The organism is Micromonospora sp. NRRL B-16802, assembly GCF_001279555.1.
Classification (GTDB): Bacteria; Actinomycetota; Actinomycetes; order Mycobacteriales; family Micromonosporaceae; genus Micromonospora; species Micromonospora profundi.
In genome coordinates this window covers 1-57671 of record NZ_LGEB01000058.1, presented here as the reverse complement: position 1 = coordinate 57671, position 57671 = coordinate 1, and the positions used below count along the sequence as shown (strand labels likewise).

At 71.1% G+C, this 57671-nt stretch carries 46 protein-coding genes and 1 tRNA gene (1 of these 47 running past the window's edge); 19 read left to right on the top strand and 28 right to left on the bottom strand.

Annotated features, from left to right (window positions below; all coding sequences use genetic code 11):
- Together ADK66_RS14900 and prmC are read right to left on the bottom strand one after the other, a co-directional pair.
- Positions 1 to 302, bottom strand: partial view of an L-threonylcarbamoyladenylate synthase gene (locus tag ADK66_RS14900; protein ID WP_053655680.1) — the 5' end (the start) only. The gene continues 346 nt to the left of window position 1, outside the view; only the first 302 of its 648 coding nucleotides appear in the window; its start codon is at positions 300 to 302; its stop codon lies beyond the left edge, outside the window.
- Positions 302 to 1249, bottom strand: coding sequence for a peptide chain release factor N(5)-glutamine methyltransferase (prmC, locus tag ADK66_RS14895; protein WP_053655641.1), 948 nt, complete (start codon positions 1247 to 1249; stop codon positions 302 to 304). Before prmC ends, ADK66_RS14900 begins: the two co-directional genes overlap by 1 nt.
- Positions 1250 to 1321: 72 nt before the next feature.
- On the opposite strand from prmC, the gene ADK66_RS14890 reads away from it, so the two are divergent.
- On the top strand, positions 1322 to 2872 hold the full coding sequence (locus tag ADK66_RS14890; protein ID WP_053655640.1) for a diguanylate cyclase: 1551 nt from the start codon (positions 1322 to 1324) through the stop codon (positions 2870 to 2872).
- Between the two features lie 114 nt (positions 2873 to 2986).
- Here the strand turns inward: ADK66_RS14890 and prfA are convergent, their stop codons facing one another.
- On the bottom strand, positions 2987 to 4075 hold the full coding sequence (gene prfA / locus ADK66_RS14885) for a peptide chain release factor 1 (RefSeq protein ID WP_053655639.1): 1089 nt from the start codon (positions 4073 to 4075) through the stop codon (positions 2987 to 2989).
- 131 nt (positions 4076 to 4206) lie between these two features.
- Positions 4207 to 4431, bottom strand: a complete 225-nt coding sequence (gene rpmE / locus ADK66_RS14880; RefSeq protein ID WP_030333150.1) for a 50S ribosomal protein L31 — start codon at positions 4429 to 4431, stop codon at positions 4207 to 4209.
- 275 nt (positions 4432 to 4706) lie between these two features.
- Between rpmE and ADK66_RS14875 the strand changes: the two genes are divergently transcribed.
- Positions 4707 to 5603, top strand: coding sequence for an AAA family ATPase (locus ADK66_RS14875; protein WP_053655638.1), 897 nt, complete (start codon positions 4707 to 4709; stop codon positions 5601 to 5603).
- Between the two features lie 46 nt (positions 5604 to 5649).
- Here ADK66_RS14875 and ADK66_RS14870 read toward each other — a convergent pair whose 3' ends face one another.
- The 9 genes from ADK66_RS14870 to argS all read right to left on the bottom strand — a co-directional run bounded on the left by ADK66_RS14870 (position 5650) and on the right by argS (position 23376).
- Complete coding sequence (locus ADK66_RS14870; protein ID WP_053655637.1) at positions 5650 to 9174, bottom strand: phosphodiester glycosidase family protein; 3525 nt, start codon at positions 9172 to 9174, stop codon at positions 5650 to 5652.
- A gap of 237 nt (positions 9175 to 9411) precedes the next feature.
- The gene (gene rho / locus ADK66_RS14865; RefSeq protein ID WP_053655636.1) at positions 9412 to 11607 is read right to left on the bottom strand and encodes a transcription termination factor Rho; all 2196 of its coding nucleotides are present in this window, start codon (positions 11605 to 11607) and stop codon (positions 9412 to 9414) included.
- A gap of 293 nt (positions 11608 to 11900) precedes the next feature.
- Positions 11901 to 12845, bottom strand: a complete 945-nt coding sequence (thrB, locus tag ADK66_RS14860; protein ID WP_053655635.1) for a homoserine kinase — start codon at positions 12843 to 12845, stop codon at positions 11901 to 11903.
- A gap of 62 nt (positions 12846 to 12907) precedes the next feature.
- The gene (locus ADK66_RS14855) at positions 12908 to 14152 is read right to left on the bottom strand and encodes an MFS transporter (RefSeq protein ID WP_053655634.1); all 1245 of its coding nucleotides are present in this window, start codon (positions 14150 to 14152) and stop codon (positions 12908 to 12910) included.
- A gap of 195 nt (positions 14153 to 14347) precedes the next feature.
- On the bottom strand, positions 14348 to 17659 hold the full coding sequence (locus ADK66_RS14850) for an efflux RND transporter permease subunit (RefSeq protein ID WP_053655633.1): 3312 nt from the start codon (positions 17657 to 17659) through the stop codon (positions 14348 to 14350).
- A 149-nt stretch (positions 17660 to 17808) separates the two neighbouring features.
- Positions 17809 to 18858, bottom strand: coding sequence for a threonine synthase (gene thrC / locus ADK66_RS14845; protein ID WP_053655632.1), 1050 nt, complete (start codon positions 18856 to 18858; stop codon positions 17809 to 17811).
- Positions 18859 to 18996: 138 nt separating this feature from the next.
- A complete protein-coding gene (locus tag ADK66_RS14840; RefSeq protein WP_053655631.1) occupies positions 18997 to 20307 on the bottom strand; it encodes a homoserine dehydrogenase in 1311 nt (436 codons plus the stop codon).
- 8 nt (positions 20308 to 20315) lie between these two features.
- Positions 20316 to 21701, bottom strand: coding sequence for a diaminopimelate decarboxylase (lysA, locus tag ADK66_RS14835; RefSeq protein WP_053655630.1), 1386 nt, complete (start codon positions 21699 to 21701; stop codon positions 20316 to 20318).
- Between the two features lies 1 nt (position 21702).
- Positions 21703 to 23376, bottom strand: coding sequence for an arginine--tRNA ligase (gene argS, locus ADK66_RS14830; protein ID WP_053655629.1), 1674 nt, complete (start codon positions 23374 to 23376; stop codon positions 21703 to 21705).
- A gap of 98 nt (positions 23377 to 23474) precedes the next feature.
- Between argS and ADK66_RS14825 the strand changes: the two genes are divergently transcribed.
- The 5 genes from ADK66_RS14825 to ADK66_RS14805 all read left to right on the top strand — a co-directional run bounded on the left by ADK66_RS14825 (position 23475) and on the right by ADK66_RS14805 (position 26932).
- Positions 23475 to 24287: a DUF3105 domain-containing protein gene (locus ADK66_RS14825; RefSeq protein WP_053655628.1), complete on the top strand. Its 813-nt coding sequence runs from the start codon at positions 23475 to 23477 to the stop codon at positions 24285 to 24287.
- A 9-nt stretch (positions 24288 to 24296) separates the two neighbouring features.
- Positions 24297 to 24965, top strand: a complete 669-nt coding sequence (locus ADK66_RS14820) for a DUF305 domain-containing protein (protein ID WP_053655627.1) — start codon at positions 24297 to 24299, stop codon at positions 24963 to 24965.
- A gap of 186 nt (positions 24966 to 25151) precedes the next feature.
- Entirely contained in the window at positions 25152 to 25844 is a 693-nt protein-coding gene (locus ADK66_RS14815) for a winged helix-turn-helix domain-containing protein (protein WP_053655626.1), read from the top strand.
- Positions 25845 to 25930: 86 nt separating this feature from the next.
- Positions 25931 to 26002: transfer RNA gene (locus ADK66_RS14810), tRNA-Arg, on the top strand.
- A 426-nt stretch (positions 26003 to 26428) separates the two neighbouring features.
- Positions 26429 to 26932: a cupin domain-containing protein gene (locus ADK66_RS14805; protein ID WP_157552498.1), complete on the top strand. Its 504-nt coding sequence runs from the start codon at positions 26429 to 26431 to the stop codon at positions 26930 to 26932.
- Positions 26933 to 27015: 83 nt separating this feature from the next.
- Here the strand turns inward: ADK66_RS14805 and ADK66_RS14800 are convergent, their stop codons facing one another.
- Positions 27016 to 29148, bottom strand: coding sequence for a DUF3533 domain-containing protein (locus tag ADK66_RS14800; RefSeq protein WP_082377456.1), 2133 nt, complete (start codon positions 29146 to 29148; stop codon positions 27016 to 27018).
- A gap of 126 nt (positions 29149 to 29274) precedes the next feature.
- On the opposite strand from ADK66_RS14800, the gene ADK66_RS14795 reads away from it, so the two are divergent.
- Positions 29275 to 29901 (top strand): TetR/AcrR family transcriptional regulator, encoded by a 627-nt coding sequence (locus ADK66_RS14795; RefSeq protein WP_053655625.1) that lies wholly within the window; start codon positions 29275 to 29277, stop codon positions 29899 to 29901.
- Between the two features lie 15 nt (positions 29902 to 29916).
- Here the strand turns inward: ADK66_RS14795 and ADK66_RS14790 are convergent, their stop codons facing one another.
- From ADK66_RS14790 to ADK66_RS14775, 4 genes are all read right to left on the bottom strand, one after another.
- The gene (locus tag ADK66_RS14790; protein WP_053655624.1) at positions 29917 to 32277 is read right to left on the bottom strand and encodes an excinuclease ABC subunit UvrA; all 2361 of its coding nucleotides are present in this window, start codon (positions 32275 to 32277) and stop codon (positions 29917 to 29919) included.
- 103 nt (positions 32278 to 32380) lie between these two features.
- Complete coding sequence (locus tag ADK66_RS14785) at positions 32381 to 32827, bottom strand: helix-turn-helix transcriptional regulator (RefSeq protein WP_053655623.1); 447 nt, start codon at positions 32825 to 32827, stop codon at positions 32381 to 32383.
- Between the two features lie 91 nt (positions 32828 to 32918).
- Complete coding sequence (locus ADK66_RS14780) at positions 32919 to 33878, bottom strand: DNA polymerase domain-containing protein (protein WP_053655622.1); 960 nt, start codon at positions 33876 to 33878, stop codon at positions 32919 to 32921.
- The gene (locus tag ADK66_RS14775; RefSeq protein ID WP_053655621.1) at positions 33875 to 35347 is read right to left on the bottom strand and encodes an MFS transporter; all 1473 of its coding nucleotides are present in this window, start codon (positions 35345 to 35347) and stop codon (positions 33875 to 33877) included. The genes ADK66_RS14780 and ADK66_RS14775 overlap by 4 nt, the downstream gene beginning before the upstream one ends.
- Before the next feature lie 123 nt (positions 35348 to 35470).
- Here ADK66_RS14775 and ADK66_RS14770 point away from each other — a divergent pair, with 123 nt between their 5' ends.
- From ADK66_RS14770 to ADK66_RS14760, 3 genes are all read left to right on the top strand, one after another.
- Entirely contained in the window at positions 35471 to 35857 is a 387-nt protein-coding gene (locus ADK66_RS14770; RefSeq protein WP_053655676.1) for a helix-turn-helix domain-containing protein, read from the top strand.
- Positions 35858 to 35957: 100 nt separating this feature from the next.
- Positions 35958 to 36545 (top strand): TetR/AcrR family transcriptional regulator, encoded by a 588-nt coding sequence (locus ADK66_RS14765; RefSeq protein WP_053655620.1) that lies wholly within the window; start codon positions 35958 to 35960, stop codon positions 36543 to 36545.
- Positions 36545 to 38767, top strand: a complete 2223-nt coding sequence (locus tag ADK66_RS14760) for an MMPL family transporter (RefSeq protein ID WP_053655619.1) — start codon at positions 36545 to 36547, stop codon at positions 38765 to 38767. The genes ADK66_RS14765 and ADK66_RS14760 overlap by 1 nt, the downstream gene beginning before the upstream one ends.
- 99 nt (positions 38768 to 38866) lie before the next feature.
- On the opposite strand, the gene ADK66_RS14755 is transcribed toward ADK66_RS14760, so the two are convergent.
- Positions 38867 to 40120: an erythromycin esterase family protein gene (locus ADK66_RS14755; RefSeq protein ID WP_053655618.1), complete on the bottom strand. Its 1254-nt coding sequence runs from the start codon at positions 40118 to 40120 to the stop codon at positions 38867 to 38869.
- Positions 40121 to 40308: 188 nt separating this feature from the next.
- Between ADK66_RS14755 and ADK66_RS14750 the strand changes: the two genes are divergently transcribed.
- Positions 40309 to 40500: a DUF2795 domain-containing protein gene (locus ADK66_RS14750; protein WP_053655617.1), complete on the top strand. Its 192-nt coding sequence runs from the start codon at positions 40309 to 40311 to the stop codon at positions 40498 to 40500.
- 57 nt (positions 40501 to 40557) lie between these two features.
- Here ADK66_RS14750 and erm read toward each other — a convergent pair whose 3' ends face one another.
- Positions 40558 to 41355, bottom strand: coding sequence for an ErmE/ErmH/ErmO/ErmR family 23S rRNA (adenine(2058)-N(6))-methyltransferase (gene erm / locus ADK66_RS14745; RefSeq protein WP_053655616.1), 798 nt, complete (start codon positions 41353 to 41355; stop codon positions 40558 to 40560).
- Positions 41356 to 41847: 492 nt separating this feature from the next.
- Positions 41848 to 42747 (bottom strand): Gfo/Idh/MocA family protein, encoded by a 900-nt coding sequence (locus ADK66_RS14740; RefSeq protein ID WP_053655674.1) that lies wholly within the window; start codon positions 42745 to 42747, stop codon positions 41848 to 41850.
- 272 nt (positions 42748 to 43019) lie between these two features.
- Here ADK66_RS14740 and ADK66_RS14735 point away from each other — a divergent pair, with 272 nt between their 5' ends.
- Positions 43020 to 43415: a hypothetical protein gene (locus ADK66_RS14735; RefSeq protein WP_053655615.1), complete on the top strand. Its 396-nt coding sequence runs from the start codon at positions 43020 to 43022 to the stop codon at positions 43413 to 43415.
- Positions 43408 to 43824 carry a hypothetical protein gene (locus ADK66_RS14730; protein WP_053655614.1) on the top strand — a complete coding sequence of 139 codons (417 nt, stop codon included), beginning with the start codon at positions 43408 to 43410 and terminating at the stop codon, positions 43822 to 43824. Before ADK66_RS14735 ends, ADK66_RS14730 begins: the two co-directional genes overlap by 8 nt.
- Before the next feature lie 94 nt (positions 43825 to 43918).
- On the opposite strand, the gene fabG is transcribed toward ADK66_RS14730, so the two are convergent.
- Positions 43919 to 44674 (bottom strand): 3-oxoacyl-ACP reductase FabG, encoded by a 756-nt coding sequence (gene fabG, locus ADK66_RS14725; protein ID WP_053655613.1) that lies wholly within the window; start codon positions 44672 to 44674, stop codon positions 43919 to 43921.
- Positions 44675 to 44737: 63 nt separating this feature from the next.
- Positions 44738 to 46390: an alpha-amylase family protein gene (locus tag ADK66_RS14720; protein WP_053655612.1), complete on the bottom strand. Its 1653-nt coding sequence runs from the start codon at positions 46388 to 46390 to the stop codon at positions 44738 to 44740.
- 58 nt (positions 46391 to 46448) lie between these two features.
- Here ADK66_RS14720 and ADK66_RS14715 point away from each other — a divergent pair, with 58 nt between their 5' ends.
- Positions 46449 to 47063, top strand: a complete 615-nt coding sequence (locus ADK66_RS14715) for a DUF1349 domain-containing protein (protein ID WP_053655611.1) — start codon at positions 46449 to 46451, stop codon at positions 47061 to 47063.
- 129 nt (positions 47064 to 47192) lie between these two features.
- Complete coding sequence (locus ADK66_RS14710; protein WP_053655610.1) at positions 47193 to 47864, top strand: DedA family protein; 672 nt, start codon at positions 47193 to 47195, stop codon at positions 47862 to 47864.
- A gap of 12 nt (positions 47865 to 47876) precedes the next feature.
- Here the strand turns inward: ADK66_RS14710 and ADK66_RS14705 are convergent, their stop codons facing one another.
- From ADK66_RS14705 to ADK66_RS14685, 5 genes are all read right to left on the bottom strand, one after another.
- Positions 47877 to 49439 (bottom strand): cellulose binding domain-containing protein, encoded by a 1563-nt coding sequence (locus ADK66_RS14705; RefSeq protein ID WP_053655609.1) that lies wholly within the window; start codon positions 49437 to 49439, stop codon positions 47877 to 47879.
- Positions 49440 to 49570: 131 nt separating this feature from the next.
- On the bottom strand, positions 49571 to 50974 hold the full coding sequence (locus tag ADK66_RS14700; protein ID WP_053655608.1) for a chitinase: 1404 nt from the start codon (positions 50972 to 50974) through the stop codon (positions 49571 to 49573).
- Positions 50975 to 51144: 170 nt separating this feature from the next.
- Positions 51145 to 52563 (bottom strand): carbohydrate-binding protein, encoded by a 1419-nt coding sequence (locus ADK66_RS14695; protein WP_053655607.1) that lies wholly within the window; start codon positions 52561 to 52563, stop codon positions 51145 to 51147.
- A gap of 72 nt (positions 52564 to 52635) precedes the next feature.
- On the bottom strand, positions 52636 to 53391 hold the full coding sequence (locus tag ADK66_RS14690) for a membrane protein insertase YidC (RefSeq protein ID WP_053655606.1): 756 nt from the start codon (positions 53389 to 53391) through the stop codon (positions 52636 to 52638).
- A 98-nt stretch (positions 53392 to 53489) separates the two neighbouring features.
- Complete coding sequence (locus ADK66_RS14685; RefSeq protein WP_231640037.1) at positions 53490 to 53783, bottom strand: DUF6412 domain-containing protein; 294 nt, start codon at positions 53781 to 53783, stop codon at positions 53490 to 53492.
- Between the two features lie 184 nt (positions 53784 to 53967).
- Here ADK66_RS14685 and ADK66_RS14680 point away from each other — a divergent pair, with 184 nt between their 5' ends.
- The 3 genes from ADK66_RS14680 (at position 53968) to ADK66_RS14670 (ending at position 57546) form a co-directional block, all read left to right on the top strand.
- Entirely contained in the window at positions 53968 to 55104 is a 1137-nt protein-coding gene (locus ADK66_RS14680; protein WP_053655605.1) for a glutamate--cysteine ligase, read from the top strand.
- Between the two features lie 21 nt (positions 55105 to 55125).
- Positions 55126 to 56505, top strand: a complete 1380-nt coding sequence (locus ADK66_RS14675) for an FAD-dependent oxidoreductase (RefSeq protein WP_053655604.1) — start codon at positions 55126 to 55128, stop codon at positions 56503 to 56505.
- Between the two features lie 72 nt (positions 56506 to 56577).
- Positions 56578 to 57546, top strand: coding sequence for a LacI family DNA-binding transcriptional regulator (locus tag ADK66_RS14670; protein ID WP_053655670.1), 969 nt, complete (start codon positions 56578 to 56580; stop codon positions 57544 to 57546).
- Positions 57547 to 57671: the final 125 nt, after the last annotated feature.

The following is a 57671-nucleotide window of genomic DNA, read 5'->3' as shown; positions in this document are numbered from 1 at the left end:
TCGACGACGATCGTCAACGCACCGGGCCAGAACGCCTCCACCAGGTCCCGAGCGGCAGTGGGCAGCGAGAACACCAGGCCGTCGAGGGTGTGGCGGGAACCGATGAGCACCGGCGGCGGCATCTGCCGGCCCCGGCCCTTCGCGTCCAACAGCGCCTTCACCGCGTACGGAGTGAACGCGTCCGCGCCGATTCCGTAGACGGTGTCCGTCGGGAGGACGACAAGCTCGCCGTTCTTGACCGCCTCGATGGCCGCAGCGATGCCGCGGTCACGATCGGCGGGCGACCGGCAGTCGTAGAGCATCACGAGGAGTCAGTCTGCCACGCCCGGCCGGACGCGGCGTGCTGGCCGTCCGCCCGTCGGGACGCGGTGGCGTACCGGGGGCGGCCCGTGAGGTCCCGATGCTCGTCGACGTCGGTGAACCAGCCGCTCCCGGCGAGCAGCGCGGGCACCGCCACGTCGTGCGTGTCGTCGTGCTCGACACCGAGAACGCCGCCCGGCCGCAGCAGCGCCGCAGCCCGGGCAAGCATCGGCCGGATCACGTCGAGGCCGTCCGCGCCGCCGAACACCGCCTCCGCCGGATCGTGCCCGGCCACCTCCGGCGGCACCACCACCTCCACAGGTACGTACGGCGGGTTGCAGAGCAGGACGTCCACCCGGCCGACCAGATCGGCCAGCAGGTCCGGTGCTGTCACGTCGGCCTCGACCACCTCGATGGGGCGGTCCCCCGCCGTGGCCCGCTCGGCGGCGTTGCGGCGCAGCCATTCCAGCGCCGCCGGGGACCGCTCCACGGCGACCACCTGTGCGCCGGGCACCTCCTGGGCCACCGCCAACGCGATAGCGCCGGAACCGCTGCACAGGTCCACCACCAGCGGCTCGGGCAGCCCCCGGCTCTGCTCGATGCCCCAGCCGGCCAGCAGCTCCGTCTCCGGGCGCGGCACGAAGACACCCGGGCCGACCGCCAGCTCCAGGTGCCGGAAACCGGCCCGACCGGTCAGGTGCTGCAACGGCTCCCGGCTGACGCGGCGCTCGACCAGCCCGTCGAGCCGGGCCAGCTGGTCATCGCTGAGATCGTCGGCGAGCGCCAGCCGACCCCGGGGCACCCCCAGCACGTACGCGGTCAACAGCTCGGCCTCCACCCGCGCCGGACCCACCCCCGCGGCGGCGAGCGCCCGGGTGGCCCGGCCCACGGCGGCGGACGGGCGGACCCGTCCTGTCCCTTCGGAGGGGTGTTGCGGCAAAGTGCTCACGACATAATCATGAAGCGTCACCGGCGACGTCACGAACGGACGTCGTCGGGCGCACACGACAGGAGGCCGTGAGTGGGCTGGCTCGACCGGGTCGATGACCAGGTTGACGCCCTCACGCATGCCCGGGCGTTGCAGGAGGCCAGCCGCTCCGCTGAGGCGTACACCCTGTTGGATCGGGTGATCCGCACCACCAACGACCCGGCGGCGCGCGCGGACGCCATGGTGCAGCGCCTCTCCGCGCTGATCAATCTCGGCCGCACCGCAGAGTTCACCAGGGCCATCGAGGAGGCATCGGCGGCGGTCCGCGACCTCGCCGAGCCCTACCTGTACGGGCACCTCAACGCCCTGGCCGCCCTCGCCGCGCACCACCAGGGCGCTCTGGACCGCTGTGTGACCCACCTGGTCAAGGCCGCCCGGGCGCTGACCGCGGTCGAAGATCCGGACCGGGACACCGCCTGGGGCTGGCACGACCTGGCGATGGCCTACAGCTACCTCAGCTTCCACGGGTACGCCCTCGGCGCTATCGAACGGGCCCGGCAGCTCGGGTTGACGGCCGGCATCCCCGAGGAGACGTTCGCCGCGCCGGGCATCCGGCTGCGCAACGCGGTGGCGCTGGACCACAACGGGGACAGCGACGGGTGTCTGCGTGTCCTCCGGGACGTCGCCGCCGACCTGGCGCGCTTCGTCCGCACCGGGCGGGCCGGCAAGCTGCGCCCCAGCAGCCTCGCCGCGTACGGCTACTCGGCGGCACGGCAGGCGGCGCTCGGCGACCCGCTGGGATCGTCCGGCGACACCGCGCCGGCCCGCCTGATCAGCCACGGTGGCGACAGCGCGCGCGCCCGTGACCTGCGGCAACTCGGGATGATCTGCCTGGCCGTGGCCGACGGGCGGCCTATCGAGGCGGTCGCCCGCCTGGACACCATCCAGGTAGCCACCGAGACGCTCGGCGCTGCCGAACCCGCACGGCTGCGCAGCATCGCCCTGTCCCGGGCCGGCGACCACTCGGCGGCGCACCGGGCCGACCGGCTGGCGTTCCGGCTCGCCGCCCAGCGCAACGACCGGCTCCGCGACGTCTACATCGACGGCATCGCCGCCCGGATCGACCACGAGGAGATGCGCCGGGAGGCCGCACGGTACGAGGGTGAGGCGCTCACCGACCCGCTCACTGGGCTGCCCAACCGGCGCCGGCTGGAGCGGTACATCACCGCCGTCGTCACCCGGGGCGACCGGGTGGTGATCGGTGTCTGCGACCTGGACGGCTTCAAGGCGGTGAACACCCGGCACGGCCACCACTCCGGCGACCTGGTCCTGCAACGCATCGCCGGGGTGATCAACCGGGTGATGCGCCGGGGCGACTTCGTGGCCCGCTACGGCGGCGACGAGTTCGTCGTGGTGCTGCCGGACACCGGCATGGCCGAGGCCGCCGAGGTGGCCCGACGGATCGAGGTGGCCGTGCACGCCGAGGACTGGGAGTCGCTGGTGCCCGGCACACCGGTCGGGGTGAGCATCGGTTTCGCCGAGGTCTCCGGCGGCGGCAGCGGGCTGCGCGACGCGCTCAGCGTCGCCTTCGAGCAGGCCGACCGGGAGATGCTACGTGCCAAGTCACGCCCCCGCGCGAGCTGACCGCGAGACCTGGCGTCGATCAAGGAGTTGTGGCGCCTCATCAAAGGCCCACGACGCGACAAACCGCCCACCACAACCCCATGATCGACGGGGACGGGGCCCGGGCAGGGCTGGTCAGCGGCGGGTCAGTTCGGTGTCGCCGGCCAGGCGGGCCGCACGGTCGGCCTCGGCCAACGCGTCGAGCACCCCGTCCAGGTCACCGGCGAGCGCCAGATCCAGGTTGTACGCCGTGTAGCCGATCCGGTGATCGGTGATCCGGTTCTGCGGGTAGTTGTAGGTGCGGATCCGCTCCGAGCGGTCCACGGTGCGGACCTGCGCCTTGCGGGCGTCCGAGGCGGCGGCGTCGGCCTGCTCCTGGGCGGCGGCGAGCAGCCGCGCACGCAGGATCCGCATCGCCTGCTCCCGGTTCTGCAACTGGGACTTCTCGTTCTGGCAGGAGACGACGATGCCGGTCGGCAGGTGGGTGATCCGCACTGCGGAGTCGGTGGTGTTCACCGACTGTCCGCCCGGCCCGGACGACCGGAACACGTCGATGCGCAGGTCGTTCTGGTCGATTGTGACGTCGACGTCCTCGGCCTCGGGCAGCACCAGCACCCCGGCCGCGCTCGTGTGGATCCGGCCCTGCGACTCGGTGACCGGGACACGCTGCACCCGGTGCACGCCGCCCTCCCACTTGAGCCGCGACCAGACGCCGTTGCCGCCCTCGGGCACACCCTTGGTCTTGATCGACAGTGAGACGTCCTTGACGCCGCCGAGGTCGGAATCCTGCGCGTCGATCACCTCGGTGATCCACCCGTGCCGCTCGGCGTACCTGGTGTACATCCGCAGCAGGTCACCGGCGAACAGGGCCGACTCCTCGCCGCCCTCGCCGGCCTTGATCTCGACGATCACGTCCTTGGCGTCGTGCGGGTCACGGGGAATGAGCAGCTCCGCGAGGCGCTCCTCAAGCACCGGCAGGGACGCCGCGATCAACTCCACCTCACCGGCGAAGGACGGGTCCTCGGCTGCCAACTCGCGGGCCGCGGTCAGGTCGGCGCGCGCCTGCTCCAGCTCGCCGGCGGCCTTTCGCAACGGCACCAGCTCGGCATACCGACGGCCGACCCGACGCGCGGTGGCCTGGTCGGCGTGGATGGCCGGATCGGCCAACCGCTTCTCCAACTCCGCGTACTCGTCGAGGAGGCCGGCCAGACGCTCGCTGCTCATGCTGCGGATGCTCCTTCGACGGTACGGCGACGCCCGGCCGGGGACCTACCGGCAGCCGGGCGAAAACAGGTGTGGAACGCGGACGGCGCCCGCCTCCGGTGCGAAACCGGACGCGGGCGCCGAACGTGGAGCTACTTGGCCTTCTTGGCCTGAACCTTGGCGTACTTCTGCTGGAACTTCGCGACCCGGCCGGCGGTGTCGAGAACGCGCTGCTTACCGGTGTAGAACGGGTGGCAGGCGCTGCAGGTCTCGGCGTGGATCGCCCCGCCCTTGGCGGTGCTGCGGGTCGTGAACGTGTTGCCACAGGAGCAGCTGACCTCGGTGGTCACGTACTCCGGGTGGATGTTTGCCTTCATCTCGCCTCGGTCCTCTCGTTGGTGGTCGCCGGGTCGCCGTCATCGCTCGTCGCGCCGTACGCGACGGGCTCGGGCGTGAACCGGAACCGGTGGCCGATTGACCAGTGTGCCATGGGCCTGAGCCGACCCGATAATCGGGCCACACACCTCGTCCGGCATCGTCAACACGTGCCTCCTCGTCCGCATTCCCGCCGCCCGCCGGGGCATTCGCCCAGCCAGGAAATCGTCACGGCGTACCCCACGCGGGGTGCGCGGGTCGAGTCGGAGGTGCGTCGATGGCCCGCCTGATCGCCACCCGAGGGCTGCCCGCCTCGGGCAAGACCACCTTCGCCCGTACGCTCCAGCCGTCCGTGCTCCGGGTCAACCGGGACGACCTGCGCCGGATGCTGCACGGCGAGCGGCTCTTCACGCAGTGGGCCGAGGCGCAGGTGACAGTCGTGCAGCGCGCCCAGGTCGAGGCGCTGTTGCAGGCCCGCGCGGACGTGTGCGTGGACGACACCAACCTGCGCGCCCGCACGTTGCGGGGCTGGGCCGATCTGGCCGCCCGGCACGGCGCGGATTTCGAGGTGCACGACTTCACCGACGTACCGCTGGACGAGTGCCTGCGCCGTGACGCCGCCCGCCCGGAGCCCGACCAGGTCGGCGCGGACGCGATCCGCCGGCTGCACGAGCGGTACCTCGAGGGGCGCACCCTGCCGCTGCCCGTCCCGCAGGCGCGCACCGGCCGGCCCGCCGCCGTGCACCCGCCATCGGCAGAACCGCCGGAGATCGTCCTGGTGGACATCGACGGCACCGTCGCGCTGGCCGTGTCGCGCAGCCCGTACGACATGACCCGGGTGGGTCAGGACCAGCCGAACCGCGCGGTGATCGCGGCGGTCCGGGCCATGCACGCCGCCGGGTACGGGGTGGTCTTCTGCTCCGGACGGGACGCCTCCGCCCGGGCCGCAACCGAGGCGTGGCTGGCCCGGCACGTCCGGGCCCCCTACCTCGGGCTGCACCTGCGTGCCGTCGGCGACTACCGCAAGGACTCGATCGTCAAACGGGAGATCTACGACCGGGAGATCCGGGACCGCTACCGGGTGGTGGGCGTGTTCGACGACCGCGTCCAGGTGGTGCGGATGTGGCGCGACCTCGGCCTCACCGTGTTCCAGGTGGCCGAGGGCGACTTCTGAGGGATGTCCGGACGGGCCCCCGGCCTGGGGAGCCCGTCCGGACAGGTCACCGGGTGACGGTGACGGTGGCCTCGGCGCGGACGCCGTTGACGGTGACGGCGAGGCTGATGGGTCCGGCGGCGCGCAGCGCGGTAAGCGTGCCGGTGACCGGGTCGAAGCGGGCCGTGTGCCACGGACGCACGCCGGCCGCGGAGCCGACGTGAACGCCCGGCGAGGCCGACCAGTCGGCGCTGACCGGGGCGGCAACCGGCACCGTCCGACCGTCCGGCTGGGTGAGCGTGGCGGTGACCGTAGCCGGGCTGCCGACCGCCACGCTGGGCGGGGCATTCACCGTGAGCCGGTCCAGGTGGGCGTGGAACTCCGCGTCCACCCAGCGTGGCCCCTCGGCGAGTGGGTCACGGCGGGCCCGATCAGCCTCGGCCGGGGTGACCGGGTCGACGCCGAACTCCGTCCAGCCGGTGAAGCCGCCCTGGTCGGCCGGGGTGGACGGCGTCTTGCCCGCGTTGCCGTTGATCACGTACGGCACGCCGTCCACCCGGTCGGCGTAAAACGTGCCGACGTGCCCGCCCACGAACAGCGCGCCCTTGCCGGTGCGGTGCTGGAAGTCGGCGAGCCACTGCTCCAACAGCGCCGCCTCCTTACGGTCACCGAGTTGGCTGGCCTGGGCGGGGCTGGGATCGCGTGCCGGGTGGTGGTGCAGCACGACGACCGAGCCGACCCGCCGGTCGGTAGCCGCCGCGTCAAGCGTCTCGCGCAGCATCCGCACCTGGTCGAAGCCGCCGCCGCGCAGCGTCCCGGTGGACGAGTTCAACGTGACGAACCGGGTGCCGTTGTGGTCGAACACCCGTGACGTGGCACCGAACGCCGCCTCGAAGTTGCTGATCGGGGCACCCATGATCTCGTGGTTGCCGGGCACGTAGTACCAGGGCAGCGCGTCACCCAACTCCTCGTCGAGGATCCGTCGCGCCAGCGCGAAGTCCGCCGGGTAGGCGGTGTCCACGAAGTCACCGTTGATCAGGAGGAAGTCCGGCCGGGCCGCGCGCACCTCGCGAAGCGTCCGCCGGGCCTGGGCGACAAGGTTGCTGTCCGGGGCGGCGGCGACGAACTGGGCGTCGGAGAGCACCGCGAACCGCCACGGCGCGTCGTCCACAGTGCCGTCGCGGACCACCACCCGATCGGTACGCGGCGACGCCTCCGGCACGTCGACAGTGGGCGGCACCTTCGCCACCAGGTCGTCGATGATCACCTCGCTGCTGTACTGCGCGGCGGCGTTCGTCTCGGCCACGTAGAAGCGGCGCACCCGCACCGGGTACTGCACGCCTGCCGGCACCGCGAACTCCACGTACCGCCATCCGGTCCAGCTGATCAGCGGACCGCGCAGCACGTGCTGGGTGTCCTGGGCGTCGTGCAGGTGCAGGCTGGGCCACTCCCCGGTGCCGTTGCCGTGGATCCACATGCCGAACGCCTGCGGCTGGCCGGGCACCTCGATCCAGGCGGGCGGGTCGGCGTACGCGGCCCGCGTGCCTGTCGACTGGCTGAAGTCGTACGACATGCGCAGGCCGGTGCCGGTGTGCCCTGGCGCCGGCGCGACCGACCCGCTGGCCCGGGCCTGGCTGAACCGCCAGGACGCGGCGTCGTCGAATCCGGCGACCGGTACGTCGGTCAGCCCGACGGTGACCGGCAGAACCGTGCTCTCGCGTCCGACGTGGACGGTCACCAGGGCGGAGCCGGTGCCCCGGAGCGCGGTGACGCTCAGGTTGCCGTCGCCGGTCGGGGTGATCCGCAGCAGGTTCCGGTCGTAGTCGAGTGTCATATCGGCCGGCTCGATGGGCGCGGTGTTGCCCTCGGCGTCGTACCCGACCACTCCGACAAGGGCGTTGCCGTCCTGCCCGGTCAGGCCCACCCTCGGCACTGTGGAGCCGATCCGGGCCAGCGGGCCGAGCACTGTGAGACCCAGCGTGCCGGTGGCCCGGCCACGTGCGGCGGTGACCGTGCTTGCCCCCGGTGCGCCCGCGCGGAACACGCCGCGGCTGTCGACCCGGCCACGTACCGCAGGTGTCGCCCGCCATCCGGGCGCACCGGCCGCCGGACCGTACGTCTCGTCGTAGCCGGCCGCGGTGAGGGTGCGGGTCAGCCCGGGGAAGACCCGGTCTGGCCGGCCACCGCGCACCGGCGATACGCCCGGGGCGACGGTGGGGTCGCTTGCCGTCTCGACCCAGAAGCCGGTGAGCCGGCCGCTGCCCTTCGGGGCATAGATGGCCAGGCCGTTGGGCACGGCCCGTTCGCTGCCGTCGGACGGGCCGTTCTCCACCTGCACTGTCGACGCGCCCGGCTCCCTCGCCAGCAGCGTCGACGACCCACCGCCGTCGAGGTTGAGCGCGTGGTGGGCGCCCAGCTCCGCCATCATCCGGCCCATCTCGGTCTGCGTCACGCCACGGCTGTCGACCTGGCGTCCGTCCACCGTCAGCATGATCATTTTCCGACCGTCGGCGCTGAACCCGACTGCGGTGCGTGGGGCGAGCGTCGGGTCGGCGATGCTCTGCACCACACCGTCGCGGACCAGGACGCTGCCGCCACCGACCGCCGCGTGCAGTGTGCTGCCGTCGGACGGCTTGGGTCGCCAGGCCACCGTCACCGGGTCGCCCGGTCGGAGCGCCGCGAGGGCGTCCGCGCCCGCGTCGCGGCCGAGCAGCACGGTGCTGCCGGCGGCGATCGGGCCGCTGCCGGCGACGCCGGCCACTGTGGCCACCCGACCGCCGGTCACTGTGACTTCGACCACGCGGGCGGCGCCCTCCACGGCACGCTGCCGGGAGTACGTCCCCCACAACTCGGTGAACGCCCCGATGCCGCCGGCCTGGACCAGGTTGTTGAACTGGGTGAGCGGCACCGGCCCGCTGGGCAGGGTGGCGCTGCCGTCGAAGTTCACCTCGATCACCCGGCCGAGCCCGCTCGTGGTGACCGCCACCGCGTTGCGGTGACCGCTGACCGCCGACTGGATCAGCTCACCGTCGCGGACGCCGACGCCCTGGGCGGCACCGGAGTTGTTGATGTCGAAGAAGTCGCCGTTGACGGCGGCGACCGCACGGGAGTCGTCCACCGCCTTGCGCAGTGGCTCGGCCCGGCTGACCGCCCCCGAGTTGACGTAGTCGACGGTGGCGCCGCCGGTGAGATCAGTGGTGAGCGCGTCGGCACGCAGCCAGCCGTCGGCGTCGTACCTGTCGAAGGACGTCAGTTGCACGCCTGGCGCGACCGGCCGGGTGGCCTTCGTGGTCTCCAGGCCGCCGGCCGGCTCCAGACCACCGGCGGCGGCCGTCGGGGCGGTCGCCGCGGTCGCGGCCGCCGGGTCGGCTGCCAGGCTGGTCGAGTCCGCCGGCCGGGACGACGCGGGCGGCGCGTCCTCCGCGATCGTGGGCGCGGCCAGCCCGGTGGACGCGGCGGCGACGGACCGGGTCGCGGGCTCGACGGGTGAGGCTACGGGTGCGGCGGTGGCCGGCAGCGGCACGGCCAGGGCGAGCAGCGGCGTCAGCAGCAGGACGCCGGTGCGGCGGGCGGATCGTCTGCGGGTACGCATGGACGACAGTCAACCCGCCAATGAATAGAAGTTTCAAGACCTGTCGGCTGAACCGAAGGAAAATTCCGCTCTCGGGCTGCCCGCTGACGCCGTCCGGCGGCGTCCGGCGGCGTCCGGCGGCGTGAGTGCACGGTCGGAGTGCTGCCCCGCTGAAGCAGAGCAGAGGCAGCGAGCGGACACGACGAAGGGGCACGGCCACACGGCCGTGCCCCTTCGTCGTGTCTCACCCGAGAGTGGTCACTCCCCCGGCGTCGACTTCGCGATCTGCATCAGGAACTCGATGTTGGTACGGGTGTGCTTGAGCTTGTCGAGCAGCAGGTCCATCGCCGCCTGCGAGTCCAGCGAGTGCAGGACCTTGCGGAGCTTGTGGAGGATCACCAACTCCTCCGGCGCCAGCAGGACCTCTTCCTTACGGGTACCGGACGGGTTGATGTCGATGGCCGGGAAGGTCCGCTTGTCAGCGATCTTCCGGTCCAGCTTCAGCTCCGCGTTACCGGTGCCCTTGAACTCCTCGAAGATGACCGTGTCCGCCATGGAACCGGTCTCCACCAGGGCAGTGGCGATGATGGTCAGCGAGCCACCGTTCTCGATGTTGCGAGCCGCACCGAGGAACCGCTTCGGCGGGTAGAGAGCTGTGGAGTCGATACCACCCGACATGATCCGACCGCTGGCCGGCGCCGCCAGGTTGTACGACCGACCGAGCCGGGTCACCGAGTCGAGCAGCACGACGACGTCGTGCCCCAGCTCGACCAGGCGCTTCGCCCGCTCGATCGCCAGCTCGGCCACCGTGGTGTGGTCCTGCGGCGGACGGTCGAACGTGGCCGCGACGACCTCGCCCTTGATCGACCGCTGCATGTCGGTGACCTCTTCGGGCCGCTCGTCCACAAGCACCACCATCAGGTGGCACTCCGGGTTGTTGTGCGTGATCGCGTTAGCGATCGCCTGGAGCACCATCGTCTTACCCGCCTTCGGCGGCGACTGGATGAGTGCCCGCTGACCCTTGCCGATCGGCATGACCAGGTCGATTACCCGTGTGGTGAGGATGTGCGGCTCGGTCTCCAGCCGCAGGCGCTCCTGCGGGTAGAGCGGCGTGAGCTTGTAGAACTCCGGCCGGCGCCGCGCCTCCTCCGGCTCCATCCCGTTGATCGTGTCCAGCCGCATCAGCGGGTTGTACTTGTCCCGCCGCTGGTCACCGCTGTTGCCACCCTCGCGGTTGGCACGCACCGCGCCGGTGATCGCGTCACCGCGACGCAGGCCGTACTTCTTGATCTGGGACATCGAGACGTACACGTCGTTCGGGCCGGCGAGGTAGCCGGTCGTCCGCACGAAGGCGTAGTTGTCGAGCACGTCGATGATGCCGGCCACGGGGACGAGGACGTCGTCCTCGCCGACCTGCGGCTCGCGACCACCGGTGTCGCCACCGGTCTCGGCGCGCTCGCCGCGACCGCGACGGCGGTCCCGGAAACGGCTGCGCCGGCCACGCCGGCCGCCGCCCTCGCCGTCGTCATCGTCGTTGTCCCGCTCGACCCGCTGACCACGGTCGTTGCGGTCGCCGCGGTCGGCACGCTCTGGCCGGTCGTTGCGCTCGGCACGCTCGCCCCGGTCGGAACGCTCGCCCCGGTCGTTGCGGTCGCCCCGGTCGTTACGGTCGCCCCGGTCGGAACGCTCGCTCCGCTCGTTACGCTCGCCGCGCTCGGCACGCTCACCCCGGTCGGCACGCTCGCCCCGATCGGCACGCTCGCCCCGATCGGCACGCTCGCCCCGATCGTTGCGATCGCCCCGCTCCGAACGGTCACCCCGGTCGGCACGCTCGCCCCGGTCCGGACGCTCGGCACGCTCCGGACGCTCGGCCCGGTCCCGGCGGTTCTCGCCGCGATCGGCCCGCTCGCCGGTCTCCACCTCGTCGGTACGCGCCTCAGCGGCACGTCCCTCGGTGCTGCGTACCTCGGTGGCACGTGGCTCTGTGGTCTGCGCCTCGGCGCTGGGCTCAGCGGCGCGCGGCTCGGTGCTGCGCGCCCCCGTGGTGCGGCCCTCAGCCGGGGCGGTACGGGTCCGCCGGGTACGACCCCGACTCGCGGTCTCGGTGGCCGGCTCGGCCGGCGCCTGGTCGGTGCTGCGACCCTCGGCCGCCGGGCGATCCACTGTCTCGCGCACCTCCTCACGGGCCGGAGCGGCCGCAGCCGCGACCTCAGCCCGCGGTCGAGGGGTCCCGGCAGCGTTGCCGCCCTGCCGCTCGGAGATCGCGGCGATCAGCTCACCTTTACGCATGCGAGCCGTGCCGGAAATGCCGAGCGACGCGGCCAAGCTCTGCAGCTCTGGCAGCAGCATCGCCGACAGACCGGTGCCGCTGCGCCGACGACGGGCGGGGGCGGCAGCGGTGGCATCGCCAGCGACGTTGGAAACATCCGACGTCACGTCGGTGGTGTCGCTCAATGGATTCCTTCCCTCGATAGGCCGGGACTGCCCGGAGTCGGAACTCAGGTGGCCGGGCGGCCTCGGTGCACCCGCCTCGCAAGGACGCGTCGCGGGAGTCTGTGACACAGCAGCCGGTGGTTTCCCGACTCACCAACATCGGTGAGCAGGTCTCGCCGTCTGCGGCGACCTGTGGAAACTGCGGTGCGGCGTGGGCCTTGAGCAGGGGTGACGGGCTGACCGCCGAAAGCTTCGGGGAGCGCCGCCCCGCAGGAGATCGCGTGCTTCGCGGCTGTGCTAGGTCTAGAGCGTAATCAACTCTTCCGACCTGCGGCAACAGGGTCCCGCTCGGCGTGTCCAAGTCTACCCCGGGCGACCCGGGCACCGCTGACGTCTATCGGTAACTTCCAGAACTCCCAGTCTGTTCCCAGCGGGAAATCCGCTGGCGGCTCGCTCAGCGCCAGCACGGTCGGCCCCGCCCCACTGACCACAGCCGCCACACCCGCCGCGCGCAACTCGTTGACCAGCGCAAATGTCGCAGGCATCCCGGCTGCGCGGTAATCCTGGTGCAGTCGGTCGACGGTGGCCGGCAGCAACAGCGACGGATCTGCGGTCAGCGCGTGGACCAGAAGCGCCGCCCTCCCCGCGGTGAACGCGGCGTCGGCGTGCGGCACTGTGGCCGGCAGGGCGGCCCGCGCGGTCGCGGTGAGGCCACGCTCGGACGGCACAAAAACGGTGGGCCGCACCCCCTCGGCGACCGCCAGCGACACCGCTCGGGCACCGGTCGGCTCGGACCAGGCGAGCGTGAAACCGCCAAGCAGGCACGGCGCCACGTTGTCGGGATGGCCCTCGATCTCGGCGGCCAGCCCGAGCACACCAGGCTCGTCCAGTCGGTCCTCCCCGTCGGTGACCAGGGCACGGGCCAGGAGCACCCCGGCGACGATCGCGGCGGACGACGAGCCCAGCCCGCGTGCCTGCGGGATCCGGTTGACGCACTCCACGGCCAGCCCGGCGGGTTGCCCGCCGAGCACGTCGAAAGTCGCGCGCATGGCCCGTACCACCAGGTGCCGGTCGTCGGTCGGCAACTCGCCCGCGCCCTGACCGGTCACCGTCACCCGGACGCCGGCGGGCGCGACCTCGGCAGCCAGGTCGTCGTAGAGCCCGAGGGCGAGACCGAGCGCGTCGAAGCCGGGGCCCAGGTTGGCGCTGGTGGCGGGGACCCGGACCCGGACCGGCCCAGCGGTGAAGTTCGTCGGCACGCGCCCATGCTAGGGGTCGGCACCGACGATCCGATGCGGTGCCCGCAGCATGGGACCGCGGGTCAGCCTGTCGGGTTCGGAACCGGCTCGGCGACCGGGTCGGTCAGCGAGAGCTTGCGGGTGGCGATTCGCCAGCCGATCGCGTACACGAGGGTGACCAGACCACAGCCGGCCAGCACGACCCGTTCGTCCACGACGTCCACCACGAGGGCCACCGCCAGTTGGCTCACCGAGATGGCGAGCGTCGCGAGCATCATGTCGGTGGCGAAGACACGCCCGCGCAACCGGTCCGGCACCTCGCCCTGAAGGGCGAAGTTCGACATCACCCAGTTGCTGCCGCCCGCGAAGTGCGCCAGGAAGACCAGCAGCAGCACCAGGGGAAACCAGCGGACCACCGACGTACCCAGGTAGGACAGGCCGTACAGCGACATGGACACGGCGAGCCCGGGAAGCAGCCAGGACCGATTGGTCAGCACCCGACGCATCAGGATCGGCCCCACCAGCGCACCGGCACCGCGTACCGCGAAGAGCAGGCCGGCGCCGAGCGGACCGACCCCGTACACGCCGGCGAGCAGCGGGAACACGGTGAGCACCCCGTTGCCCAGACCGACCGCCGACTTGACTGTGACAAGCGCCAGCACGCGGGGCCGGTGCCCGATGTAGCCGAGCGCCTCGCGGACCGCCGGCCAGGTCCGCTGGACCGGCAGCTCCGGGTCGCGCTCCGCCTGCAACGGACGGCGGATCCGGGTGGCCAGGCCCGCGGCGAGCGCCAGGCCGACCCCTGCCACCCAGAAGCAGATGTACGGGCCGGCGGCCGAGCTGAGCACGCCGCCGAGCGATGCGCCGACCACTGTCATGGTGCCCCAGGCCGAGCCCGCCACCGCGTTGCCTGCGGCCAGTTCGTGCGGCCGGAGCACGTTGGGCAGCGCGGCCTGGGCGGCCGGCGAGTAGAAGGCCTTGGCGACCGCGACCACGCCGATGGCCACCAGCGCCAGCCACGCCGTGCCGGCGCTTCGCACGCCGAGCAGCAGGAGTACGCCCACCAGCGCGGCCACGTTCGCCGCGATCATGACCTTCCGCCTGTCGAACCGGTCGGCCACCGTGCCGGTGTACGGCAGCAGCAGCGCCACGATGCCGGTGTCCACCGCCAGCACCAGGGCGCCCCAGACTCCGCTTCCGGTCAGGTGGGGCAGCAGCACAAGCAGCGGGACCATGACGAACCAGTCGGCGCCGAAGACCACGAGTTCGGCGAGGAAGAGGTTGCGGAAGCTGCGGTTGCCGGTGATGACCGAGAAGGTGGACGCCACGGAGCGGGACCCTACCCGGTCGATGTGGTGCTTACTCCGGCTCCGAGGAGCGTCGAGACTGTCATGGAGGTGCCGTCCCGCCCAGGTGCCCGTACGGCGGACGGATCAGTCGTGGTCGCACCGCCGGGGTGTCCATGAAGCACGCGCCCCCGGCAGGTGGGGACCTGCCGGGGGCGCACCGAACTGCCGGTTCGGTTACTCGGTCGGCTCCGACGGGGGCAACGGCGAGGTGCGACTACGGGGCAGCCGTAGCACCTCGAACTGGTCGGTGCCGTCCACCAACGCGCCCGAGGGCCGCCCAGCGGGCGGTTGCGAGCCCTCCCCCACAGCCGTTGACCCGGCGCCCGAGGCAGCCCGGGACGTAGGTGCGCCGGCCGGCACCGCCACCTGGTTCGGGCTGGACGGCTCGGCTGTCTCCGGACCCGAAGGCCGGTCCACCGCCTCGTCCCCGGAACGTCCACGGCGACGCCGGTCCCGCAACGCGCCCTTCGTGTGCTCCACCATCGTGTAGAGCGTCGGCACGAGGATCAGCGTCAACAGCGTCGAGCTGAGCAGGCCACCGATCACCACCACCGCAAGCGGCTGGGAGATGAAACCGCCCTCGCCGGTCAACCCGAGCGCCATCGGCAACAGCGCGAAGATCGTCGCGATGGCGGTCATCAGGATCGGGCGCAGTCGGCGCCGGCCGCCCTCGACCACCGCCTCCTGGACGCCCATGCCCTGCGCCCGGTACTGGTTGATGAGGTCGAGCAGCACGATCGCGTTTGTCACCACGATGCCGACGAGCATCAGCACGCCGATCAACGCCGGTACGCCCATCGGCGTTCCGGTGATGAGCAGCAGGCCGATCGCACCGGTCGCCGCGAACGGGATCGAGATCAGCAGGATCAACGCCTGGGTGAGGCTGCGGAACGTGGCCACCATGATCAGGAACACGATCGCGATGGCGGCCAGCACCGCCAGGCCCAGGTCGCCGAAGGCGTCCGCCTGGTCGGCGCTGACCCCGCCGATGGTGAAGGTCGCCCCCGGTACGTCGATGGCGTCCAGCCGCTTCTGCAACTCCTGGCTGGTCGCGCCCAGGTTCGAGCCGGTCGCCGTGCCGGTCACCGAGACGCTGCGCTCACCGTCGATCCGGGTGACCTGCTGCGGGCCCTCGGCCTGCGTGATGTCAGCGATGTCGTCGAGCTTCACCGGCCCGACCGGAAGGGCACGCAACTCCTCCACCGAGACCGGCGCCGTCGCGCTCAACCGCAGCACGACGTCCTGCTGGCGGCCGTCGAGCGCCACCTGACCCAGCGGGGCGCCACGGAACGCCTGCACCACGAGCTGACCCACAGCCGCCTCGGTGAGCCCGACCCGACCGGCGGCGACCCGGTCGACGGCCACGTTGACGCGCGGCACCTGCTCGGCGAGGCTCGTGGACACGTCTTCGACGTCCGGCACCCCGGCCATCGCCGTCCGGGCGGCCTCGGCGGCGCGGGCCAGCACCTCCCTGTCGCTGCCCTGGACGATCACCTCCAGTTGGCTGGTCGAGGCGTCCTGCCCGCCGGCGAAGGTGATCTCCTCCTTGTCGATGCCGAGCTTGTCGAACTCCTCGCGCAGCCGCGCGCGCATCTCCTTGGCGTCGGTGTCGCCGTCGAGCGTCAGCGACCAGGTCGCGACGTTGTTGCCGCCGCCGCGCGCGAACGGGTTGTCGCCGCCACCCGCTGTCACCTGGTACGTCTCGACCCCGTCGAGCCGTCCGAGTACCGCCTCGACCTGCTTGGCCGCCTCGTCGGTGGCTGCCAGCCCACTGCCGGCAGGCAGCTCCTGGCGGAAGCTCAGCGTGTCCTGCCCCGAGTCGTCCAGGAAGTTGGTTTCCAGCTTCTGCGCCAGCCCGAACGTGCCGAAGAGCACCAGCAGGCCGAGCCCGACGGTGATCCAACGGGTCGACCGCTTGCGGGTGGCGAACCCGATGACCGGCAGGTACGCCCGCTGCAACGGGTTGCGGAGCTCCTTCTCCTCCGCCTCGCGTCGCACCGCCTCGTCGTCGACAGTGCCGCCGGACGGCTTGAGGAACCAGTACGCCAGTACGGGGATCACTGTCAGCGAGACCAGCAGCGAGGCGAGCAGCGCCACGGTCACGGTGATCGCGAACGGGGCGAAGAGCTGCCCGACGAACCCGCCGACGAGCGCGATCGGCGCAAACACCGCCACCGTCGTGAGGGTGGACGCGGTCACCGCGCCGGCCACCTCGCGGACGCCGGTGATGATCGCGGCCTGCTTCTCCTCGCCGTACTCCAGGTGCCGTTTGATGTTCTCCAGCACGACGATCGAGTCGTCCACCACCCGGCCCACCGCGATTGTCAACGCGCCGAGGGTGAGCAGGTTGAGCGAGTAGTCGCCGATCCACAGGGCGAGCAGCGCCACAAGCACGGACAGCGGGATGGAGACCGCTGTGACCACTGTGGAGCGCACCGACAGCAGGAAGACCAGGATGACGATGACAGCCATCACCAGGCCCAGCAGACCTTCGGTGGTCAACGACTCGATCGACTTCTCGACGAACGGCGCCTGGTCGAAGACCACCGTCAACTCGGCGCTGGCGGCTTCCTTGAGGTCGGCCAGCCGGTCCCGGATCTCGTGCGAGATCTCCACCGCGTTGCCGTCCGGCGTTGCGGTGACCATGATGCCGAGGCTTTCCTTGCCGTTGGTCCGGGTGAGCGCGGTGGCCGGGGCGAGCGTCTGCTCGACGGTCGCCACGTCACCGAGACGGACCGGGGTCGCGCCGGGCGCGACAACGATGCCGCGCAGGTCGTCAAGGGTGACGACCGGCGTACCGACCTGCACCGGCAGGGTCAGTCCGTCCGCGGCGACCGCACCGGCGGGCACCGACACACCGTTGGTCTTGAGCGCGGACCCGATCGCGGTCGGCGGGAGCTTCGCCGCGGCCAGCTTGGCCTGGTCCGGGGTGATCACCACGATGTCGTCGCGGGCGCCGGTCACCTCGACCGCACGCACCCCCTCGATGCTCTCCAGCTCCGGCACCACAGTCGCACGCAACTTCTCGGCGAGGGCCCGCTCGTCACCGGTTCCGGACGCGGCCAGCACCACCGCCGGCAGGTCGTCGGTGCCGCCCGCGATGACCTGCGGGTCGACGCTCTCCGGCAGCTGGGTGTCGATCCGGCTCAGCGCGGTCTGCATCTTGTTGACCGCGTCGTCCAGGTCGGTGCCGAACACGTACTGGACCTGGACGGTCGCCGACCCCTCCCGGGAGGTTGAGCTGATCTTGTCGAGGCCGGGGATGCCCTGCAACGCCCTCTCGATCGGCTCGGTCACCTGGGACTCGACGATCTCGGGACCTGCGCCGGGGTAGGCGGCCACGATGAACGCGCCGGGAAACTCCAGTGATGGCAGCAGTTGCTGCTTCAACGACGGCACGGCGAACGCTCCGAACGCCGTGATCACCACCGCGATGAGGGCGACGAGCCCACGGTTGGCGAGGCTGAATCTGGCGAGCAGCGACATCGGCCTGGCTCACTCCTGAACGAGATTGCGGGCGGGAATACCCGGAAGTGTGCCGGACCCGATCAGCCCGGCCCTCGCCGCCCCCACGCTCTCAGCGCGGCCGTACGGCCGCAGCCCACCGCTCTCCGCCCAGCCGGGCGGTCACCGCCTCAGGCCAGGTCGAGAGCGCGGGCCGCAGCCAGCGGATCGTTGGCGATGGTGAGCGGCGCGGGCGCGGTGGAGATCGCCCACTCCGGGTCCTTCAGGCCGTGCCCCGTCACCGTGCAGACGACCGTCGAACCCGCCGGCACCGCACCCGCGGCGGCCTGCTGGAGCAGACCCGCCACGCTGGCCGCGCTGCCCAACTCGACGAAGACCCCGACCTCGCGGGCCAGCAGCCGGTACGCGGAGAGGATCTCCCGGTCGGTCACCGCCGCGATCAGACCACCGGAGGCGTCCCGCGCGTCGAGGGCCTTGGTCCAGCTCGCCGGGTTGCCGATCCGGATCGCTGTCGCGATTGTCGACGGCTCCGGCACGACCTGGCCGGTCACGATCGGAGCCGCACCGGAGGCCTGGAAGCCGTACATCTTCGGTGCGCGGGTCGTGGTGCCGGCGGCGTAGTCCTCGGAGTAACCCATCCAGTAGGCGGAGATGTTGCCGGCGTTGCCGACCGGCAGGCAGTGGATGTCAGGCGCGTCGCCGAGCGCCTCGACGATCTCGAAGGCGGCGGTCTTCTGACCCTGGAGCCTGTCGATGTTCACCGAGTTGACGAGCGCGACCGGGTGGTCCTGGGCGAGCTTGGCGGCCAGCGCCAGGCAGTCGTCGAAGTTGCCGCTCACCTGGAGCAGCTTCGCCCCGTGCACGAGCGCCTGGGCCAGCTTGCCCAGCGCGATCTTGCCCTGCGGCACCAGCACCGCGCAGGTCAGACCGGCGCGGGCCGCGTACGCCGCGGCCGACGCGCTGGTGTTGCCGGTGGAGGCGCAGATGATCGCCTTGTTGCCGGCCTCGACCGCCTTGGAGACCGCGACGGTCATCCCCCGGTCCTTGAAGGAGCCGGTCGGGTTGGCGCCCTCCACCTTGAGGTAGACGTCACAGCCGAGGCGGGCCGAGAGCACCGGCGCCGGAAGCAGCGGGGTGTTCCCCTCGTGCAACGTGACGACGGGCGTGGCCGCGGTGACCGGCAGCCGATCCCGGTACGCCTCGATCAGACCCCGCCACATGTCGCTCTCCTCGCCTCTACCTTCGCGCCGCCCTGCGTACCTGGTCACCCTGGACCAGCCTGTCGGAGCGCCCGGTGGCACACCCCGGGTTACCCACCTGGCGGGACGAGCGAGCCGCCCCACCACCGGTTCAACGATTCACGCCCCGCCCTCGACCCGCAACACGCTGGTCACGGATCGGACGATGTCCAGGCCACGCAGCTCGCCAACGGTCGCGGCGAGCGCGGCGTCCGGCGCGACGTGCGTGACGATGACCAACTCGGCGTCGCCGTCCCGGCCGGGCGCCCCGCCCGCGGAACCCTGACGGACTGTCGCGATCGACACGTCGTGGCGGGCGAACACACCGGCCACCGCGGCCAGCACACCCGGGCGGTCGGACACGTCAAGGCTGACGTGGTAGCGGGTCAACGCCTCGCCCATCGGCCGGACGGGCAGGGCGGCGTACGAGCTCTCGCTTGCCGCGCGGACCCCGGCGAGCCGGTTGCGGGACACCGCCACCACGTCGCCGAGCACGGCGCTGGCGGTCGGCGCGCCACCCGCGCCCCGGCCGTAGAACATCAACTGTCCGGCCGCGTCGGCCTCGACGAAGACCGCGTTGAAGGCGTCGCCGACGCTTGCCAGCGGGTGGCTGCGCGGAATCATCGCCGGGTGCACCCGGACGCTCACCGTCTCACGGCCGGCCGGGTCGACACCCCGGGCCGCGATGCAGAGCAGCTTGATGGTGCAGCCCATCGCCTTGGCGCTGGCCATGTCGGCGGCTGTCACCTCGGTGATGCCCTCGCGGTGCACGTCGGCCGCGCTGACCCGCGTGTGGAACGCCAGTGAGGCGAGGATCGCCGCCTTGGCCGCCGCGTCGAAGCCCTCCACGTCGGCGGTCGGGTCGGCCTCCGCGTACCCCAACTCGGTGGCCTCGTCGAGCGCCTCGGCGAAGCCGGCGCCGGTGGCGTCCATCGCGGAGAGGATGAAGTTCGTGGTGCCGTTGACGATGCCTGTGACCCGGTTGATCCGGTCGCCGTGCAGCGACTCCCGCAGCGGGCGCAACAAGGGGATGGCCCCGGCCACTGACGCCTCGTAGTAGAGGTCGCCGCCGCCCTCGGCGGCCGCGTCGTGCAGGGCCACGCCGTCCTCGGCGAGCAGGGCCTTGTTGGCGGTGACCACGCTCTTGCCCGCGCGCAGCGCCTCGACCAGCCACGTCCGGGCGGGCTCGATGCCGCCGACGACCTCGACCACCACGTCCACGTCGTCGCGCTTGACGAGGCCGAGCGCGTCGGTGGTGAACAGGGAGTCGTCGACCGGCAGGTCACCGCGGTCACGACCGAGTCGGCGCACGGCGATGCCGACGATCTCCAATGGAGCGCCGATCCGGGCGGTCAGGTCGGCCGACTGCTCGTGCAGCAGCCGGACCACCTCCTGGCCGACAGTGCCGCAGCCGAGCAGCGCCAAACGCACAGGTGACGTCATCCAACATCCAATGCGAGCAGGTCCTCTTCTGTTTCCCGCCGGACGATCAGGCGCGCCTGGCCGTCCCGCACCGCGACGACCGCTGGCCTGGGGACATGGTTGTAGTTGCTGGCCATGCTCCGGCAGTAGGCGCCGGTGCCGGGCACTGCGACAAGATCTCCGGGCTGCACGTCGGCGGGCAGGAATTCATCCTTCACTACGATGTCCCCAGACTCACAATGCTTTCCCACCACGCGGGCGAGCAGCGGCTGCGCCGTCGATGCCCGCGAGGCCAGCGTCGCCGAGTAGGACGCGTCGTAGAGCGCCGTACGGATGTTGTCGCTCATCCCGCCGTCGACGCTCACGTACGTCCGGATGCCGTCGAGGTCCTTGACCGTGCCCACCTCGTAGAGGGTGAACATGGCCGGCCCGACGATGGCCCGGCCGGGCTCGATCGACAGCCGGGGCGCGGCCAGGTTCTCCGCCGCGCACTCCGAGTCGACGATCTTGCGCAGCCGCTTGGCCAGGTCCTGTGGAGTGGCCGGGTCGTCCTGGGTGGTGTACGCGATGCCGAAACCACCACCCAGGTCCAGCTCGGGCAGCTCCACCCCACGCGCGTCCCGGATCTGCGCCTGGAGCGCGAGAATCCGGCGGGCGGACACCTCGAAGCCGCTCGCGTCGAAGATCTGCGACCCGATGTGCGAGTGCAGACCGCGCAGCTCCAGCACACCCTCGTCGAGGACCTTGAACGCGGCAGCGGCGGCTGTGCCACCGGCGAGGGAGAAGCCGAACTTCTGGTCCTCGTGCGCGGTGGCGATGAACTCGTGGGTGTGCGCCTCGACACCCACTGTGACCCGGATCAGCACCCCGGGCCGGACGCCCCGCTCGCGGGCCAGCGCGGTGAGCCTGTCGATCTCGGTGAACGAGTCGAGGATGATCCGTCCCACCCCGGCGTCCAGCGCCCGACTCAGCTCGGCCACCGACTTGTTGTTGCCGTGGAAGCCGATCCGCTCCGGCGGCATCCCCGCCGACAGGGCCGTCGCCAGCTCGCCGCCGGTGCAGACGTCGAGGAACAGCCCCTCCTCGGCGATCATCCGGACCACCGCGCGGCAGAGGAACGCCTTGCCTGCGTAGTAGACGTCCTCGTCCGGGAAGGCGGCCCGGAAGTCCCGACAGCGCGAGCGCAGGTCCGCCTCGTCCAGGACGTACACCGGGGTGCCGAACTCGGCCGCGATGTTGCGGACGCTCAGGCCCGCGACGGCGACCGCGCCGTCGGCGGCGCGCGTCACGCTGCGCGGCCACAGCGCCGGCACCAGGGCGTTGACGTCCTCCGGGGTACGCAGCCAGGCCGGCTCCCGGCTGCCGATGTCGCCGTGCATCGCACCGGCCTCGTGAGCCCTCATGTCACATCCTCTCGGGTGCGGAGACGCCGAGCAGGCGCAGTCCGTTGGCGATCACGGTGCGGGTGGCGTCGTTGAGCCAGAGCCGGGCCCGCTGGGCGTCGGAGACAGGCTCTTCGCCGCGCGGCAGGATCCGGCAGGCCGGCTCGTCGTAGAACCTGTGGTACGCCTGCGCGACGCGCTCCTCCAGGTAGCGGGCGACCCGGTGCGGCTCGCGCAGCTCGGCGGCGGAGGCGATCACTGCGGGAAACTCGGCGAGCGCCTTGAGCAGCTCGTTTTCCTTCTCGTGGCCGAGCAGGTCGGGGCGGAACTCCGCGCCGTCGCCGCGGGTGAGACCGACCTCGGCGGCGTGCCGGGCCACGCTTGCCGTCCGGGCCGCCACGTACTGCACGTAGTAGACCGGGTTGTCACGGCTCGCCCGCGTCCACAACTCGATGTCGATGTCGATCGGCGAGTCGCTCGAGTAGCGGGCCAGGGCGTACCGGGAGGCGTCCACGCCGATCGCGTCGACCAGGTCCTCCAGGGTGATCACCGTGCCGGCCCGCTTGCTCATCCGCAACGGGGCGCCGTCGCGCAGCAGGTTGACAAGCTGCCCGATGAGGATTTCCAGGTTGCGCTCGGGGTCGTCGCCGAAGCAGGCGGCCATCGCCTTCATCCGCCCCACGTAGCCGTGGTGGTCGGCGCCCAACATGATCACGATCCGTTCGAAGCCGCGCTCCCGCTTGTCCAGGTAGTAGGCGCAGTCCGCGGCGAAGTACGTCCACTCGCCGTTGGACTTGCGCAGCACCCGGTCCTTGTCGTCACCGAAGTCGGTGGTCCGCAGCCAGGTGGCGCCCTCGGACTCGTAGACCCGACCCTGCTCGCGCAGCCGCACCAGGGCGAGATCCAGCTCACCCCTGTCGTGCAGGTCCTTCTCGTTGAAGTAGGTGTCGAACTCCACCCCGAAGTCGCGCAGCGAGGAGCGGATCTCGTCGAACATCAGCGCGACGCCCTCGACCCGGAACACCTCCTGGGCGGCGGCGTCGTCGAGTGTCAGCACGTCGGGCCGCCGGGCCCGCACCTCGGTCGCGATCTCGGCGATGTACGCCCCGCCGTAGCCGTCCTCCGGCGCCGGCTCGCCCTTCGCGGCGGCGAGCAGCGAACGGGCGAACCTGTCGATCTGGGAACCGGCGTCGTTGAAGTAGTACTCGGTGCCCACCTCGGCGCCCGTGGCGCGCAGCAGCCGGCTCAGCGCGTCACCGACGGCCGCCCAGCGGACGCCGCCGATGTGCACCGGGCCGGTCGGGTTGGCCGACACGAACTCCAGATTGATCTTCTCGCCGGCGAGCCGGTCGCTGCGGCCGTACTCCTCGCCGGCCTCGACGATCAGCCGGGCGAGCTGGCCGGCGGCGGCGGCGTCCAGCCGGATGTTCAGAAAGCCCGGCCCGGCGATCTCCACCGATTTGATGCCGGATGCCCGACCCAGCTGGTCGGCCAGGGCGGCGGCCAGTTCGCGCGGCGGGACGCCCACCTTCTTACTCAACTGCAGAGCGAGCGTCGAGGCGTAGTCGCCGTGCTCGGGGTTGCGCGGTCGCTCCACCACCGTGCGCTCCGGCAGCGCGGCGTGGTCGAGGCCACGCTCGGCGAAGACGGTGTGGGCGGCGGCGAGGACGACCGAGGCGAGTTCTGCAGGAGTCACCCACCCATGTTATCGGGGGTAGACTCGGGCACTCGGCGGCAACCCTGCGCGTCATCCGGCCCGCCATCTCCCCTGACCGACCGACCTGACGAGGCACGATGAGCATCAGCACCCCGGGTGGCCCTGAGCGCCGCCCGACCGTGGTCAGCACCGGCAAGAAGCCGGCCGCAGGCCGGCCGACGTCCGGTTCCAAGGCCGGCTCCGGCAAGCCGGCGGGTAAGCCGGCCGGCAGCCCACGGGCAGGCGGCAAGGGCCCCCGCAAGCCGATCACGCCGGTCAAGGTGAGCCAGGGCCGGGCCTGGGGCCCGATCGCGCTCTTCGTCGCCGTGGGCGTGCTCGCGGTCGGCATCATCGGTGTCGCCTCCTGGGCCACCTTCCAGGGCGCCAAGCCGTGGGACAAGCGCGCGAACGCCATCGACGGCATCGTCAACTACCGCAAGTCGGACCCGGAGAGCCTGAAGTACGAGGCCCACAAGTCCGGCCCGCTGACCTACAAGTACTCGCCGCCCACCGGTGGCGTGCACAACGCCGCCTGGCAGAACTGCATGGGTGACGTCTACGACGCCCCGATCGCCACCGAGCACGCGGTGCACAGCCTGGAGCACGGCGCCGTCTGGATCACCTACCAGCCGGGCCTGTCGCAGGACCAGGTCGACAAGCTCGCCGGCAAGGTTCGCGGCGTCGAGAAGATGATGATGAGCCCGTTCGAGGGTCTGGACAAGCCGATCTCCCTTCAGGCGTGGGGCTACCAGCTCAAGGTCGACAACGCCGACGACGGGCGGATCGACGAGTTCATCAAGACCCTGCGGGTGAACGCCTCCATCGAGGGTCCGACCGCACTGTGCAACCAGGGTGTGACGGCCACCGGCACCACGCCGCGTGACCTCCAGGCCCAGATGCCCACTCAGTAAGGACGGCGAATGACTGCGCCCACCACCACCGACAGCGAGCACGACGAGGCACCGGCGTTTCCGGATGACGCCGGCCGGGCGTCGGCCCGCCGCTACGGCGTCGGAGTGCTCGCCATCATGCTGGTGGTGGGCCTGCTACTCGGGTACGCGGGTGGCCTGCTGACCCCGCAGCTCACCCGACCCGGCGATGCCTCGGTCGAGGCGGGCTTCGCACGGGACATGACGACGCACCACACCCAGGCGGTGGAGATGAGCCTCACCGCGTACCGGTCGGCGACGCTGCCTGCCGTCCGCCAGATGGCGGTGGACATCGCCACCGGGCAGCAGGGCGAGATCGGTGCCATGCAGACCTGGTTGCGGGAGTGGGGCCTCAGCCCGACCGGGACGGAGCGGCCGATGGCCTGGATGTCAGACGGGGTGACCGTCAAGGACGGGCTGATGCCGGGGATGGCCACCCCGCAGCAGATGGCGGCGCTGCGCGACGCCCAGGGCATCGAGGTCGACAGGCAGTTTCTGGCCCTGATGATCAACCATCACCTGGGCGGGATCCACATGATCGACGCGGTGCTCGACGAGACCGGCAACGACGAGGTGCTGCGGGTGGCACGGACCATGAAGTCCACCCAGCAGACCGAGCTGAACAACCTCCGGCAGCTCCAGGCGCAGGCCAACGGCTGATCCGTCACACGGGCACAACGGGCCCGCGTCACCGCCGCACACCGGCGAGGGCGCGGGCCCGTTCGTGGGCTCTTGTAGGCTTAAGTCCGTTATGGGAGCTTTGAGCGTCACAGGCGATTACGTTGCTTAGAGAGTTTTCTCCCCACATATCGTGACCAGTTGCGATTCGGGCTCGTTGCCCAAGACGTGGGGGTTGCACTCAGAGACGCACGGCGTTCGGTCACCAGTTGGTGCCGACGCCACACCATCGGCGGTGACGGGGCGGTGGCAGCCGTCCGTCGCGGACAGCGGCAGGGCGAGCCGGGAATGCTCAGCCGCGAACAGGAACTCGAACTGATCGACGCGCTGCGGGGCGTCCACCCCGACGAGTTCGGCCTGGACGAAGAGCTGTGGACGAGGCAGAGCCTCACCACGCTCATCCAGCGCCGTTTCGACCTGCCGCTGGACGCAGGCGCCGTCGGGGCGTACCTGCGGGCCTGGGGGTTGGGTCCACGGGAACCGCGTGAGCGCGCCTGCGGGCTCTGCGTCAGCGCGGTCGAGCGCTGGGTACGCACCGAGTACCCGGCGATCACCCGCGCCGCCCAGGAACACCTGGCGGAGGTCTACTGGATCGGCCGCGTACGACTGCGCGGCACCATGCCGGCGGCCGACGTGATCTCCGCCGTCTCGTCCCGGGGCCGGGTGCGCTTCATGATCACCACGCCGACTGTCGACCCGCCGCTCCCCCGCGACTTCGTGCTGCGGCTCAGCGGCGAGGAGCAGCGCACCGTGCACCTGATCATCGACGGCTCCTGGCCGCGCAACGAGTGGCCGCGTCGACTGCCCCGGCGGATCGTCCTGCACCCGCTGCCCAGCTGCGGGCGGGCGATCGCTGCCTGAGCCGCGGTATCGGGCGACACGACCCTGTCGCCCGATACCGGTTCGGCGTACGCGGAGGAGGTTTGCTAGTCTTCTCCAGTCGCTGAGCCCCCGTAGCTCAGGGGATAGAGCACCGCCCTCCGGAGGCGGGGGCGCAGGTTCGAATCCTGCCGGGGGCACTCTTGCTAAGAAGTCCGACCAGCAGAAAAGGCCTCTGACCAGGGAAACCGGTCAGGGGCCTTACTCGTGTCTCCGGCTGCCAGCGGCCCATGGCGAGCATCTGTGCCACATCCGCGCCAATCCCGGACGCCGGTCAGTCGTACTCAACGCTGGCTCGACGCGCGTGATGCAGGGGTGTGTGCCAGCGGAGAGGCCTGGACCTCGGCCGTGAAGACGGCGGCGCGCGCCCACCGTCACAATACTTATCCCGCTTGTCGGTGAGTTTGTTATGCGCCCTGACGGATAACGGCGTCGTTAGTTCATTACCCCGATCGGTGTGACTGATCACGACCGATCACCCTTCGTGAATCTGACAGTCGACCCTACGCTAGTTGAGGGAGTTCACCGCTTTTATACGGTGAGCAAGTTCTTTGCCAGGGGGGCTAATGAGCATTTCTATTCCCGGAATTGACGTTGATTCCGGTCGCGGGGGCGGCCTGCACGTGCCGGCTGGCCAGGGAGTTACCAGATGGTTCTCCGGCGACGTCTACACGATGCGCCTCCAGGCGGCCCAGACCGGCGGCTCCATCGGCATCGTGGAGGCCAGCGTGCCACCAGGTGGCGGTCCGGTCCCGCATACCCACGCGGATCAGGAGGAGACCTTCTACCTGCTCTCCGGTGAGCTGGAATTCCTGGATGGCGAACGAACTTTCACTGCGGTCACCGGCGATGTCGTCCATATCCCACGAATGGTTCGCCATCGGTTCAAGAACGTCGGTCTGCACACGACGAAGTTGCTTTTCATCTACACGCCGGGCGGCGCGGAAGGGCTCTTCGTGGAAGGGGGCGACGAGCCCCGACCAGGTGTGCAGGTCGACAACTGGGGGCCGGAACGCTTTGACGAGCGCATGCTTGGTTTGTTCCACAAGTATGGTGTGGAGGCCGTGTAGCTTGCGGCTGGTCGATGGTCATCCTGCCGGGGTCGGCGTAGCGGTCCACCGCCGACCCGGGCGGGTCGGCGGTGGACCTTCGCTCAGTGCGCCTCGGCCGACACCAGCTTCACCGACGCCGCCGGCGCCGGGCCAGCGCCCGGCTCGTCGACCTCCGGGCGGCGTGTGAGCCACTTGTCGATCAGCAGGTTCAGGACCAGCCCGACGGCACCCCAGATGGCGATGACAAGCAGGTTCTGCCCGACGCCGACGCCGTCGAAGTAGCGCAGTGATCGGGCGATGTCGACAGCCGCAGGCAGCGGCAGTACGTCCTGGAGAGGCCGGAACACCTCGGGTACGAGGTACACCGACATGCCGCCGCCGGAGGCGGGCAAACCGGCCATCATCAGCACCACCATCATCGGGATGATCCCGGCCAGGCCGACGGTGCGGGTGAGAACTCCGGTGGCAAGGGAGACCGAGAAGATGGTCAGCGCCCCGTAGCCGATGAGTTCGAGGGCGTTGCCACTGATCGCGCCGATGAGGACGTCGAAGAGGAACCACAGCCAGACGGACATGCCGACCGCCCAGCCGGCCAGCAGCGGCAGGAACTGGGGCAGGCGGCGCACGTGCGGGGCGCCGCCGCGCAGGACGGCCAGGAACAGGAAGCCGGCCATGATCCACGACATGCCGACGTACATGCTGTTGCTGCCACCGGTGTCGGTGTCGCTCAGGGGCTGCACGTCGGTGAGCGTGAGCGGAAGCTCCTGGGCCGCGGCGATCGGTTGGAAGATCGCGCGGATCGTGGACTGCTGGCTGGGGTTGGCGGCGGACGCCGAGTAGAGCGTCGCCGGGGCGTCCGGTGCCGTCGGCAGGACGAAGGCGGCGACCACGTCACGGGCCTTGATCTGCTCGGTGGCCTGCTCGGCGCTGTCGGCGACGGTGACGTCGAGGATGCCGGTGAGCTGCGTGTTCAGGCCGTCGGCGGTCTGCTGAGCCAGTTCGGGGGTGGCGGCGACCACGACGACCGGGATGTCGTGCGGCTGCGGCTTGTGCATGGAGAAGCCCATGGCACCCACGACGACAACGAGGATGGCCAGTGGGAAGCCGGCCGCGGCGACGTACCGGAATCGCTTGGATCGCGGCGGCCCGCCGGCGAGGGCGGGGGCCTTCGCGTCGGGGTCGGGGATCGGCGGGACGCCGGGGATGACGTTCCCGGTCGCGCTGCGCTCCTTGAGCAGGCAGAGCGCGAGGGCAGCCACGATCCACACGGCCAGGACGACCAGGTGGGTGCCGAGGCCGTTGCCGTCGAAGTACAGGACCGAGCGCAGCGCCTCGCCGGCCGCCGGGAGCGGGAGCACGCCGTGCAGGAACTGGAAGAACCCCGGCATGTTGTGCACTGACAACGCGAGGTTCGACGCGGGCATGCCGAACACGACCCAGAGCAGCATGCCGGGCAGCACCGCGAGAGGGCCGACCACCTTGGAGAGCAGCAGCTGGGCCATGCCGACGGCTGCGGTGGCGAGCATGCCGACGCCGAGGAAGGTGAGGTAGTGGCCCTCGACGGCGCCCACGACAGGGCCGAGGATGAGCCAGATGATCGAGCTGGTGAACGCGGACCAGCCGGCCAGCACGGGCAGGAACCGTCGCAGCCGCAGCAGGTGGGGAACGCCCATCACCATGATGCTCAGCGGCACGTAGCCGGCCAGCATCATGCCCATGGCGGCGAACAGGACCGCGATGCCGGCCCGGTCACCGTCGGGCAGCGGCGCGACGTCCTCGGTGGTGGCCTGCCAGTTGTTCGCCACGGCCACCGGCGCGAGCAACTGCTGGACGGTGGCGCCCTGCGAGGCTCCGGCCGCCGAGGCGGTGAGGATTGTCGCGCTGTCGCCGCCGGGAGCGGGCAGGACCAGCGCGGCGGCGGCTTCCTGGTCGTGCAGCAGGTCGACAGCGTCGTCCCGGGTGGGCACCAGCGTGGCGTCGGTGGTGTTGCCGGGCGCGGCGTTGAGGCCGTCGACGATCGCCTGCGCGGTGGCACCGCTGCCGACGACCGCCACAGGCATGTCCCTGGGGTGCGGTGAGTGCATTGTCGCCATGTAGGTCGCGAACATCATCGTGACCATGAGGAACGGCATCACGAACAGGGCGACCATCCGGATGATGTGTTCCTTGCGGTCCGGGCCGGGCGGGCGGCCGTCGATCACGTCGGCAGCCTCGATCACGGCTTCGGTGTCCATGCACTCTCCAGATCGGTTTGTAAGCCAAGTGACTTACGAACTGTAGGCGGCGCAGGCCGGAACCGGGAATCCGGCTAGGTTGACCTGAGTCACATCCGGGGGCGAGAACAGCGAAGGAGCCGGGTCATGGGGCGGTCAGTGGCGGCACGCACCGCCCTGCTCGACGCTGCCGAGCGGCTCTTCGCCGAGTCGGGCGTCGCGGAGATCTCCGACCGCAAAGTCGCCGAGGTGGCCGGCAACACCAACCACTCTGCGGTGCGCTACTACTTCGGTGGACGCGAGGGCCTGCTCAAGGCGCTCATGGCCCGCCACGTGCACGACGTGGCGCAACAACGCGAGGGAATGGCTCCACCCGAGGACTCCGTCCTCGGCGACATACGCGGCCTCGTGGAGCCGAGCATGCGGGTGCTCGACCACCTGCCGCGACCGAGCTGGCGAGCCCGGTTCCTCGACCACGTGCTCCACAACCCCGCCACGCTGCCGCTCGTGCGGGAAGCCCAGGACACCACGCCACAGGCAGTGCACCTGCGCGCGTCACTCGCGGCACGGCTGCGGCACCTCGACCCGGACATCGTCGCCGGCCGCGCACGCCTGATCACCCGCATCGTCAGCACCGCGACCGCCGAAGTCGAGGCACGCGCCGAACGCGACGGCGAAGACCCCCGATGGCCGCAGGTCGGCGACTTCCTGGTCGACGCCATCGCCGGAATGCTCTCGGCCCCCATCAGCCGACCGGGTCGAACCGAGAGCTGACCCCGGCGCGCCGGCTCAACCGCCGACGTACGTGGCGAGGTGCTCGCCGGTGAGCGTCGAGCCGGCGGCGACGAGATCCGCCGGGGTGCCCTCGAAGACGACCTGCCCGCCGTCGTGACCGGCACCCGGACCCAGGTCGATGATCCAGTCGGCGTGCGCCATGACCGCCTGGTGGTGCTCGACGACGATCACCGACTTGCCGGAGTCGACGAGCCGGTCCAACAGGCCGAGCAACTGCTCGACGTCGGCGAGGTGCAGGCCGGTGGTCGGCTCGTCGAGGACGTAGACGCCACCCTTCTCGGCCATCCGCGTGGCCAGCTTGAGCCGCTGCCGCTCGCCGCCGGACAGGGTGGTGAGCGGCTGGCCGAGGCTGAGGTATCCGAGGCCGACGTCGGCGAGCCGGTCGAGGATGGCGTGCGCGGCAGGCGTACGCGCCTCGCCGTCGGCGAAGAATCGTTCCGCCTCGGTCACCGACATGGCCAGCACCTCGCTGATGGTGCGGCCACCGAAGCGGTATTCCAGGACCGAAGCCTGGAACCGCCGGCCCTCGCACTCCTCGCAGGTGGCCGCCACACCGGCCATCATTCCCAGGTCGGTGTAGATGACCCCGGCGCCGTTGCAGCCGGGGCACGCGCCCTCGGAGTTTGCGCTGAACAGCGCCGGCTTCACACCGTTGGCCTTCGCGAACGCCTTCCGGATCGGCTCCAGCAAACCGGTGTACGTCGCCGGGTTGCTCCGCCGCGACCCCCGGATGGCGCTCTGGTCGACGGACACCACGCCCTCCCGGCCGGACACCGAGCCGTGGATCAGCGAACTCTTGCCCGACCCGGCCACCCCGGTCACCACCACCAGCACACCCAACGGGATGTCGACGTCGACGTCGCGCAGGTTGTGGGTGCTCGCGCCCCGGATCTCCAGCAGACCCGACGGCGTCCGTACGGACGGCTTCACGCCGGCCCGGTAGTCGAGGTGCCGGCCCGTGAGGGTGTCGCTGGCCCGCAGCCCGGCAACGGTGCCCTCGAACACCACCTCGCCACCTGCCGTACCGGCGCCGGGGCCGAGGTCGACCACGTGGTCGGCGATGGCGATGGCCTCCGGCTTGTGCTCGACGACAAGCACGGTGTTGCCCTTGTCGCGCAGCCGCAGCAGCAGGTTGTTCATCCGCGCGATGTCGTGGGGGTGCAGACCGATGGTCGGCTCGTCGAAGACGTAGGTGACGTCGGTGAGCGACGACCCGAGGTGGCGGATCATCTTGGTGCGCTGCGCCTCGCCGCCGGAGAGGGTGCCCGACGGCCGGTCCAGGGACAGGTAGCCCAGCCCGATCTCCTCGAACGAGTCCACCAGGTGTTGCAGCCCGGCGAGCAGTGGGGCGACCGAGGAGTCGTCGATGCCCCGGACCCAGCCGGCCAGGTCGCTGATCTGCATGGCGCAGACGTCGGCGATGTTCTTACCGTTGATCTTCGAGGACCGGGCCTCCGCACTGAGCCGGGTGCCGCCGCACTCGGGGCAGGTCGTGAACGTCACCGCCCGCTCCACGAAGGCGCGGATGTGCGGTTGCAGCGTGTCGACGTCCTTGGAGAGGAACGACTTCTGGATCTGCGGGATCAGACCGACGTACGTCAGGTTGATGCCGTCGATCTTGATCTTGGTCGGCTCCCTGTGGAGCAGGTCCTGCAACTCCTTCTTGTTGAACTTGCCGATCGGCTTGTCCGGGTCGAAGTAGCCACAACCACGGAAGATGCGGCCGTACCAGCCCTCCATGCTGTAGCCGGGGATGGTGATGGCGCCCTCGTTCAGCGACTTGCTGTCGTCGTAGAGCGCGGACAGGTCGAAGTCGGTGACGGAGCCCATGCCCTCGCAGCGCGGACACATGCCGCCCAGCCTGTTGAATGTCGCCTTCTCGGTCTTGGTCTTGCCGGCGCCGCGCTCGACGGTGATCGCTCCGCTCGCCCGGACCGACGGGACGTTGAAGGAGAACGCGTTCGGCGAGCCGATGTGCGGCTGCCCGAGCCGGCTGAAGAGGATGCGCAGCATCGCGTTGGCGTCCGTGGCGGTGCCGACTGTCGATCGGGCGTTGGCGCCCATCCGTTCCTGGTCGACGATGATCGCCGTCGTCAGCCCGTCCAGCACGTCGACCTCGGGCCGGGCCAGCGTCGGCATGAACCCCTGCACGAAGGCGCTGTACGTCTCGTTGATCATGCGCTGTGACTCGGCGGCGATGGTGCCGAACACGAGCGAACTCTTGCCCGAACCGGAGACGCCGGTGAAAACCGTCAGACGGCGCTTCGGCAGCTCGACGGTGACGTCCTTGAGGTTGTTGACGCGCGCGCCCTGCACCCGGATCAGGTCGTGGCTGTCGGCGGCGTGCTTGCTCATCGTCTCTCCATCTGTCGGGCGGGCGTGCCCCGGCTGGCCGGCGCTCGTCGGGTCGCGCTTGAGGTGACACCAGGGCCACCCATGCCGCTTCGACCCGTGGCGGTCACGGTAGGCCCGGTCGCGTGACCTGCGCTTCTCGATTTCTGACCGGTCTGGTCACCTGTTTGGCGGTGCAGGACGGCATGCCCTCCGTCGCTCCTGCCGCCTGCCGGCGGTAGGTGCTCGGTGGCACGCCGACAAGCTCGGTGAAGCGGGTGCTGAAGGTGCCGAGCGACGAGCAGCCGACAGCGAAACAGACGTCGGTGACGCTGAGGTCACCGCGCCGCAGCAGGGCCATCGCGCGCTCGATGCGGCGGGTCATGAGATAGCTGTACGGAGATTCGCCGTAGGCGAGCCGGAACTCCCGACTGAGATGCCCGGCTGACATGTGCACACCCCGGGCGAGCGCTTCGACATCCAGCGGCTGCGCGTATTCCCTGTCGATCCGGTCACGCACACGGCGCAGCCGCGCCAGATCGTCGAGACGCGATGCGGCAGGTCTGCTGCTCATCTGGAAAATCGTGCCACACACCACCGACAAACCTGGATCACCGAAGCGCGGCGCGCGGCCAGGCCGGGGCGAGCCACTCACGGGCGTACCGTCAGGTGGTTTCGCGGCGGGCTCGGGCCCGGCGCTTGCCCTCGTGCATGGCCTGCACCCGGGCCACCGGGATGGTCCGCCCCTCGGCCACCAGGTCGGCGGGCAGCGACTGCGGCGCCGGCATCAGCGCGGCCCACGGGTCGGTCTCGGCGACGAGCGGCGGCACGGTCCGGATGGTGAAGTCCGCCGGGGTCACAGCGGTCAGGTCGGCCCAGTCGACAGGGAACGACACAGGCATCCCGGGACGCAGCCGGGGGCTGTACGCGGCGACGACAGTCGCACCGCCGGATCGGGTGGCGTCCACGAAGACCTTGCCGCCCCGGTCCTCCTTGATGTACGCCGTGGTGGCGAGCGCCGGGTCCAGCCGTTCGGCGCGGACGGCGAGCGCGCGGGTGGCGGCGGCCAACTCCTCCGCCGTGGGCTCACCGGCGATCGGGACGAAGACGTGCACGCCCTTGGCGCCGCTGGTCTTCACCGCTCCGGCCATACCGGCGTCGGTGAGCGCCTGGCGGACAAGCAGGGCCGCACCGACCGCCGCATCGAAGCCGTCGCCCTCGGGTGGGTCCAGGTCGAGCACCAGGTGCGTGGGGCGGTGCAGGTCGGCTGCGGTGGCGAGCGTCGGGTGGTATTCGACGGCCCTCTGGTTGGCGAACCAGAGCAGGGTCCGCCGGTCGTCGCAGAGGGCGTACGAGATCTCGCGATGCGAGGCCTCGGCCCAGACCGGCACGCGGCGGACCCAGTCCGGGGTGTACTTCGGCAGGTTCTTCTGCATGAACGGCGGCTGCCCCGGGCGGACCCTGATCACCGACAGAGGCCGGTCCCGCAGTTGCGCCAGGATCTGCTCCCGGACCGCGTCGAGGTAGTCGACCAGGTTCCGCTTGGTCGCGTCGGCGCGGTCGGACAGCGGCTGGTCCAGGTTGGTCAGGGCCACGCCGTCCCGGGTCTCGTCAGCCTCGGTCACCCGATCACCCTCCCGGCCGGGGGACTGCCGGTCAACCGGACGCGGCGCTTCGACGCGGGAAGATTGCGGCGGTCCGCGCGGGGCAGCGTGGCCAGCGAGAGCAGCAGCGCGGTGACCACCAGGGCGGCGGCCACTGCGAACGCGGCCCGGTAGCCGCCGGCCAGCGCGGCCACCTCGTCCCAACCGGCGGTCCGCAGACCGTCGGCGCGCACGGCGGCCAGCGTGCTCAGCGCCGCCAGGCCGACCGCGCCGCCGACCTGCTGGGTGGTGTTCGCCAGCCCCGACGCGAGCCCGGCGTCCGCGTCGGTCGCCCCGGCCATGGCAAGGGTGGTGACGGCCGGCAGGGTCAGACCGCCGGCAACCCCGAAGACCACCATCGCGGGGAGTACGTCGGTGAGGTAGCCGCCGTCGACGGGAAGCCTGGCGAGCAGCAGGAAGCCGACGGTCGCCAGGCCGAGCCCGGTCACCAGCACGCTCCGGGCGCCCCAGCGGGCGATCAGCCGAGCGGCGAGGCCGAGCGAGATCACGGCGATCACCACAGGGGTGGGCAGGAAGGCCCAGCCGGTGGCCGCCGCGTCCAGCCCGAGGACCAGTTGCAGCTCCACGGCGAGCAGGAACTGGAAACCGAAGTACGCGGCGACCATGAGGAACTGCACGCTGTTCGCGGCGACCAGGCCTGGTACGCGCAGCACCCGACCCGGCAGCAGCGGGGTCGACGCCGTGCGCTGGCGGACGGCGAACCCACCGAGCAGCAGCGCGGCGAGCGCCGCCGCTCCGAGGGTCCGGCCGCTGGTCCAGCCGTTCTCGGCGGTGCCGACGATGCCCAGCACTGCGGCCATCAGGCCGGAGGTGGCGAGCAGTGCCCCCGGTACGTCGAGGCCAGCCCGCAGGCCGATCCCCCGTTCGGCGGGAAGGGTGCGGACGGCGGCGACCAGGATGAGCGCTCCGATCGGCAGGTTGACCAGGAAGATCGACCGCCAGCCGGCCAGCTCGGTGAGCAACCCGCCGGCCACCGTCCCGATCGACGCGCCGGCTGCGCCGGTGAAGCTGAAGACCGCGATGGCGCGAGCCCGCTCGGCCGGCTCGGGATAGAGCCGGACGATCATGCCGAGGCTCACCGCCATTGCCAGCGCGCCGCCGACGCCCTGCCCGAACCGCGCGGCCACGAGCTGGCCCGGCCCGGTGGCCACCGCACAGCCCAGCGAGGCCAGCGTGAACAGTGCGACGCCGGCCAGGAAGACGCGCCGCCGGCCCAGCAGGTCGCCGAGGCGGCCGGCGAGCAGCAGCAGTCCGCCGAACGCGACAAGGTAGGCGTTCACCACCCAGGCGAGGCCGGGCGCGGTGAAGCCCAGGTCGCGCTGGATGGCGGGCAGCGCGACCGCCACCACGCTTCCGTCCAGAATGATCATCAGGCTGCCGGCGCAGAGCACGAGCAACGCAGGCCAGCGGGGCGGAACGACCCGGTCCATGAAACTCCTCCTTGGTGCACGCTTTGTTACCGACGTCATCGTCTGTGACCATGGGCCGGAGCGGAAGGAGGCACTGTTGTGTCCCAGAGGAACAGCGATGTGTCCGCCCCCGTCGCCGCAGAGCTGACCTGCGCGGCCGGGGACGTGCCGTTCACTGCCGGGCAGGCCCGGGCGTGCACCGTCCGCGAGGTGCTGGACCGGGTCGGCGGCAAATGGAGCATCAGCATCCTGGTTGTCGCCTCCAACGGGCCGGTGCGCTTCACCGAGCTGGAGCGGCACATCGAGGGCATCAGCCGCCGGATGCTCACGCTGACGCTGCGTAACCTGGAACGCGACGGCCTGCTGCACCGCCGGGTCTATCCGACAGTGCCGCCCAAGGTCGAGTACACGGCCACGCCGATGGCGCTGGAGCTGTACGAGTCCCTGGTCGCCCTGACCAACTGGGCCGAGAGGCATCGCCTGGCCATCGCCGAGGCGCGGACCAGGTACGACAGGGAACACGCCGGATAAACGCGGCCCGGGTGTGGGGAACACCACGAGGGTTTTCTGACCGATCGGTCAGGGTCTGACCGATCGGTCAGGCATGCTGGTCTGCGGAGGTGGACCAGCGATGGCCAGAGCAGTTTCCGCGACGCACGGTGACATCCTCGCCGCCGCGGCGCGGCAGTTCGCGGTAAGCGGATACCGGGGCACCTCCCTGCAGGACATCGCCCGCGAGGTCGGCTGCTCCAAGGCCACAGTGCTCTACCACTTCGCCAACAAGGAAGCCCTCCTCGCCGAGCTGATGGCACCGGCCATCGCGATGCTGCGAGACCTTGACGACCAGCTCACCGACCGCACCGGCACGGACAGCCAGGAGGCCGCCGCCACCGGCTTCGTCGACCTCGCCGTCCGCTTCCGGCGGGAGATCGCGCTCCTGCGCGGCGAATTCGCCGAACTGCTCTGCCAGCCGGCCTTCGCCCACATCCAGCAGATCTCCGAACGCCTGCGCGACGCCATGGCCGGGCACTCCGACCAGCCAGCCGCCCAGATCACCGCATTCGTGCTGCTGGCCGGCATCCCCGAGGCGTGCGCCGAGTTCGCCGACGTACCCGACGACGAACTGCGCGTCGCCCTGCTCACCCTCGTACGGCGGGCCATCACACCCGTCGAGGCAACCCTGCAACACCTTCCAACGACCGAGGACAAGGACTCCTGATGGCCACCCTGCTCTACCGGCTCGGCCGGGGCGCGCTGCGCCGGCGACGGCTCGTCGTCGCGCTCTGGCTCGTCGTACTCGTCGCCGCCGGTCTGGCTGCGGCGACGCTGCGCGGCCCGACGGCGAGCAACTTCACAATGCCCGGCACCGAGAGCCAGCGCGCCCTCGACCTGCTCGCCGAGCAGTTCCCCGCGGCCAGCGGCGCCACCGGCACAATCGCCGTCAAGGCGCCAGCGGACGGCCAACTGGCCAGCCCCGAGGGCCAGGCCGTGGTCAAGGGACTGGTCCAGGAAGCCGCCACGCTGCCCGGCGTGGTCGGTGCTGTCGACCCGCTCCAGGTCGGCGCGGTCTCGCCCGACGGCCGGTACGCGCTGGTCCAGGTCCAGTTCGCCAAGGGCTCCGACGGGGTGACCGACGAGCAGCGCACCGCGTACGAGAACGTCGGTGCCGCCGCCGAGGCGCAGGGCTGGCAGGTCGCCCCCGGTGGCGAGGTGCTCGGTGGCGAGCCGGAGGTCGGCTCCACCGAGGCGCTCGGTGTACTGGTGGCCGCCATCGTCCTGTTCATCACGTTCGGGTCGCTGGTGGCGGCCGGAATGACGATGCTCAACGCGCTTATCGGCGTGGGCGTCGGCATGGCCGGCCTGTTCGCGCTGAGCGGTGTCATCGAGCTGACCAGCACCGCGCCGATCCTGGCGCTGATGCTCGGCCTGGCGGTCGGCATCGACTACTCGCTGTTCATCACCTCCCGGCACCGACAGAACCTGCTCGACGGCCTCTCACCGGAGGAGGCGGTCGGCCGTGCTGTCGGTACCGCCGGCTCCGCCGTGGTCTTCGCGGGCGCCACAGTGGTCATCGCCCTGGCCGGGCTGGCCGTGGTGAACATCCCGTTCCTCACCGTGATGGGTCTCGCCGCGGCCGGCACTGTCACAGTGGCGGTGCTCGTCGCGATCACCCTCCAGCCCGCGCTGCTCGGCTTCGCCGGTCACCGGGTACTCCCCCGACGGCTGCGCGCCGGTGCCGCCGGGGCGGCTGCGCCGGTCGACGATGCGAACCTCGACGACCGGCCGGAGGCCGCGACCGCGCCGGCCGAGGACCAGTCCACGTTCGGTTTCCGCTGGGCGCGGCTCGTCACCCGGTTCCGCGTACCCGTCATCCTGCTCGGCCTGGTCGGCCTCGGGCTGCTCGCGCTGCCCACCCCGGACATGCGGCTGGCTCTGCCGGACCCCTCGACGGCGGCCGTCGGCTCACCTCAGCGCGTGTCGAGCGACCTGACCACCGAGGGATTCGGGCCCGGCTTCACCGGCCGGCTCGCGGTTGTGGTCGCCGGGGACACGCCGGAGGCCACCTCGGCTGCCGTGCCACAGGTCACCACCCTGCTCCAGGGCACCGAGAACGTCCTCGCGGTGGCCCCGCCGCAGGTCAGCCCGGACGGCCGGACAGCGCTGCTCGGCGTCGTACCCAAGACCGGCCCGACCGACGAGGCCACCGAGACCCTGGTGAACCAGATCCGTGGCTCGGTACGGGAAATCCCCAACGCGGACGTGCTGCTCACCGGCGTCACGGCTGTCGGTATCGACGTCTCCGAGAAGCTGTCCGACGCGCTGCCGGTCTACCTGCTGCTTGTGGTCGGGCTCTCGGTGCTGCTGCTGATGCTCGTGTTCCGCTCGGTGCTGGTGCCGATCAAGGCCGCGCTGGGCTTCCTGCTCACCGTCGCCGCCACGTTCGGCATCACTGTCGGTGTCTTCCAGCAGGGCCACCTCGCGGACCTGGTCGGCCTGGACACTCCGGCCCCGCTGATCAGCTTCCTGCCGATCCTGCTCATCGGCATCCTGTTCGGCCTCGCCATGGACTACGAGGTCTTCCTGGTGTCGCGTATGAGAGAGGACTACGTGCACGGCGAGACCGCGCGGCAGGCCACGATCAGCGGCATGGGCCACGGCGCCCGGGTGGTCACCGCCGCCGCCCTGATCATGATCTCCGTGTTCGGTGGCTTCGTCTTCCTCGAAGACCCGGTGATCAAGTCGATGGGCTTCGCGCTCGCCATCGGTGTGGCCATCGACGCCTTCGTGGTCCGCATGACGATCGTCCCCGCCGTGATGTCCCTGCTCGGCGACCGGGCGTGGTGGCTGCCGCGTTGGCTGTCCCGTGTCCTGCCCAACGTCGACATCGAGGGCGAAAAGCTCCGCACGGAGCTGAATGACCGGGCCCCGTCCCGGGTCTGACACCCCATTAGTCGATCATGGAGTTGTGGTGCCCGTTGCGCCCCGATACAGGCACTTCGTCCGGCACCACAACTCCATGATCGACGCCAGCAAGGGCCGTTACACCCCGGCCGGGTACGTCTCCATCTCCCCTGGGGCCGCGGGGACCGGCAGCGGGTGTAGGGCTGTTGTCTCGTCGCACCAGATCAACGCGTCGTAGCGTTCACCGAGCCGCGTCGGCACGTAGTTGCCCCAGGACTCGAACGACGGGTCGTAGACCACACCGATCGCCCGGTGGTCCGCCGTGTCGGTGACCCAGCCCGGCTGGTCGCCATCGAAGACGAGGACCGCCCGGTCCGGCATCAGCTCGTGCAACCGCCGCTCCACCGAACCTTCCCGCGCCGGCGGCACCACCATCGGCTCCGGCGGCGAGCCCCAGCGGGGAGCGGCGATCACAGTGCCCCGATAGGTGCCGAACCCGATAAGCGTCACCGCGTCGTCGCCGTGCCGCTCCCGGGCCAACTGCCCGATGTTGACCATCCCGTCCGCGGCCATGTCGGTGGCCCGCGCGTCCCCGACGTGCGTGTTGTGCGCCCAGACGATCCCGCGGGCGTCCGGGCCGTACCGTTGCAGCAGCCGATCCAGGGTGTCCTGCATGTGGGTGTCGCGGATGTTCCAGGAATCCGGGCCACCGGCGACCATCGCCCGGTAATACCGTTCCGCGCCGGCCACCACCTCGGCGTTCTGCCAGGCCGAGAAGCGGTCCGGGCCGTCGGCGAGAGCGTGTTCCCGGGTACGCGCCAGCAGCCGGATCACCTCCTCCTCGCACCGCGCGGAGACGAAGCGGCTGGCCGCGCCGTAATCCTCGACCCGTTTGCCGTACGGCTCGAAGCACCGGTACGCGTCCTGCGCCGCCTCCAGCGACTTCGGGTCCTCCTCCCCCAGGTAGTCGAAGATCGCCTGCATCGACTCCCAGAGGCTGTACACGTCGAGCCCGTGGAACCCGGCCCGCTGCTGCTCCGGCCTCTCCAGATTCCAGGCCCGCAACCAGCTGCAGAACCGCGCCACCTCGGCGTTCGCCCACATCCACGTCGGCCACCGCTCGAAGCGTTCGAGTGCGTTCTGCGGCTCCAGCGCCCCGCCCGGCGCGGCGGTGACCGAGCGGTGCACCCGGTCGCAGTCGGGCCAGTCGCCCTCCACGGCCACGAACGAGAAACCGCACTCCGCGATCAGCCGGCGGGTCAGCTGCTCACGCAACCGGTAGTAGTCGTAGCTGCCGTGGGTGGACTCGCCGATCATCACCACCCGGGAGTCCCGTACGCGCTCCAGCAACGGGTCGAAGTCGCTCGGCGCGCCGAGCCGCTGAACCAGCATGGCAGCGGCTACCCGGCGACCGCTTCGACAAACCGTCGGCGCGCCGTGGGCCGACACGCCGCGCGACCGGCGGCTTTGACCGCGCTGGCGAGCCGGCCGCCGGGCGCGTCGTTCGCGGTCCGGCGACGGGCCGCCGCCACCCGGCTCGCCCCGGTGTACGCCCGGGGCGAGCGGGTAGCCAGCCCGGCATGACCGTCACCGGGCTGCAGTTGCAGGAGTACCTGGCCGGGCTCGACTACCCGGTCTCCCGCGAGGACCTGTTCCGCTGGGCGCAGGAGAACGGGGCCAGCACGGTGTTGTTGCAGATGGTGCAGGCGTTGCCGGCGGAGCAGTTCGAGTCGCCGGACGAGCTCGCCGCCGCGCTGACCACCCTCTCCTGAAACGGCCCCGGACCAGGGCCCGGGCCCACCTCTGCTCGCGGTCCCGGGCCCCGGGCGTCAGCGAGCGTGCAGCAGGCGGAACAGCACCAGCCACTGCTCCGGCCACACGTACCCGACAGGGGTGTCGGCCGCGATCCGCGTGGCCCGCAGAGCCGCGGCGACCCGGGCCGGCGGGTGGTGCCGGCGCAGGGACGCGGCAAGCGACCCGCCCAAGCCCTCGAAACCCACCGACACCAATCGCCGGTACGCCGGCAGTGCCGCCCACGGCAGCAGCGGTTCCGCGCGCCGTTCGATCCGCAGGATCCCGGCGTCCACGGCGGGCACCGGACGGAACGCGGTACGCGGCACGCGCCCTGCGAGACGCCAGTCGACCTCCGGCCACGTCGACACTGTGAGCCGGGTCCACCGGCCGTAGTCGCCGCTGCGCCGCCGGGCGTACTCCAGTTGGGTCAGCAGGGTGGCCGAGCGTAACCGGGGCGCGGCCAGGCACCACCGCACCACGGCGGAGGTCAGCGACCACGGGATGTTGCCGACCACAGCGAACGGCTCCGGTGGAGGCTCGGCGGCCAGGAAGTCTGCCTGCCGGTGCTCGACATTGGGCAGGGCGGCACAGACCGCTGCCAGCTCCCGGCCGGCGGCCGGGTCGACCTCGTACGCCGTCAGGTGCCCACAGCGTGCGGCGAGCGGCCGGGTCAGCTGGCCTCGGCCGGCACCGACCTCCAGCACGGGCCCGGCCGGGTCGGGGTCGGCGGCGCGTACCAGCCGCTGTACGGCCGACCTGTCGACGAGGAAGTTCTGGCTGAGTACGCGACGGGATCGGTCACGTTCGGTTGATCGGGAGTTGCGGGGCGCCACGGGTCGTCGTCCTGTCTGTCGCCGTTCGGCGACGGGCTGGACAGGCAGCCGTCATTGCGGGCCTGTCCGAAGGAATCGGGACTCGGACGGCCCTGGGCGATGACACGGGTACGCGAAAGTTCGGCAGCACGATGCTTGCCGTGGACGTGAGTCGATCAGCGGTGGTGGGGCTGGGCCCCGGCCAACCGCGTGGGTGGACCGATCAGCGGCGGGTCGCGTCCCGGCCGGCCAGGGCCGGACGCCGGACTCGCGGACGGGACACCAGCAGGGCGCCCCAGGCGGCCGGCGCAACGGCCCCCTCGATCAGTGCATGCGTGAACATGCCCGCACCCTACCGATCCCCCACCCGCAACCCCACCGATTTCCCGCCCCACCGCGCGCCTCTCATCACCTCGTTGATCATGAGGTTGGCGGGCCGGAGCGGCGCTCCAGGCCCCGCTAACCTCATGATCAACACGAGAGGGTGGGGGCGGGGCGGGAGAGGACGGGGGGTTACGGGAGGGGGACTGTGCGGGAGGTGGTGCGGGCGGATTCGGCGGCAGCGAGGATGGTGACCACCTCGCGGCCGAAGCGGACGTCGCAGCGGTGGTCGCGGGTGCCGGCGCGCACCTGCTCGATGAGCTGGTCGATTGCCACCCCGAATGCGGTGGCGGCGTCGTACTCGCCGTGCGGAACGGTTTCGATGCCGTTCTCGCCGTAGAACACGAACTCGCGGGCCATCGCCTCGCGCGGGGCGTCCAGGGACAGCGCGGCACTGCTGGTGGCGCCGCCCTCGTGGGTGAACAGCAGGTGCACCATGCCGCTCGGACCGTCCATGGCGGCCACCTGGGTCACCCGGCCGAGCACCGGCAGGAGGATCGAGAGCGCGTGCGGGGCGATGTCCCAGAGCGCGCCGTGCTCCCGCCGCCACAGCGAGCCGCCGTACGGGCTGCCGTCCTGAAAGATCGACGCGAACGCGGTGGTCCGCCCGTGCTGCCAGCCTCCGGCTGCGGCGGTCGCGGCGAGGAACGCTGTGACGTTCGGTTGGAACCGCTGGGTGAAGAAGACGACCGAGGCAACTCCGGACGCCTCGGCTGCGGCGACGACACGGTCGGCGTCCTCGACGGTGAGCGCCAGCGGCTTGTCCAGCAGCAGGTGCCGGCCGGCAGTGGCCGCCCGTACCGCGATGTCGGCCTGGATGTCCGGCGGCAGCGCGACGGCGACGGCCTCGCACTGCTCGATGAGGGCGTCGATGTCGTTGTACGTCGGCACCCCGTACATCTCGCCGAGCGAGGCGGCCCGCTCCGGGTTGCGCCCCCACACCCCGACGAGTTCCGCGTCCGGGTGTGCGTGCAGCGCCTTCCCGTGCGTCTCGATCGCCCAGTGACCGGTGCCGAACAAGCCGAACCGCAGCACGTGTACCTCCGCCGTCGTCCCCACCGCGGCGACGCCACGGCCCTGATCCACGCTAGTCGCCGCACCGGGCGTGCCGGCGGCGGGTTGACCAACGCAGCGCCCGGGTGGTCGTGGCGACCGGTGCCGAGAGCGCTCCGGATGGAAGCTGTTGCGCTGCCCGCGTCGGGGAACGCGACGACACTCAACCGACGACAGCGAGGCAGGATCGTGGGGTACTACGACGGTTAGTAGGCTGTGCCGGTGACCGAGGCAACGATCGGGTGGGGCCGATGACCAGCGCGGCGGCGGCCAACTCCCCGGTGGACGGGATCATCGCGACGGTATCGATCGTGCTGTCGCTGCTCGTCGCGGTGTGGGCGCTGGTCGTGGCGATACGTCAGCGGCCACCGGACCGGGTGCAGTTCGCCGGTCTGGCCCTGCTGGAGCTGGCGCTGGTCGTCCTGAGCGTGCTCGCGCTCGTCGCGATCGGTGGTGGCGACCGACCTGGTGAGCCCGGCGCGTTCTTCGGCTATCTGGCCACGCTGGTCTGCCTGCCACCGCTGGCCTGGGTGCTGGCCCGGATGGAGCCGACCCGGTGGGGTTCCGCGATCGTCTGCGCGGTCTGCCTGGTGACCCCGGTGGTGGTGGTCCGGTTGCAACAGACCTGGGAGGTGCTCGGTGGTTGAGACACAGCCGACCCGCCGCGCCACGAACAGCGGTCCGGGCCGCCTGCTGATCGCCGTCTACCTGATCTTCGCTATCGCGGCGACCAGCCGGGCCGGCCTCCAGATCGCCACGAAGTTCGACGAGGCGCCGGTGGCGTACCTGCTCTCCGCTGTCGCCGCGCTCATCTACATCGTGGCCGCGGTGGGGCTGGCCCGTGCCGGCCACGCCGGCCGGCGCGTGGCGCTCGCCTGCTGCGCGGTGGAGCTGGTCGGGGTCGTCACGGTCGGCGTCCTGAGCCTGGTCGACAGGGAACTCTTCCCCGACGAGACGGTGTGGTCGCAGTTCGGCAGCGGATACGGCTACATCCCGCTGGTGCTGCCGGTGCTCGGCCTGTTCTGGCTCTGGCGAACCCGCCGCGACCCGGCCTGACCGCACGAACGCGGCCCGACCGCACGAACGCGGCCCGCCAAATGCACGACGAGGACGCTCCCTGGTGCAGGGTGCGTCCTCGTCGGGAGAACCATCAGGCCCGCGGGCCACCGGCGACGTAGATGACCTGGCCGGAGACGAACCCCGCGCCCTCGCTGGTCAGGAACGAGATGGTGTGCGCGACGTCCTCCGGGCGGCCCGGGCGGCGGACCGGGATCTCGGCGGCGGCGTGCTTCTGGAAGTCCTCGAAGTCGACCTTCATCCGGGCGGCGGTGGCCGCCGTCATGTCGGTGACGATGAAACCGGGGGCGACCGCGTTGGCTGTCACCCCGAACGGCCCCAGCTCGATGGCGAGCGTCTTGGTGAAGCCCTGGAGGCCCGCCTTGGCGGCGGCGTAGTTCGCCTGGCCCCGGTTGCCCAGGGCGGAGGTGCTGGAGAGGTTGACGATCCGCCCCCACTTGCGCTCCACCATGTGCTTCTGAGCGGCCTGGCTGAACAGGAACGCGCCACGCAGGTGCACCCCCATGACCGTGTCCCAGTCGGAGTTGGTCATCTTGAACAGCAGGTTGTCGCGGAGCACGCCTGCGTTGTTCACAAGCACTGTGGGCGCGCCCAACTCGGCGGCGACCCGCTCGACGGCAGCCTCGACCTGTGCCCGGTCGGACACGTCGGCACCCACGCCGAGGGCGCGACCGCCCGCGCCGGTGATGGCCTCTACCGTCTCCTTGGTGGTCGACTCGTCGATGTCGACGACGGCGACTGCCATCCCGTCGGCGGCCAGCCGCTGGGCGGTGGCCGCACCGATACCGCGTGCGGCTCCGGTGACGATGGCGACGCGGGGCTCCGACATGACTACCTCCGGGTAACTTGGGGTCGATCGAAGGAGCTTAACCCCGGAGCCTTCCGGCCGAGGTCACCAGGCTGAGCCACGGCAGAGCCTGATCCACCGGTAGCCGTAACCGGCCAGCTTTACCGCCCCGAGCTTGCCCAACTCGCCGTAGCCACGGTCGCTGAGCACGTCCATCGGCATGTCGGCCTCCGGTTCGAGGCTGCTCAGGTCCACTTCGACGTCGTCGGTGCCGAGGTTGTGCACGAACACCATGGTCCCGGTCGGCCCGTCCGCCCGGTGCGCCAGCACGCCGGCCGGCATCGATACGTCGATGTGGGTGGTCGAGCCGGAGCCGATCTCGGGCGCCTCGCGCAGCGTGCGGATCATGCGTTCGAACCAGGCGAACAGCGACTTCGTGTCGCTGGTCTGGGCCGTGACGTTTACCTGCTGGTAGCTGAACTCACCTTTGTCGATGACCGGGCGGACAAGCTTCTCCGGGTCCGCCGTGGAGAAGCCGGCGTTCGTCGCGTAGGACCACTGCATCGGGGTACGGATCGCCTCCCGGCCGGGCAGCGACAGATCCTCCCCCATGCCGATCTCCTCGCCGTAGCGCAGCACCGGCGTGCCGCGCATGGAGAACTGGAGGGCGTACGCCAGCTCGATGCGCCGCCGGTCGTTGCCGAGCATCGGGGCCAGCCGTCGGCGGATCCCCCGGTCGTAGATGCGCATGTTCTCGTCCGGGCCGAACTCGGCGTACACCTGGTTGCGTTGTTCGGTTGTCAGCCGGGACAGGTCGATCTCGTCGTGGTTGCGCAGGAAGGTGGCCCACTGCCCGCCGACCGGCAGCTTCGGGGTGTCGCGCAACGCCTCGATCAGCGGCTCCGGGTCGTGCCGGGCAAGGGCGAGCACGAGCCGGCCGTTGAGCATGAAGTCGAAGAGCATGTGAATCCGGTTGCCGGAGCCGCTGCCGTCGCCGAAGAACGTGGGCAGTTCGTCGGGTTCGACGTTCGCCTCGGCCAGCAGGACGGCGTCGCCACGGCGCCACTGCACGTGCTGGCGCAGCTCGGTGATGAACTCGAAGTCCTTTGGCGACTTCGGGTTGCCCGGCTCGGTCAGCTCGATGATGAACGGCACCGCGTCCATCCGGAAACCGGAGACGCCGAGCTGGAGCCAGAACGACATGATCTTCTTGATCTCGGCGCGGACCTGCGGGTTTGACACGTTGAGGTCGGGCTGGAACTTGTAGAAGCGGTGGTAGAACCAGGCCTTGGCGGTGCGGTCGTACGTCCAGGTCTCGTTCTGCTCCCCGGGGAAGACCATGCCCTGGTGTCGGTCCGCTGGCTCCTGGTCGGACCAGAGATACCAGTCGCGGTACGGGGAGTCCGGCGAGGATCGGGCGGACTGGAACCACGGGTGCTCGTCGGAGGTGTGGTTGACCACCAGGTCGATGATCACGCGGATGCCCCGGTTCTGTGCCTGGTGCAGCAGCTCGGCGAAGTCGCCGAGGGTGCCGAAGCGCGGGTCCACGTTGTAGAAGTCGGTGACGTCGTACCCGTCGTCACGGTTGGGCGAGGGGTGGATGGGGTGCAGCCACAGACACGTCACGCCCAGCCGGGCCAGGTAGTCCAGTCGGCTCATCAGGCCACGGATGTCGCCGACCCCGTCGCCGTCGGAGTCGGCGAACGTGTCGATGTCGAGGCAGTAGACAACGGCTTCGGAATACCAACGGTCACCCATGCCGTCCAAACATGTCCGATTGATCATCGCGGCAAACCCGCCGGGTACCGTTTCCCTCATGGCGTTCGAGCTCGTACCACCGAGTGAGCCGTTGGACTGGGTCCGGGGCACCTGGCTGCACCCGCCGGTGCGCACCGAGCACGGTCCAAAGGGTGAACTGCTTGTCGAGCCCGCGGCCGAGAGTGACCTGTGGCGGCGGACAAGCTACGGCTTCGTCCACGAGGACGCCCCGGCCCTGCTCGCGCCGCTGCCTGTCGGCACCGCCATGGAGGTGAGCTTCGCCCTCGAACTCACCGAGCAGTTCGACCAGGCCGGCGTCCTGGTGTGGGTGGACGAGCGGACCTGGACCAAGGCCGGCGTCGAGGTGAGCGACGGCGACCTGCAACTCGGCGCGGTGGTGACGCGGGAGTTCTCCGACTGGTCGGTGGCACCGGTGCCGGAGTGGGCGGACCGGGTGGTCACGGTCCGGGTCAGCCGGGCCGGCGACGCGCTCACCGTCCGGGCCCGGGTGGACGAGGAGCCGTGGCGACTCGTCCGACTGACGCCGCTGGACCCGGAGTCACAGGTCACCGCGGGCCCGTTCTGTTGCGCGCCCTCGCGGACCGGGCTCGTCGTGCGGTTCACCGGCTGGCGGCAGGGGCCGGCCGACACGGCGGTGCACCCCGAAGACTGATGGCCGGGCGGGCGACCGGGGCGGCGCGCGGAGGCCCGAGCGGGTGGGCCAGCTCACCGGGCAGGTGTGCGTGGGCCCGTCGAGGGGTAGAGGGTTCTGATCCCCGTTGCCGGCCCGGAAGGACGACCAATGGCGTACGCCCAGGCGGGTGACCCGTCCGAGTTCACCGGGTTGACCGGTTGGGTGGCCTCCGTGATCGAGGCGATGGGTCCGGCCGGCGTCGCCCTGCTGGTGGCGCTGGAGAGCATCATTCCACCGATCCCCAGCGAGATCGTGCTGGCGATGGCCGGCTACCTGGCCCACGAGGGCCAGTTCAACGTCTTCCTCGTGACGCTCGCCGCGACGGTCGGTTCGCTTGTCGGCGCGCTGGTGCTCTACTGGCTGGGCGCGGCGCTGGGCGAGGAGCGTCTCAAGCGCTGGCTGGACCACATCCCGCTCGTGGATCGCGACGACCTGGAGAAGGCCGACCGCTGGTTCGAGCGGCACGGCCGGTGGGCGGTGCTGATCGGCCGGGTCGTGCCGGTGGTGCGAAGCCTGGTCTCCGTCCCGGCCGGGGCGAACCGGATGCCGCTGGGCGAGTTCATCCTGCTCACCACGATCGGCAGCGGCGTGTGGAACGGCCTCGTCGTCGGCGCCGGCTACCTGCTGGGCAGCCGCTGGCAGGACGTCGAGCGCTACAGCGACTGGTTCAACTACGCCATCATCGCGGTCTTCGTGGTCATGACTGCCAGCTGGGCGATCCGGAAGATCCGCCGGCGCCGGGGACGCGACGACCGGCGGTCGGTGACCGCCGGTCGCTGATCTGCGTCCGCCTCAGCCGAACTGGGCGCTGATCGACGTGAACTCCCACGTGTTCTGCGCGATGCCGGAGCAGTTGGAGACGACTCCCCCGCCAGGGCACGGCCGGTCCCGGTTGACCGACCAGAACGTGAACCGGCTCAGCCCGCGCGCCTTCGCCCAGTCACGGATCTGGGCCCAGGTGGCCGGCGTGGTCAACTCCTGCTGGTCGGAGAGCCCGTTCATGCCGGAGATGCCCATGTGGGCGTACGCCGTCGCGTCGGACCAGCCGAAGGCCGTCTTCAGCGTGTTCTTCAGTCCTTCGGCCGCGTTGACGGTGCTCTGGTACATGTTGGCCCCGCCACCGAAGTCGAACGGCATGATCGTGAAGGTGTCGATGTTGGCGCCGAGCGCGGCGGCCTGGTTGATCAGCCGGGTGCCGTAGTACGACGGGCCGGTGGTCGAGGTGCCGAACGTGATGATCGTCTTCAGGCCCGGGTTGTTCTGCTTGACGATCTTCAGCGCGCCGAGGATCCGGTCCTGCACGACCTCGTTCTCGAACTCGTCGCTGTTCTCGATGTCGATGTCGATCGCCTTGAGCCCGAACGCGTTGATCACCTGTTGGTACGCGCCGGCCAGGGCGCTGGCCGAGGAGCAGTTCGGGCCGAGCTTGTTGCCGCTCCAGCCGCCGATGGACGGGATCACGTCGCCGCCTGCCGCCCGAATGGCCGCGATGGTGTTGGCGTGCACGCCGCCAGTGAGCGGGCCGCCACCGTCCCAGGCGGGCGTGCAGCCGCCGCCGGAGAGCACGAACGCGATGGTGAACCACTTGACGCCGGTCGCCGACATGACTGTCGCCGGTGCGGGCGGGTCACCCCAACCCGGGTAGAGGTAGGGCGCGACGGCCATCGAACCGCCGCCGCCGGTGCACCCTGTGGTGCTCGCGGCGACAGCCGACGACCGTGGCGACTCCCCTGCCGAGTTGTACGCGGCGACCGTGTAGCTGTGCGCCGAGCAGGCGGCCAGGCCGGACACCGTCGCCGACGTGCCGGTGACAGTGGCACGGACCGTCGAACCCTCGTACACGCGGTAGCCGGTCACCGTGCCGCTCACCGCGTTCCAGGCCAGCGACACCGCCGACGCGGTGGTGCCGGTGACGCGCAGTCCGCCGGGCGTGGCGGGGGCACCCGGGGTGGTCGGACCGCCAGCGCAGGGTGAGCCGTTGACTGTGCAGTTGGTGGGGTCCCCGGTGCCGGCGACGACGAAGCCGAACGAGGTGCTCGCGCCGGCACCCAGCGCGCCGTTCCAGGACTGGTTGCGGGCAGTCACGTGCTGGCCCGAGCTGCTCACCACCGCGTCCCAGGCCGACCCGATCGTGCTGCCCGCGGGCAGGTCGAACTGGACGTTCCAGGAGGTGATCGACGTGGACGTGTTGTTGGTGACGGTGAACTTCGCCTCGTACCCGCTGCTCCAGCTGCTGGTGCGGACGAAGGCGGCGGTGGCGGCGGACGCGGCCTGCGGCGCGACGACGGTGGTCGCCACCAGCGCGGCGGCCAGCGCGACGGCGAACGTCGCCGCGCGGGGGGATCGGAGTTTCACGTGGCCTCCAGGGACCGGTGTGGTGGGGGGTGTCGCCCGACGGTGAAGCGGCGGGCGATGGCGCCCCGTGCGGCCGGGTGAGGCCTCGGCCGCACGGGTGGTACCGACGCCGGTGCGGGCGTCGGGACGGCTCAGGGCAGGGTGTCCAGGTGCGGTGCGACCGTGCGGGCGAAGCCGTTGCCGTTGCTGACGTCCCAGTTGACCGACCAGGTCATCGCGCCCCGGATGCCCGGGTAGGTTCGCGGCGGCCGGAAGCTGCCGCAGTTGGTGCCGCGGGCCAGGCAGTCCAGCGCCGCGTTGACCACGCTGGGCGCGACGATGCCGCCACCGGCCGCGCCCGGGCCGGCGGGCAGGCCGAGGCCGACCTGGTCGGGGCGCAGTCCGGCCTCCAGTTGGATGCAAGCCAGCGCGACGATGAAGTTCACGGTGCCCTGGGAGTACGCGGCGTTCTGGTCGCAGCCGAGCATCGCCCCGGAGTTGTAGAACTGGGTGTTGACGACGGTGAGGATGTCCTTGATGTCCAGGGCGAGCTTGAAGTAGCCGCTGGCCGGGGACTGCATGTCGATCGTCTGCGGTGCCATCGCGATGATCAGACCGGCGCCGATCTTGGCGCGGAGCGCTCGCAGGGCCTGCGCCATGTACGTCGGGTTGAGCCCGTTCTCCAGGTCGATGTCGATGCCGTCGAAGCCGTAGCGGTTGATCAGCGCGGCGGCGGTGTCGGCGAACACCGTGGCCGACGCCGCGTCGTTGACAGTGACCCGCCCGGTTTCGCCGCCGACAGAGAGGATGACCCGCTGGCCCCGGGCGTGCAGGGTACGCACGTCGGCGCTGAAGTCCGCGTCGGTGTAGCCGCCGAGCGAGGCAGCGAGCCCGGGGTCGACGCCGAAGGTGAGCGCGCCCGGCGTCGAGGTGGCCTCGGCGAAGGCGACAGCTACCAGGTCGTACTGGGTGGGGACGTCGCGCAACCGCAACTCGACCGCCGGGTTGTCGAAGTTGTGCCAGTAGCCGGTGAGCAGGTGCTTCGGCAGCCCGCCGGTGGGCGGCTGCGTGGTCGGCGGAGGCGTAGTGGGAGGCGGCGTAGTGGGAGGCGGGGTCGTCGGGGCCGGGGTCGTGGGAGGCGGGGTGGTCGGTGGGGTGCCGCCGCCGCACGGTGCGCCGTTGAGCTGGCAGCCGGTCGGTGAGCCGGAGCCGCTGGCCAGGAACCCGAAGGACACCGACGCCCCGGGGGCGATGCTGCCGTTCCAGGACCGGTTGGTGAAGGTGTGCCGCTGGCCGGCGGAGGTGAGCAACGCGTCCCAGTAGCTGCCGAGCGCGGTGCCGGACGGCAGGTCGAAGACGAGGTTCCACCCGTTGATTGTCGAGCTGCCGCCGTTGGTGATCGTGTACTTCCCCTCCCAGCCGGCGCCCCACTCGGCGGTCTTGACGAAGCTGGCGGTCGGGCCGGCGGCGAACGCGGGCAGCGCCACCCAGGCCGCGCCGAGCGTCGCCGCCAGCACGGTCACCAGGGACAGGACAAGGGATCTGGCAGGCTTCATGCGGCCCTCCACGCCCGGCTGGGCATTCATGTACGTCAACGTTGGCGCTAATTATTAAGACACTTAACTGTTCCTGTCCAGAGGCCGGCGTGAATGACCGCGCCCCGACACGGACGACCGGGCCTCCCGCCGCACCTCGGCGCGGTGGGAGACCCGGCGGACGCCCTGCCTCAGCGGCGGAAGGTGAACCAGTTGACGTTGACGAAGTCGTTCGGCTGACCGCTTGTGAAGGTGAGATAGACGGAGTGCCGGCCGGTCACCGCGGCGACGTTCCCGGGCACCGAGGTCCAGCTCTGCCAGCCGCCGGTGTTACCGATCGCGAAGCTGCCGATGGGCGTCGCGGTCGGGCTGTCCAGCCGCACCTCGACCAGCCCGCTCACCCCGGAGCCGGCGCCGGAGGCCACCCGGGCCACGAAGTCCCGGGGTGACGTGGAGCCGAACTCGACGTTGTCGTAGCGCACCCAGTCACCGTTGCGCAGCGCGCCGATGTTCTGACCGCCCTCGGCGCACGCCTCCACGATCACGCCGTTCTGCGCGCTGAACGCCTCGGCCTGGATCTGCCCGTACGCGTCCCGCGTGCCGCTCGGCGGCGGCGTGGTCGGCGGCGGCGTGGTGGGCGGGGTGGTTCCGCCGCCGCGCCGGTACACGGCCACGTAGTCGACGAGCATCGGCCGCCCCGGGACGGTCGCCGCGGTGGGCGTGGCGCTGCCGGCCACCCCGTTCGGGAACGCCCCACCCATCGCCACGTTGAGCAGCAGGAAGTAGCCCGCGTGCGAGGTCATCTGCGACCAGGCCGCCTCACCGACCCGGCTCTGGGTGACGGTGTGGTAAAGCTGGCCATCGACGTACCAGCGCAGTTGCTGGGGGCTTGTCGAGGCGTCCCACTCGAACCGGTAGGTGTGGAACGCGGACTGGCAAGTGCTGCCCGGACAGGCCCGGGACGCGCCGATGCCGTTGAACTCGTCGCACGGCCCGCCCGGCGCGACGCCGCAGTGCAGCACGCCCCAGACCGAGTTGAGGCCGTTGACGTTCTCCATCACGTCGAACTCGCCGATGCCCGGCCAGTTCTGGTAGTTGCCCCGGTAGGGAGCGCCGAGCGCCCAGAACGCGGGCCAGTAGCCGGCCGCCGCCGCACCGGTGACGTTCGGCATCTGGATCCGGCCCTCGATGGCGAGCACGCCACCGGCCGGGGCCTTGAAGTCGCTGCGGACGGTTTCGATACGGGCGGAGGTCCAGCCGCCCGCACTGTCGCGCAGCGGCGTGATCCGCAGGTTGCCGCTGCCGTCGTGGCTGACGTTCGCGGTGCTGGCGGTGTAGCGCTGGATCTCGCCGGTACCCCAGTTGGCCGGGCCGCCGGGATAGTTGTACCCGGTGTCGATGATCCAGTTGGCGGCCGACGGCAAGGTGCCGGCCGCGCCTGTGAAGTCGTCGCTCCAGACCGTGCTCCAGCCGGTGGCGGGGGGCGGCACGGCGGCCTGTGCGGTCATGGTGACGCCGGCCAGGGCGGTGGTGGTGGCGACGAGCAGGACGGACGCCAGCAGACGACGTCGAACGGGTGGGGCGGTGGTGGCCGCCGAAGGAGGTGCCATGGACGTGCCTCTCTGCGGGGGACGGTCGAGAGAGCGCTCTCTCAGGAGTTGTACGTCCCGCCATGGCAGTTGTCAACGTCGATCTGCCTCGTCGCTCTGCGCGACCGCCTGCGGACGCCGGAGCGCCACCTGCTCCAACACCGACCAGGCGGTCGTGGTCACCAGATAGATCACCGCGGCCAGCGGCAGCACCAGCGCCACCAGCACTGTCGCGAACGGCAACAGCGGCAGCAACCGGCCGAGCGTGGCGGCCCCCGGCCCCTCGGTAGGCGTACCGGCCACGGTGCCCACCGCCGCCGACGCCCGGCGTGCGCGCCGCGACGACCACCACGCCAGCACCACCAGCACTGCCAACAGGACTGCGAAGAGCGGCAGGGCCGCACCCGTCAACCCGTCGCTGAGGTGATGACCCAGCGGCACACCGGCCAGCCGCTCGTCAAGCAGGCCGGTGCCACCCTCGCTTGTGGTGAAGAGGCGGTACAGCACCAGCAGGAACGGCGCCTGGAGCAGCAACGGCAGGCAGCCGGCAATGGGGTTGGCGCCGGCCGACCGGTACAACGCGAACACCTCACCCTGAAGCTTCGCCGGGTCGTCGGCGTACCGGCGTTGCAGGTCGCGCACCTGCGGGGCGAGCGCCGCGCGGCGCCGCTCCCCGCGGACCTGCGCAACGGTCAGCGGTGAGATCAGCAGGCGGACGGCGATGGTGAACAGGACGATGGCGGCGGCGGTCGCCATGCCGCCGGCGAACGGTTCGAGCAGATCGGTGAGCCAGGACAGCGCGCTGCCGGCGGCGCCGACAACGGTGTGCAACGGTGCGAAGGCGAGCATGGGAAACCCCTCGGTCCGATTCCGGTGAGGTCCTCCCCCGGCGCCGTACGCGCGGGGAGAACCGGTGACTGTGGGATCGGCCGCGCGGCGGTGTGGCGCTACGCGGCGAGGGGGTGCCCTGGTGCGCGGGGTCGGGGTCGCCCGGCGGCGTCCGGATCGATCTGTCGGGGCGTCCGGCGGCCCCGGGACCGGGCGCGCAGCCCGGCCCATACGCGTGCGAAACCCGGTGCCCCCGACCCGCCGGGCACCCGCGCCGCGAGCAGCGCGGTGAGCAGCACGAGGGCGGTCAGCGCGACGCCCGCCAGCAGGTCGGACGGGTCGGCCGCGAGCAGGGTGAGCTGGGCGGACGCGGACATCCACGCGACCCAGAGGAACCCCAGCGGCACCGGCACGCGCTCAGCATAGGACCCGGTGTCACACAGTCCGGCCGATTCGCGACGCGCGGCCCATGCGCCGAAGCGCGACACGCGATGCGACGCGCCGTACGCCACGTTTCCGGGCGTCACCACCGCGGGTAACCACAGACAGACCGACGCGGACGGCCCGCGATCGGCTGGAGCGGACGGTGGTGTGGCGATGACGGGCCAGGTGACGGAGGCGCCCAGCGGTTCGGCCGCGGGGACCGGGTTGCTCACCGTCGGTGTCGAGGAGGAGTTCCTGCTCGTCGATCCGCACACCGGAGCCGCGGTTCCCGCCGTCGACCTGGTGCTGGAGCAGGTGCCGGCGGAGTTGCGCGGGCAGGTGGAGCGGGAGTTCCAGACCAGCCAGATCGAGATCGGCAGCCCGCCCGGGCTTGAGCTGTCCTCGATCCGGCACTCCCTCGGCGTGCTGCGCAAGGCGCTCGCCGACGCCGCCGAGCGGGCCGGCGTCCGGCTGTTGGCGATCGGCACGGGCCCGGTGGACGGGCCGGTGCCGCCGGTGGTGGACAAGCCACGCTTCGACCGGATGATCGAACGGTTCCGGCTGCTCGTGCCCGGCCCCGGCAACAACGGGATGCACGTGCACGTGGGTGTTCCCGACCCGGACACCGGTGTGCAGGTGCTCAACCACGTCCGGCCGTGGCTGCCGCTGCTGCACGCTGTCACCACAAACTCCCCGTTCTCCCGGGGTGAGGACTCCGGCTATGCCAGTTGGCGTTCGGTGGAGTGGGAGCGCTGGCCGTCGGTGGCGCCGACGCCCTGGTTGGAGTCGCATGAGCACTACCAGCGGCTGATCCGCCAGTTGATCGCCAGCGGCGTGATGCTCGACGAGGGGATGCTCTACTGGTACGCCCGGCTGTCGGCGAAGTACCCGACCGTCGAGCTGCGGATCGGCGACGTGTGCCCGTCGGTGGACGACGCCGTGCTGGTCGCCGCGCTGGTCCGCGCCCTGGTGGCCACCGCCATGGACGACGTCGAGGCCGGCCGCCCCGCCCTGCAGACCGATCACCACCTGCTCGTCGGCGCGCACTGGCGGGCCGCGCACGACGGCCTGGAGGGCGAGGCCGTCGACGTGACCACCGGGGAGCTGCGCCCGGCCTGGGAGCTGCTGGACCGGTTCGTGGAGCGGATGCGACCGGCCCTGGAGCAGCACGGCGACTGGGCCGAGGTGACCGATCTGCTGGGCGGGCTGCGCCGGCACGGCACGGGCGCGGCACGACAGCGTGCGGTGTTCGCCCGCACCGGGCGGCTCGTCGACGTGGTGCAGGACGTCGCACGGCAGACCCATGGCTGATCAGCGTGACAGGATGAACCTGTGGTGCAACGGTTGATCGTCATTGGCGGGGACGCGGCCGGCATGTCGGCGGCCTCCCAGGCCCGACGCCGTCGGGGCTCCGACGACCTGGAGATCGTGGTCTTCGAGCGCGGGCACTTCACGTCCTACTCGGCGTGCGGCATCCCGTACTGGATCAGTGGTCAGGTCGACGGCCCGGAGCAGTTGATCGCCCGGGAGCCGGTGACGTTCCGCACGGAGTTCGCCATGGACGTGCGGATGCGCCACGAGGTGACAGCCATCGACATGGAACGCCGCGAGGTGGTCGCCCGGGACCTGGAGGGCGGCGGGGAGGTCCGCGAGCACTTCGACGAGCTGATGTACGCCGCCGGCGCGACGCCGGCACAGCCGCCGTGGGCGCGGACCGACGCCGGCGGCGTGTTCGGGGTGCAGACCCTCGACGACGGGGCGGCACTGCGCGACTGGCTGGACGCGGAGCCGCAGCCGCGCCGGGCAGTGGTCATCGGTGGCGGTTACATCGGCGTCGAGATGGCCGAGGCGCTCATCCAGCGCGGCCTGTCCGTCACCCTGGTCGAGGCGTCCGACCAGCCCATGTCGACTGTGGACAGCGACATGGCCGAACTAGTCGTCGACGCGATGCGCGGGCTGGGTGTGACGATCCGCGCCGGCCTGCCGGTCACCGGCCTTGAACAGCAGGACGGCCGGGTGTCCGCCGTGGTCACCGCCGAAGGGCCGATTCCGGCCGACGTCGTGGTCCTGGGCCTCGGCGTACGCCCGAACGTCGCGCTGGCCGAGGCTGCCGGCCTGCCGATCGGGCCGACCGGCGGGATCCGGGTGGACCGCCGGATGCGGGTGCCGGGCTTTCCCGGGGTCTGGGCGGCCGGTGACTGCGTGGAGACGCTGCACCGGGTCAGCGGGATGCCTGTGCACATACCGCTGGGCACGCACGCCAACAAGCAGGGCCGGGTGGCCGGCATCAACATCGGCGGCGGGTACGCCACCTTCGCGGGTGTGATCGGCACGGCGGTGACGAAGGTCTGCGAGCTGGAGGTGGGCCGCACCGGTCTGCGCGAGCGGGATGCGAGCGAGGCGGGCTTCGACTTCATCTCGGTGATCGCCGAGTCGACAAGCCGGGCGGGCTACTACCCCGGTGCCCGGCCGATGACCGTCAAGCTGATCGCGGAGCGTCCCAGCGGCCGCTTGCTGGGCGCGCAGATCGTCGGCTGGTCCGAGGCTGCCAAGCGGATCGACACGCTGGCCGTGGCGTTGTGGAACGGCATGACGGTGGACGACATGACGGCGCTCGACCTGGGCTACGCTCCGCCGTACGCGCCGGTGTGGGATCCGGTGCTGATAGCCGCCCGAAAGGCGGTCGACGCGCTCGCCGCTGTCGCCCGCTGACCAGCGTCCGCCGTGGAGGACCACCCTGTGACCCAGACCCCGACCCGCCCGGCCGTACGCCGGCGCCCGACGATGGTCGACGTCGCCCGGCACGCCGGGGTCAGCTTGAAGACCGTCTCCCGGGTGGTAAACGACGAGCCGGTGGGTCAGGAGTTACTGGGGCGGGTACTCGCCGCCATCACCGAGCTGGGTTTCCGGCGCAACGACATCGCCCGCAACCTGCGCTCGCGGCAGCTCAACGCCACAGTCGGGTTGCTCATCGAGGAGATCGCCAACCCGTTCTACGCCACGATCGCCAGCGTCGCCGCCGAGATCGCCGCCGCCCACGGCACCATGCTGATCACGGCTTCGTCCGAGGAGGATCCGGAGCGGGAACGCGCCGTACTCCAGGATTTCACCCAGCGCCGGGTCGACGGGCTCCTTGTGGTGCCGGCAGGCCCCGACCATTCGTTCCTGCGCCGCGAGGTCGAGTTGGGCATGCCTGTGGTCTTCCTGGACCGGCCGCCGCATGGGCTGCTCGCCGACACTGTCCTGCTGGACAACCGGGGTGGCGGCCAGGCCGGAGTCGGCGCGCTGCTGGACGAGGGACACCGGCGGGTGGGCCTTCTGCTCGGTGCGCCAAGCGTGCCCACAATGCGTGAGCGACTGGCCGGCGCCCGCACGGCACTGGCCGCCGCCGGGATCGAGCCGGACGGGTCGCTGCTCTGCGACCGGCTGATCGCACCGGAGGACGCCGGACGGGCGGTCGCCGCGCTGCTCGACCTACCGAACCCGCCCACCGCGTTCTTCTGCGGCAACAACCGGCTGACCGTCGGCGCACTCCAGGAGCTGCACCGGCGCGGCAGCGACGCGGCGCTTGTCGGCTTCGACGACTTCGAGCTGGCCCACCTGATGCCCCGGCCGTTGACCGTCGTCGCCTACGACACGAGGGAGCTGGCGAGGGTCGCCACCGAACGCCTCTTCCAACGCATCGCCGGCGACGACTCCCCGCCCGCAACAACGGTGCTACCCACAAGACTGCTACGCCGCGGCCTCCGCTAATCCCCCCACCACGCCCGCCCGCGTCACCTGCCTTTCCTGCCTTTCCTACCTTTCCTGCCTTTCCTACCCTCCCCGCCCTCGGCGCTCCCCGCTGCCCTGCGCGCTTCCCGCCCCCGCGCTCACCC

Excerpts from the sequence above, each read along its gene's own strand:
- thrC (WP_053655632.1), bottom strand. The coding sequence starts at position 18,858 with ATGTGGCGGGGTCTGATCGAGGCGTACCGGGATCGGCTGCCGGTCACC.
- ADK66_RS14795 (WP_053655625.1), top strand. The coding sequence starts at position 29,275 with ATGGGGCGGTCAGTGGCGGCACGCACCGCCCTGCTCGACGCTGCCGAG.
- ADK66_RS14755 (WP_053655618.1), bottom strand. The coding sequence starts at position 40,120 with ATGCTGGTTCAGCGGCTCGGCGCGCCGAGCGACTTCGACCCGTTGCTG.
- rpmE (WP_030333150.1), bottom strand. The coding sequence starts at position 4,431 with ATGAAGGCAAACATCCACCCGGAGTACGTGACCACCGAGGTCAGCTGC.
- ADK66_RS14690 (WP_053655606.1), bottom strand. The coding sequence starts at position 53,391 with ATGCTCGCCTTCGCACCGTTGCACACCGTTGTCGGCGCCGCCGGCAGC.
- ADK66_RS14680 (WP_053655605.1), top strand. The coding sequence starts at position 53,968 with ATGACGGGCCAGGTGACGGAGGCGCCCAGCGGTTCGGCCGCGGGGACC.
- ADK66_RS14670 (WP_053655670.1), top strand. The coding sequence starts at position 56,578 with ATGGTCGACGTCGCCCGGCACGCCGGGGTCAGCTTGAAGACCGTCTCC.
- lysA (WP_053655630.1), bottom strand. The coding sequence starts at position 21,701 with ATGAGGGCTCACGAGGCCGGTGCGATGCACGGCGACATCGGCAGCCGG.
- ADK66_RS14800 (WP_082377456.1), bottom strand. The coding sequence starts at position 29,148 with ATGGACACCGAAGCCGTGATCGAGGCTGCCGACGTGATCGACGGCCGC.
- ADK66_RS14785 (WP_053655623.1), bottom strand. The coding sequence starts at position 32,827 with ATGAGCAGCAGACCTGCCGCATCGCGTCTCGACGATCTGGCGCGGCTG.
- fabG (WP_053655613.1), bottom strand. The coding sequence starts at position 44,674 with ATGTCGGAGCCCCGCGTCGCCATCGTCACCGGAGCCGCACGCGGTATC.
- ADK66_RS14775 (WP_053655621.1), bottom strand. The coding sequence starts at position 35,347 with ATGGACCGGGTCGTTCCGCCCCGCTGGCCTGCGTTGCTCGTGCTCTGC.
- ADK66_RS14850 (WP_053655633.1), bottom strand. The coding sequence starts at position 17,659 with ATGTCGCTGCTCGCCAGATTCAGCCTCGCCAACCGTGGGCTCGTCGCC.
- ADK66_RS14790 (WP_053655624.1), bottom strand. The coding sequence starts at position 32,277 with ATGAGCAAGCACGCCGCCGACAGCCACGACCTGATCCGGGTGCAGGGC.
- ADK66_RS14825 (WP_053655628.1), top strand. The coding sequence starts at position 23,475 with ATGAGCATCAGCACCCCGGGTGGCCCTGAGCGCCGCCCGACCGTGGTC.
- ADK66_RS14695 (WP_053655607.1), bottom strand. The coding sequence starts at position 52,563 with ATGGCACCTCCTTCGGCGGCCACCACCGCCCCACCCGTTCGACGTCGT.
- ADK66_RS14710 (WP_053655610.1), top strand. The coding sequence starts at position 47,193 with ATGGCGTACGCCCAGGCGGGTGACCCGTCCGAGTTCACCGGGTTGACC.
- ADK66_RS14735 (WP_053655615.1), top strand. The coding sequence starts at position 43,020 with ATGACCAGCGCGGCGGCGGCCAACTCCCCGGTGGACGGGATCATCGCG.
- ADK66_RS14720 (WP_053655612.1), bottom strand. The coding sequence starts at position 46,390 with ATGGGTGACCGTTGGTATTCCGAAGCCGTTGTCTACTGCCTCGACATC.
- ADK66_RS14820 (WP_053655627.1), top strand. The coding sequence starts at position 24,297 with ATGACTGCGCCCACCACCACCGACAGCGAGCACGACGAGGCACCGGCG.
- ADK66_RS14875 (WP_053655638.1), top strand. The coding sequence starts at position 4,707 with ATGGCCCGCCTGATCGCCACCCGAGGGCTGCCCGCCTCGGGCAAGACC.
- ADK66_RS14805 (WP_157552498.1), top strand. The coding sequence starts at position 26,429 with ATGAGCATTTCTATTCCCGGAATTGACGTTGATTCCGGTCGCGGGGGC.
- prfA (WP_053655639.1), bottom strand. The coding sequence starts at position 4,075 with ATGAGCAGCGAGCGTCTGGCCGGCCTCCTCGACGAGTACGCGGAGTTG.
- ADK66_RS14750 (WP_053655617.1), top strand. The coding sequence starts at position 40,309 with ATGACCGTCACCGGGCTGCAGTTGCAGGAGTACCTGGCCGGGCTCGAC.
- ADK66_RS14765 (WP_053655620.1), top strand. The coding sequence starts at position 35,958 with ATGGCCAGAGCAGTTTCCGCGACGCACGGTGACATCCTCGCCGCCGCG.
- ADK66_RS14870 (WP_053655637.1), bottom strand. The coding sequence starts at position 9,174 with ATGCGTACCCGCAGACGATCCGCCCGCCGCACCGGCGTCCTGCTGCTG.
- ADK66_RS14700 (WP_053655608.1), bottom strand. The coding sequence starts at position 50,974 with ATGAAGCCTGCCAGATCCCTTGTCCTGTCCCTGGTGACCGTGCTGGCG.
- ADK66_RS14760 (WP_053655619.1), top strand. The coding sequence starts at position 36,545 with ATGGCCACCCTGCTCTACCGGCTCGGCCGGGGCGCGCTGCGCCGGCGA.
- ADK66_RS14715 (WP_053655611.1), top strand. The coding sequence starts at position 46,449 with ATGGCGTTCGAGCTCGTACCACCGAGTGAGCCGTTGGACTGGGTCCGG.